This window comes from Pseudomonas sp. MPB03, from assembly GCF_046605385.1.
GTDB classification, from domain to species: Bacteria; Pseudomonadota; Gammaproteobacteria; order Pseudomonadales; family Pseudomonadaceae; genus Aquipseudomonas; species Aquipseudomonas zanjanensis.
This window is the reverse complement of sequence record NZ_CP176770.1, coordinates 5,260,075-5,316,068: the sequence shown is the minus strand read 5'-3', so window position 1 is coordinate 5,316,068 and position 55,994 is coordinate 5,260,075. Positions and strand designations below refer to the sequence as shown.

The 55,994-nt window shown below is 61.2% G+C and carries 53 protein-coding genes and 1 pseudogene (1 of these 54 running past the window's edge); 18 read left to right on the top strand and 36 right to left on the bottom strand.

The genetic code is table 11. From position 1 onward, the window contains the following. Positions 1-8: 8 nt before the first annotated feature. The 8 genes from ACLH0I_RS23015 to ACLH0I_RS22980 all read right to left on the bottom strand — a co-directional run bounded on the left by ACLH0I_RS23015 (position 9) and on the right by ACLH0I_RS22980 (position 10,272). Positions 9-497 carry an RDD family protein gene (locus ACLH0I_RS23015; protein WP_411385469.1) on the bottom strand — a complete coding sequence of 163 codons (489 nt, stop codon included), beginning with the start codon at positions 495-497 and terminating at the stop codon, positions 9-11. Positions 498-591: 94 nt separating this feature from the next. Then, positions 592-804, bottom strand: a complete 213-nt coding sequence (locus ACLH0I_RS23010) for a cold-shock protein (protein WP_003175786.1) — start codon at positions 802-804, stop codon at positions 592-594. 394 nt (positions 805-1,198) lie between these two features. Beyond that, complete coding sequence (gene gcvT, locus ACLH0I_RS23005; RefSeq protein WP_411385468.1) at positions 1,199-2,323, bottom strand: glycine cleavage system aminomethyltransferase GcvT; 1,125 nt, start codon at positions 2,321-2,323, stop codon at positions 1,199-1,201. A gap of 31 nt (positions 2,324-2,354) precedes the next feature. After that, on the bottom strand, positions 2,355-3,731 hold the full coding sequence (locus tag ACLH0I_RS23000) for an L-serine ammonia-lyase (protein WP_411385467.1): 1,377 nt from the start codon (positions 3,729-3,731) through the stop codon (positions 2,355-2,357). A gap of 232 nt (positions 3,732-3,963) precedes the next feature. After that, the gene (gcvP, locus tag ACLH0I_RS22995) at positions 3,964-6,813 is read right to left on the bottom strand and encodes an aminomethyl-transferring glycine dehydrogenase (RefSeq protein ID WP_411385466.1); all 2,850 of its coding nucleotides are present in this window, start codon (positions 6,811-6,813) and stop codon (positions 3,964-3,966) included. Between the two features lie 10 nt (positions 6,814-6,823). After that, complete coding sequence (gene gcvH / locus ACLH0I_RS22990) at positions 6,824-7,207, bottom strand: glycine cleavage system protein GcvH (RefSeq protein ID WP_411385465.1); 384 nt, start codon at positions 7,205-7,207, stop codon at positions 6,824-6,826. A 429-nt stretch (positions 7,208-7,636) separates the two neighbouring features. Next, complete coding sequence (locus ACLH0I_RS22985) at positions 7,637-9,145, bottom strand: sigma-54-dependent transcriptional regulator (RefSeq protein WP_186706339.1); 1,509 nt, start codon at positions 9,143-9,145, stop codon at positions 7,637-7,639. Positions 9,146-9,366: 221 nt separating this feature from the next. Beyond that, a complete protein-coding gene (locus tag ACLH0I_RS22980; RefSeq protein WP_186706338.1) occupies positions 9,367-10,272 on the bottom strand; it encodes a LysR family transcriptional regulator in 906 nt (301 codons plus the stop codon). A 114-nt stretch (positions 10,273-10,386) separates the two neighbouring features. Here ACLH0I_RS22980 and ACLH0I_RS22975 point away from each other — a divergent pair, with 114 nt between their 5' ends. Together ACLH0I_RS22975 and ACLH0I_RS22970 are read left to right on the top strand one after the other, a co-directional pair. Then, the gene (locus ACLH0I_RS22975) at positions 10,387-11,265 is read left to right on the top strand and encodes an MBL fold metallo-hydrolase (RefSeq protein ID WP_411385464.1); all 879 of its coding nucleotides are present in this window, start codon (positions 10,387-10,389) and stop codon (positions 11,263-11,265) included. A gap of 261 nt (positions 11,266-11,526) precedes the next feature. Then, positions 11,527-12,141 carry an NAD(P)-dependent oxidoreductase gene (locus ACLH0I_RS22970; protein WP_411385463.1) on the top strand — a complete coding sequence of 205 codons (615 nt, stop codon included), beginning with the start codon at positions 11,527-11,529 and terminating at the stop codon, positions 12,139-12,141. Positions 12,142-12,150: 9 nt separating this feature from the next. On the opposite strand, the gene ACLH0I_RS22965 is transcribed toward ACLH0I_RS22970, so the two are convergent. The 11 genes from ACLH0I_RS22965 to ACLH0I_RS22915 form a co-directional block, all read right to left on the bottom strand. Next, positions 12,151-12,480, bottom strand: coding sequence for a GlpM family protein (locus ACLH0I_RS22965; RefSeq protein ID WP_187293334.1), 330 nt, complete (start codon positions 12,478-12,480; stop codon positions 12,151-12,153). A gap of 25 nt (positions 12,481-12,505) precedes the next feature. Further along, complete coding sequence (locus tag ACLH0I_RS22960) at positions 12,506-13,834, bottom strand: sigma-54-dependent transcriptional regulator (RefSeq protein WP_411385462.1); 1,329 nt, start codon at positions 13,832-13,834, stop codon at positions 12,506-12,508. Beyond that, complete coding sequence (locus ACLH0I_RS22955; RefSeq protein ID WP_411385461.1) at positions 13,831-15,732, bottom strand: ATP-binding protein; 1,902 nt, start codon at positions 15,730-15,732, stop codon at positions 13,831-13,833. The genes ACLH0I_RS22960 and ACLH0I_RS22955 overlap by 4 nt, the downstream gene beginning before the upstream one ends. Positions 15,733-15,948: 216 nt before the next feature. Further along, complete coding sequence (locus tag ACLH0I_RS22950) at positions 15,949-16,683, bottom strand: amino acid ABC transporter ATP-binding protein (protein WP_018614195.1); 735 nt, start codon at positions 16,681-16,683, stop codon at positions 15,949-15,951. Then, positions 16,680-17,351, bottom strand: a complete 672-nt coding sequence (locus ACLH0I_RS22945; protein WP_014339892.1) for an amino acid ABC transporter permease — start codon at positions 17,349-17,351, stop codon at positions 16,680-16,682. Before ACLH0I_RS22945 ends, ACLH0I_RS22950 begins: the two co-directional genes overlap by 4 nt. Further along, positions 17,351-18,097 carry an amino acid ABC transporter permease gene (locus ACLH0I_RS22940; protein ID WP_053124568.1) on the bottom strand — a complete coding sequence of 249 codons (747 nt, stop codon included), beginning with the start codon at positions 18,095-18,097 and terminating at the stop codon, positions 17,351-17,353. Before ACLH0I_RS22940 ends, ACLH0I_RS22945 begins: the two co-directional genes overlap by 1 nt. Before the next feature lie 190 nt (positions 18,098-18,287). After that, positions 18,288-19,202, bottom strand: a complete 915-nt coding sequence (locus tag ACLH0I_RS22935) for a glutamate/aspartate ABC transporter substrate-binding protein (RefSeq protein WP_186706333.1) — start codon at positions 19,200-19,202, stop codon at positions 18,288-18,290. Positions 19,203-19,651: 449 nt separating this feature from the next. Then, complete coding sequence (gene glpD, locus ACLH0I_RS22930; protein WP_186706332.1) at positions 19,652-21,190, bottom strand: glycerol-3-phosphate dehydrogenase; 1,539 nt, start codon at positions 21,188-21,190, stop codon at positions 19,652-19,654. 324 nt (positions 21,191-21,514) lie between these two features. Continuing rightward, positions 21,515-22,270, bottom strand: coding sequence for a DeoR/GlpR family transcriptional regulator (locus ACLH0I_RS22925; RefSeq protein ID WP_186706331.1), 756 nt, complete (start codon positions 22,268-22,270; stop codon positions 21,515-21,517). Between the two features lie 85 nt (positions 22,271-22,355). After that, positions 22,356-23,861 (bottom strand): glycerol kinase GlpK, encoded by a 1,506-nt coding sequence (gene glpK / locus ACLH0I_RS22920; RefSeq protein ID WP_411385460.1) that lies wholly within the window; start codon positions 23,859-23,861, stop codon positions 22,356-22,358. 73 nt (positions 23,862-23,934) lie between these two features. Further along, the gene (locus ACLH0I_RS22915) at positions 23,935-24,786 is read right to left on the bottom strand and encodes an MIP/aquaporin family protein (protein WP_411385459.1); all 852 of its coding nucleotides are present in this window, start codon (positions 24,784-24,786) and stop codon (positions 23,935-23,937) included. 324 nt (positions 24,787-25,110) lie between these two features. On the opposite strand from ACLH0I_RS22915, the gene ybaK reads away from it, so the two are divergent. Next, positions 25,111-25,581: a Cys-tRNA(Pro) deacylase gene (gene ybaK, locus ACLH0I_RS22910; RefSeq protein WP_186706328.1), complete on the top strand. Its 471-nt coding sequence runs from the start codon at positions 25,111-25,113 to the stop codon at positions 25,579-25,581. A gap of 175 nt (positions 25,582-25,756) precedes the next feature. Continuing rightward, positions 25,757-26,539 carry a PhzF family phenazine biosynthesis protein gene (locus ACLH0I_RS22905; protein ID WP_411385458.1) on the top strand — a complete coding sequence of 261 codons (783 nt, stop codon included), beginning with the start codon at positions 25,757-25,759 and terminating at the stop codon, positions 26,537-26,539. Between the two features lie 150 nt (positions 26,540-26,689). Here the strand turns inward: ACLH0I_RS22905 and ACLH0I_RS22900 are convergent, their stop codons facing one another. Further along, complete coding sequence (locus ACLH0I_RS22900) at positions 26,690-27,799, bottom strand: ABC transporter ATP-binding protein (protein WP_411385457.1); 1,110 nt, start codon at positions 27,797-27,799, stop codon at positions 26,690-26,692. Then, the gene (gene argF / locus ACLH0I_RS22895; RefSeq protein WP_186706325.1) at positions 27,796-28,716 is read right to left on the bottom strand and encodes an ornithine carbamoyltransferase; all 921 of its coding nucleotides are present in this window, start codon (positions 28,714-28,716) and stop codon (positions 27,796-27,798) included. The genes ACLH0I_RS22900 and argF overlap by 4 nt, the downstream gene beginning before the upstream one ends. Positions 28,717-29,119: 403 nt before the next feature. Here argF and ACLH0I_RS22890 point away from each other — a divergent pair, with 403 nt between their 5' ends. The 3 genes from ACLH0I_RS22890 to grxD all read left to right on the top strand — a co-directional run bounded on the left by ACLH0I_RS22890 (position 29,120) and on the right by grxD (position 32,078). After that, a complete protein-coding gene (locus tag ACLH0I_RS22890; protein WP_053124551.1) occupies positions 29,120-29,407 on the top strand; it encodes a hypothetical protein in 288 nt (95 codons plus the stop codon). A 131-nt stretch (positions 29,408-29,538) separates the two neighbouring features. Further along, the gene (locus ACLH0I_RS22885) at positions 29,539-31,647 is read left to right on the top strand and encodes a molybdopterin oxidoreductase family protein (RefSeq protein WP_411385456.1); all 2,109 of its coding nucleotides are present in this window, start codon (positions 29,539-29,541) and stop codon (positions 31,645-31,647) included. A gap of 89 nt (positions 31,648-31,736) precedes the next feature. Then, positions 31,737-32,078: a Grx4 family monothiol glutaredoxin gene (grxD, locus tag ACLH0I_RS22880; protein WP_058542208.1), complete on the top strand. Its 342-nt coding sequence runs from the start codon at positions 31,737-31,739 to the stop codon at positions 32,076-32,078. A gap of 227 nt (positions 32,079-32,305) precedes the next feature. Here the strand turns inward: grxD and bfr are convergent, their stop codons facing one another. Next, positions 32,306-32,779, bottom strand: a complete 474-nt coding sequence (bfr, locus tag ACLH0I_RS22875) for a bacterioferritin (RefSeq protein ID WP_250963895.1) — start codon at positions 32,777-32,779, stop codon at positions 32,306-32,308. Positions 32,780-32,977: 198 nt separating this feature from the next. Beyond that, entirely contained in the window at positions 32,978-33,196 is a 219-nt protein-coding gene (locus ACLH0I_RS22870; protein ID WP_003178704.1) for a bacterioferritin-associated ferredoxin, read from the bottom strand. Between the two features lie 313 nt (positions 33,197-33,509). On the opposite strand from ACLH0I_RS22870, the gene ACLH0I_RS22865 reads away from it, so the two are divergent. Then, complete coding sequence (locus tag ACLH0I_RS22865) at positions 33,510-34,112, top strand: peroxiredoxin (RefSeq protein ID WP_003204949.1); 603 nt, start codon at positions 33,510-33,512, stop codon at positions 34,110-34,112. Between the two features lie 237 nt (positions 34,113-34,349). Here the strand turns inward: ACLH0I_RS22865 and rnt are convergent, their stop codons facing one another. Next, a complete protein-coding gene (gene rnt, locus ACLH0I_RS22860) occupies positions 34,350-35,027 on the bottom strand; it encodes a ribonuclease T (protein ID WP_003204947.1) in 678 nt (225 codons plus the stop codon). After that, positions 35,024-36,070 carry a dihydroorotase gene (gene pyrC / locus ACLH0I_RS22855; RefSeq protein WP_411385455.1) on the bottom strand — a complete coding sequence of 349 codons (1,047 nt, stop codon included), beginning with the start codon at positions 36,068-36,070 and terminating at the stop codon, positions 35,024-35,026. The genes rnt and pyrC overlap by 4 nt, the downstream gene beginning before the upstream one ends. 192 nt (positions 36,071-36,262) lie before the next feature. Between pyrC and ACLH0I_RS22850 the strand changes: the two genes are divergently transcribed. Continuing rightward, a complete protein-coding gene (locus ACLH0I_RS22850; protein ID WP_411385454.1) occupies positions 36,263-37,264 on the top strand; it encodes a flagellar protein MotY in 1,002 nt (333 codons plus the stop codon). A 128-nt stretch (positions 37,265-37,392) separates the two neighbouring features. Then, positions 37,393-38,610 (top strand): argininosuccinate synthase, encoded by a 1,218-nt coding sequence (locus tag ACLH0I_RS22845; protein WP_053124536.1) that lies wholly within the window; start codon positions 37,393-37,395, stop codon positions 38,608-38,610. A 316-nt stretch (positions 38,611-38,926) separates the two neighbouring features. Here the strand turns inward: ACLH0I_RS22845 and ACLH0I_RS22840 are convergent. Beyond that, a pseudogene (locus ACLH0I_RS22840) lies at positions 38,927-39,181 on the bottom strand (hypothetical protein); the annotation flags it as partial. Positions 39,182-39,647: 466 nt separating this feature from the next. On the opposite strand from ACLH0I_RS22840, the gene ACLH0I_RS22835 reads away from it, so the two are divergent. Then, entirely contained in the window at positions 39,648-40,274 is a 627-nt protein-coding gene (locus ACLH0I_RS22835; RefSeq protein ID WP_109753848.1) for a response regulator transcription factor, read from the top strand. Positions 40,275-40,329: 55 nt separating this feature from the next. On the opposite strand, the gene ACLH0I_RS22830 is transcribed toward ACLH0I_RS22835, so the two are convergent. The 8 genes from ACLH0I_RS22830 to metG all read right to left on the bottom strand — a co-directional run bounded on the left by ACLH0I_RS22830 (position 40,330) and on the right by metG (position 47,116). Beyond that, a complete protein-coding gene (locus tag ACLH0I_RS22830) occupies positions 40,330-40,515 on the bottom strand; it encodes a PA3496 family putative envelope integrity protein (RefSeq protein WP_207964904.1) in 186 nt (61 codons plus the stop codon). 107 nt (positions 40,516-40,622) lie between these two features. After that, the gene (gene nth, locus ACLH0I_RS22825) at positions 40,623-41,261 is read right to left on the bottom strand and encodes an endonuclease III (RefSeq protein ID WP_186706318.1); all 639 of its coding nucleotides are present in this window, start codon (positions 41,259-41,261) and stop codon (positions 40,623-40,625) included. Next, positions 41,258-41,791: an Rnf-Nqr domain containing protein gene (locus ACLH0I_RS22820; protein WP_411385453.1), complete on the bottom strand. Its 534-nt coding sequence runs from the start codon at positions 41,789-41,791 to the stop codon at positions 41,258-41,260. Before ACLH0I_RS22820 ends, nth begins: the two co-directional genes overlap by 4 nt. Beyond that, positions 41,784-42,395, bottom strand: coding sequence for an RnfABCDGE type electron transport complex subunit G (locus ACLH0I_RS22815; protein ID WP_411385452.1), 612 nt, complete (start codon positions 42,393-42,395; stop codon positions 41,784-41,786). The genes ACLH0I_RS22820 and ACLH0I_RS22815 overlap by 8 nt, the downstream gene beginning before the upstream one ends. Next, on the bottom strand, positions 42,392-43,378 hold the full coding sequence (locus ACLH0I_RS22810; RefSeq protein ID WP_411385451.1) for an RnfABCDGE type electron transport complex subunit D: 987 nt from the start codon (positions 43,376-43,378) through the stop codon (positions 42,392-42,394). Before ACLH0I_RS22810 ends, ACLH0I_RS22815 begins: the two co-directional genes overlap by 4 nt. Beyond that, positions 43,365-44,372, bottom strand: a complete 1,008-nt coding sequence (gene rsxB / locus ACLH0I_RS22805; protein WP_411385450.1) for an electron transport complex subunit RsxB — start codon at positions 44,370-44,372, stop codon at positions 43,365-43,367. Before rsxB ends, ACLH0I_RS22810 begins: the two co-directional genes overlap by 14 nt. Continuing rightward, positions 44,369-44,941, bottom strand: a complete 573-nt coding sequence (locus tag ACLH0I_RS22800; protein ID WP_411385449.1) for an Rnf-Nqr domain containing protein — start codon at positions 44,939-44,941, stop codon at positions 44,369-44,371. Before ACLH0I_RS22800 ends, rsxB begins: the two co-directional genes overlap by 4 nt. Positions 44,942-45,070: 129 nt before the next feature. Beyond that, positions 45,071-47,116: a methionine--tRNA ligase gene (metG, locus tag ACLH0I_RS22795; protein ID WP_411385448.1), complete on the bottom strand. Its 2,046-nt coding sequence runs from the start codon at positions 47,114-47,116 to the stop codon at positions 45,071-45,073. A gap of 337 nt (positions 47,117-47,453) precedes the next feature. Between metG and apbC the strand changes: the two genes are divergently transcribed. Next, positions 47,454-48,548, top strand: coding sequence for an iron-sulfur cluster carrier protein ApbC (gene apbC / locus ACLH0I_RS22790; RefSeq protein ID WP_411385447.1), 1,095 nt, complete (start codon positions 47,454-47,456; stop codon positions 48,546-48,548). Between the two features lie 129 nt (positions 48,549-48,677). Here apbC and ACLH0I_RS22785 read toward each other — a convergent pair whose 3' ends face one another. Continuing rightward, entirely contained in the window at positions 48,678-49,436 is a 759-nt protein-coding gene (locus ACLH0I_RS22785; RefSeq protein ID WP_186706310.1) for an SDR family oxidoreductase, read from the bottom strand. Between the two features lie 164 nt (positions 49,437-49,600). Here ACLH0I_RS22785 and ACLH0I_RS22780 point away from each other — a divergent pair, with 164 nt between their 5' ends. The 4 genes from ACLH0I_RS22780 (at position 49,601) to groL (ending at position 53,106) form a co-directional block, all read left to right on the top strand. Continuing rightward, positions 49,601-50,332, top strand: a complete 732-nt coding sequence (locus tag ACLH0I_RS22780; protein ID WP_250963907.1) for a HugZ family protein — start codon at positions 49,601-49,603, stop codon at positions 50,330-50,332. 66 nt (positions 50,333-50,398) lie between these two features. Further along, positions 50,399-50,875: an FxsA family protein gene (locus ACLH0I_RS22775; RefSeq protein ID WP_014339863.1), complete on the top strand. Its 477-nt coding sequence runs from the start codon at positions 50,399-50,401 to the stop codon at positions 50,873-50,875. Positions 50,876-51,118: 243 nt separating this feature from the next. Then, entirely contained in the window at positions 51,119-51,412 is a 294-nt protein-coding gene (locus ACLH0I_RS22770; RefSeq protein WP_003204913.1) for a co-chaperone GroES, read from the top strand. Between the two features lie 50 nt (positions 51,413-51,462). Beyond that, positions 51,463-53,106, top strand: a complete 1,644-nt coding sequence (groL, locus tag ACLH0I_RS22765; protein WP_053124505.1) for a chaperonin GroEL — start codon at positions 51,463-51,465, stop codon at positions 53,104-53,106. 194 nt (positions 53,107-53,300) lie between these two features. On the opposite strand, the gene ACLH0I_RS22760 is transcribed toward groL, so the two are convergent. Then, the gene (locus tag ACLH0I_RS22760) at positions 53,301-54,044 is read right to left on the bottom strand and encodes a phosphatase PAP2 family protein (protein WP_411385446.1); all 744 of its coding nucleotides are present in this window, start codon (positions 54,042-54,044) and stop codon (positions 53,301-53,303) included. Positions 54,045-54,354: 310 nt separating this feature from the next. Here ACLH0I_RS22760 and colR point away from each other — a divergent pair, with 310 nt between their 5' ends. Together colR and ACLH0I_RS22750 are read left to right on the top strand one after the other, a co-directional pair. Further along, positions 54,355-55,038: a two-component system response regulator ColR gene (gene colR / locus ACLH0I_RS22755; RefSeq protein WP_024779529.1), complete on the top strand. Its 684-nt coding sequence runs from the start codon at positions 54,355-54,357 to the stop codon at positions 55,036-55,038. Then, positions 55,028-55,994: the 5' portion of a sensor histidine kinase gene (locus tag ACLH0I_RS22750; RefSeq protein WP_186706307.1), read on the top strand. The gene runs 311 nt beyond the window's last position; only the first 967 of its 1,278 coding nucleotides appear in the window; its start codon is at positions 55,028-55,030; the stop codon falls past the right edge of the window. The genes colR and ACLH0I_RS22750 overlap by 11 nt, the downstream gene beginning before the upstream one ends.

The following is a 55,994-nucleotide window of genomic DNA, read 5'->3' as shown; positions in this document are numbered from 1 at the left end:
GTGCGTTCCTACTTGGTTTTCTTGGGAATCCGCACCAGCTGCGTATCCGAGTAGATGTCATGCCAGCTGCGCTGGCGCTTGTCGAACAGCGCCCAGATAAAGCCCAGCCCCACCAGCAGCACTGACGCAATCGACACCACGAACCGCAACAGCGCCTGCCACAGGCTGATGGCGGTGCCATCGGCATTCTGCACACGGATGCACCACACCTGCATGCCCAGGGTCTGGCCGTTGTGGGTCCAGAACTTGGCGAAGAAGCCGAACAGCACGAACAGCAGCACGGTGGACAGCAGCGGATCGCCGTCCAGGGCACCGGCTTCGGTCAGGGCGCGCATTTTTTCTTCGCCGATGATCGCCATCTGGATCATCTTGTAGGCACCGCTGGTCACGATCAGCAGCGCCGTGCACAGCAAGAAGTCATAAAACATCGCAGCCAGGCGACGGCCCAGGCCGGCGGGAGGAAAGTCGCCCTGGGGAGTGAGCAGGTGTTTCGGCATGACGGCCTCGGCTGAAAAAAGAAGCCATTTTACGGATTTACGCCCATAAAAAAGCCCCTGATATCAATCAGGGGCTTTTTAGTTCGCGAAAGCCTTAGGCTTCGGCTTGAACCTCGTCAGCCTGCATGCCTTTCTGGCCTTGCACGGCAACGAAAGTGACTTTCTGGCCTTCTTTCAGGCTCTTGAAGCCGTTGCCCTGGATGGCACGGAAATGCACGAACAGATCCGGACCGCTTTCAGGTGTGATAAAACCAAAACCCTTCTCGTCATTGAACCACTTGACGGTACCGCTCTGACGTTGAGACATTTTCTTATTTCCTTTGACGCTAAAATTGATGACAGCCTCTTTCACATGAAAGAGTACTGGGGCTGGGTTGCAGGAAAGTAAGAGACGTCGAACGGGATGTAGCGAACTTCATAAGCTACTGCCCAGGTCACGATTCCAAGCGACCCATGCAAACACAGTGACCAAACTCTACGCCAACTTCGAATGAAAAAACAACCCCCCGGAAGGCCCTGTATTTGCTCAGCTTGCCAGCATTTACGCCGCTTGCGGAGCGGGGCTTATTCGATAGGCTAGTTCAATTGTTTGCCCACGTTATAAAGATCCATCACCTCTAAAGATATGCACCTTTTTATGGCGATTGCGTTACACATTAGTGCACGTATAACGCAATCGCGTTACTTATAGAAACAACCAATCAGCCGCGGTAGTAGCGCTGTGGAACGAATGGCATTTTGCTTACAAGCAAAGGCACCTTTTTCCCACGCACGATGGCCCAGACCGGCGTATCCAACGCTACATAGGCGCTGTCCAGGTAACCCATCGCCAACGGCGCGCCCAAGGTCGGGCCGAAACCGCCGCTGCACACAGTGCCGATAATCTCGCCGGCTTCGTTGACAATCTCCGCACCTTCACGCACCGGTGTGCGTTCCTGGGGCAGCAGGCCGACGCGTTTGCGGCTCACGCCGCCCTGTTGTTGGGCGAACACGGTCTCGGCCCCGGGGAAACCACCGGCGCGGGCGCCGCCGGCACGACGCACTTTGGAAATCGCCCACAGCAGGCTGGCTTCGATTGGTGTCGTCTCGGTGTTCATGTCGTGGCCGTAGAGGCACAAGCCAGCTTCCAGGCGCAGGGAATCACGGGCGCCAAGGCCGATGGCCGCGACTTCCGGCTCGGCCAGCAGGGCGCGGGCGAGTTTTTCCGCGTCGGCGGCGGGTACCGAGATTTCGAAACCGTCTTCACCGGTGTAGCCCGAACGGCTGACAAGGCAGTCCACGCCCAACAGCGTGACGCGCTGGAACTGCATGAAAGTCATTTTCGCCACGTCCGGTGCCAGGCGACCGAGCACGGTGACGGCGGCCGGGCCTTGCAGGGCGAGCAGGGCACGGGTTTCGAACAGCGGCTCGATGCTGCACTGGTCGCCGATTTTCCCTTGCAGGTGAGCCAGGTCCTGATCCTTGCAGGCGGCGTTGACCACCAGGAACAGTTCGTCATTGCCCAGGTTGGCGACCATCAGGTCGTCGAGGATGCCGCCGTTGTCGTTGGTGAACATGGCGTAGCGCTGCATGCCCACCGGCAGTTCGATGATGTCCACCGGCACCAGGGTTTCCAGGGCCTTGGCAGCACCTGCGCCGGTCAAGCGGATCTGGCCCATGTGGGACACGTCGAACAACCCGGCCTGATCGCGGGTGTGCTGGTGTTCCTTCATCACGCCCAATGGGTACTGTACCGGCATGTCGTAGCCGGCGAACGGCACCATGCGGGCGCCGAGTTCGAGGTGCAGGGCGTGCAGCGGGGTTTTCAACAGTTGTTCGGTGGACATATCAACTCCTGGAAAATGAAAATGACGCGCGTCAGCATTCGATGATGTTGACCGCCAGACCGCCGCGGGCGGTCTCCTTGTATTTGCTTTTCATGTCGGCGCCGGTCTGGCGCATGGTGCGGATGACTTTGTCGAGGGAGACGAAGTGATGCCCGTCGCCGCGCATGGCCATGCGCACCGCGTTGATGGCCTTCACCGAACCCATGGCGTTGCGTTCGATGCACGGCACTTGCACCAGGCCGCCGATCGGGTCGCAGGTCAGGCCGAGGTTGTGTTCCATGCCGATCTCGGCGGCGTTTTCCACTTGCTGCACGGTGCCGCCGAGCACTTCGCACAAGGCACCGGCGGCCATGGAACAGGCCACGCCCACTTCACCCTGGCAACCGACTTCGGCGCCGGAGATGGAGGCGTTTTCCTTGTAGAGGATGCCGATGGCGGCGGCGGTCAGCAGGAAGCGCACCACGCCGTCCTCGCTGGCCCCGGGGATGAAGCGCATGTAGTAATGCAGTACGGCCGGAACGATGCCTGCCGCGCCATTGGTAGGCGCGGTGACAACGCGACCGCCATAGGCGTTTTCTTCGTTGACGGCCAAGGCGTACAGGTTGACCCAGTCCAACACCGACAGCGGATCGCGCAGGGCGGCTTCGGGGTTCTTGCATAACTGGCGGTGCAACGCCGCGGCCCGGCGCTTGACCTTCAGCCCGCCCGGCAGAATCCCTTCGTTGCGACAGCCCGCCGCCACGCAGTCCTGCATAACCTGCCAGATCTTCAGCAGGCCGGCGCGGGTCTCGGCTTCGGGGCGCCAGGCGCTTTCGTTGGTCAGCATCACCTGGCTGATGGACAGGCCATAGGTGCTGCAATGGCCCAGCAGGTCCTTGGCACTCTTGAACGGGAAGGTCAGGGGCGTGGCGTCTTCGACGATGCGGTCGGCACCGGCGGCGTCTTCATCCACGACAAAGCCGCCACCGACCGAGTAGTACTCGCGGCTGCGCACTTGCAGCCCGGCGGCATCGAAGGCGCGGAAGATCATGCCGTTGGGGTGAAAGGCCAGCGGCTTGCGGATCATCGCCAAGTGCAGCTTTTCATTGAATTCGATGGAGCGTTCGCCGAGCAGGTTCAGGCGACCGTTGCTGCGGATCTCCTGGAGCCGGGCGTTCACCGTCTCGGTGTCCACGGTGTCGGGGTGCTCGCCTTCCAGGCCCAGCAGCACGGCCTTGTCACTGCCGTGGCCCTTGCCGGTGGCCCCGAGCGAGCCATAGAGCTCGACCTTGACGCTGGTAATGCTTTCAAGCAGATCGTCACGGCGCAGCCCCTCGACAAAACGGGCAGCGGCACGCATCGGGCCGACGGTATGGGAGCTGGAAGGACCGATACCGATCTTGAACAGGTCGAACACGCTTAACGACATGGTGTTTCTCCGGTTTCTTTTTATGAGATCGACGGTTTACAAGGCTTGGCACATTCCCCTTGTGGGAGCGAGCTTGCTCGCGATTGCGGTGTGACAGTCACCTGAGTGCTGACTGACAACCCGCTATCGCGAGCAAGCTCGCTCCCACAGGGACTGTGGTTTCCTTGAGAAAATGCTTTCACAAGGGATGCGGTGTGTCTGATAGGGGCGAGTAACCCCGCCCCTTCACAGATCAAGCGTAGCTTTCGATCGACGGACAGGCGCAAACCAGGTTGCGGTCGCCAAACACGTTGTCGACCCGGCCCACGGGCGGCCAGTACTTGCCTTCGATCAACGACGCCACCGGGTACACCGCCTGTTCGCGGCTGTACGGGTGAGTCCAGTCGCCGACCAGTTCCGCCGCGGTGTGCGGGGCGTTCTTGAGCGGGTTGTCGTCTTTGTCCAGGCTGCCGTTTTCCACCGCGCGGATTTCTTCGCGGATGCAGATCATGGCGTCGCAGAAGCGGTCCAGCTCTTCCTTGGATTCGCTTTCGGTCGGCTCGATCATCAACGTGCCGGCCACCGGGAACGACATGGTCGGGGCGTGGAAACCGAAGTCGATCAGGCGCTTGGCCACATCATCGACGCTGATGCCGCTGCTGTCCTTGAGCGGACGCAGGTCGAGGATGCATTCGTGGGCCACCAGACCGTTGCTGCCGGAGTAGAGCACCGGGTAATGCTCTTCCAGGCGACGGGCGATGTAGTTGGCATTGAGGATCGCCAGTTGCGAGGCGCGCTTGAGGCCGGCGCCGCCCATCATGCGGATGTACATCCAGGTGATTGGCAGGATGCTCGCGCTGCCGAACGGCGCCGCGCACACCGCGCCTTCCTTGCGTTCCATGTTGGCATGGCCCGGCAGGAACGGCGCCAGGTGGGACTTGACGCCAATCGGGCCGACGCCCGGGCCGCCACCGCCGTGAGGGATGCAGAAGGTCTTGTGCAGGTTCAGGTGCGACACGTCGCCGCCGAACTTGCCCGGGGCGCAGAGGCCGACCATGGCGTTCATGTTGGCGCCGTCGATGTACACCTGGCCGCCGTTGTCATGAATGATGCCGCAGATTTCGCGGATGCCTTCTTCGAACACACCGTGGGTGGACGGGTAGGTGATCATCAGCGCGGCGAGGTGTTCGCGGTGCTCGATGGCCTTGGCGCGCAGGTCTTCGATGTCGACGTTGCCACGGGCATCGCAAGCGGTCACGACCACGCGCATGCCGGCCATGTTGGCGGTGGCCGGGTTGGTGCCGTGGGCCGAGGAGGGGATCAGGCAGATGTCGCGACGGCCTTCGCCACGGCTCTGGTGATAGGCGCGGATCGCCAGCAGGCCGGCGTATTCACCCTGGGAGCCGGCGTTGGGTTGCAGCGACACCGCGTCATAGCCGGTGGCGGCGCAGAGCATGGCTTCCAGCTCGTCGGTCAGTTGCTGGTAACCGGCGCTTTGCTCGGCCGGGGCGAACGGGTGCAGGGCGCCGAACTCGGCCCAGGTCACCGGGATCATTTCGCTGGCGGCGTTGAGTTTCATGGTGCAGGAACCCAGCGGGATCATGGTGCGATCCAGGGCCAGGTCCTTGTCGGCGAGCTTGCGCAGGTAACGCATCAGCTCGGTTTCGGAGTGGTAGCGGTTGAACACCGGGTGGCTGAGGATCGCCGATTGGCGCACCAGCTCGGTCGGGATGCGGCTTTGCACGTTGGCGGCCAGTGCGGCGAAGTCTGGCAGGGCCTTGCCGTCGGCCAATAGGTTCCACAGTGCTTCAATGTCAGCCTGGTTGGTGGTCTCGTCCAGGGACAGGCCCAGGCGTTGCGCGTCCACCACACGCAGGTTGATGCGCTGGGCACGGGCCTTGTCGTGCAGGACGGCGGTTTGCGCGCCGGTGTGCAGGGTCAGGGTGTCGAAGAAGCTTTCCTGCTCTACCTTCAGGCCCAGCGCGCCCAGGCCCTTGGCAAGGATTGCGGTCAGGTGATGGATGCGATTGGCAATCTGCACCAGGCCCTTGGGGCCATGATAAACGGCGTACATGCTGGCGATGTTGGCCAGCAACACTTGGGCGGTGCAGATGTTGCTGGTGGCTTTCTCGCGGCGGATGTGTTGTTCGCGGGTCTGCATCGCCAGGCGCAGGGCCGGCTTGCCGAAACGGTCCACGGAAACGCCGACCAGACGGCCCGGCATGTCGCGCTTGAACGCATCCTTGGTGGAGAAATAGGCCGCGTGTGGGCCGCCGAAGCCCAGCGGCACGCCGAAGCGCTGGGCGCTGCCGATGGCGACGTCGGCGCCGAATTCGCCCGGAGGCGTCAGCAGGGTCAGGGCCAGCAGGTCAGCGGCGACGGCCACCAGGGCGTTGGCGGCGTGGAAGCGTTCGGTCAGTTCGCGGTAGTCGAACAGGTCGCCGTTGCTGGCCGGGTATTGCAACAGCGCGCCAAAGAAGCCGCTGACGTCGCTCAGTTCGCGCTCATCGCCCACCACCACATCGATGCCCAGGGGCTCGGCACGGGTGCGAAGCACGTCGAGGGTTTGCGGGTGGCTGTGCACGGAGGCGAAGAACGCATTGCTGCCCTTGTTCTTGCTCAGACGCTTGCAGAAGGTCATGGCTTCGGCGGCGGCCGTGGCTTCGTCCAACAAGGAGGCGTTGGCGATCGGCAGACCAGTGAGGTCGCTGATCAGGGTCTGGAAGTTCAGCAGCGCTTCGAGACGGCCCTGGGAGATTTCTGGCTGGTACGGGGTGTAGGCGGTGTACCAGGCCGGGTTTTCCAGCAGGTTGCGCAGGATCGGCGCCGGCGTGTGGCAGTTGTAGTAGCCCTGGCCGATGTAAGTCTTGAACAGTTGGTTCTTGCCGGCGATGGCCTTGATCGAGGCCAGTGCATCGGCTTCGCTCTGGCCGTCGCCCATGTCCAGCACGCTGGTGCCCTTGATGCTTTCCGGGATGACGCTGGCGCTCAAGGCTTCCAGGGAGTCGTAGCCCAGGCGCTCGAGCATGGCTTGCTCGTCGCTGGCACGCGGGCCGATATGGCGGGCGATGAATTCGTTGGCGGTGCCGAGATTAACGGTCATGGTGCGCTCCTCAGGCTTCGGCGTTGGCTTTGATCAGGCGATCGTAGGCATCTTGATCCAACAGCTTAGCCACTGCGCTGGCGTCGGTCGGTTTAAAGCGGAAGAACCAGCCTTCGCCCAGCGGATCTTCGTTGACCAGTTCCGGGCTGGCGTCGAGTTTGTCGTTCACTTCGAGCACTTCACCGTCCAGGGGCATGTACACGCCGCTGGCGGCCTTGACCGACTCCACGGTGGAGGCTTCGGCGCCTTTTTCGTAGGCCTGCAATTCAGGCAGTTGCACAAAAACCACGTCGCCCAATGCGTTCTGCGCGAAAGCGGTGATGCCTACGGTGACGCTGCCGTCGACTTCGGCGCGCAGCCATTCGTGATCTTCAGTGAAACGCAACTCGCTCATGGAAACTCCTGGGGCCAGATTCGTCTGGTGGACGCGAAGAAAGGCGCGGGGCTTGGCCCGGCCGAATGGTTATACCCATAGCAAGAATGCGGCCAATATCATTAATAGCTGATATATCAATGGTTTGGGTGGATGTGTCGAGACGTGGATTAGCTTGGCTGTAGCGAAATCGCTACAGCTGCAAGCCTGGAAAAAATCGTTGTGGGATCAAAGCCTTGCACCATGCAGGTTAGCGCGGTGTGTAGCGATATCGTTCCGCTGTAGCGCTTTCAGTACAGTGGAGGTCGTTTTTGACCCTACTTTCGAATGCAACACAAGACACCTGTGGGAGCGAGCTTGCTCGCGATGACGCTAGCCCAGTCAACCATAGGGTGACTGACACACCGCTATCGCGAGCAAGCTCGCTCCCACAGGGGAACTGCGGCGGGTTTATGGCTTCCCGGAAATACCGTACTTGCGCAACCGATGGGCAATCGCGGTATGGGAGGTCTGCAGGCGGCTGGCCAACTGACGGGTGGACGGGTAGTTGGCATACAAACTTTCAAGCAGGTGCTTCTCGAAGCTTTCCACAGCCTGTTCCAGGCTCTCGACTTCCACATCACCCTGGCGCGCCACCGAGGTGCCGGCGATGTCGAGGTCGCCGATGTCCACCAGGCTGCTTTCGCAGATGGCGGCGGCGCGGAAGATCACGTTCTGCAATTGCCGCACGTTGCCCGGCCAGCGGTTGCCCAACAGTGCCGGATACGTGCCGGGAGCGAGGCGGCAGACCGGGCGCTGGATCTGCGCGCAGGCCTGCTGCATGAAATAACGCGCCAGCAGCAGGATGTCCTGGCCGCGCTCACGCAGCGGCGGCACTTCGACGTTGAGCACGTTCAGGCGATAAAACAGGTCTTCGCGGAACGAGCCTTCGCTGACCATTTTCTCCAGGTTGCGGTGGGTGGCGCTGAGGATCCGCACATTGACCTTGATTTCCCGGTCGCCGCCCACCCGGCGGAAGCTGCCATCGTTCAGGAAACGCAGTAGCTTGGCTTGCAGGTACGGCGACATCTCGCCGATTTCATCGAGGAACACCGTGCCCTGGTTCGCCAATTCCATCAGCCCTGGCTTGCCGCCCCGTTGTGCCCCGGTGAAGGCGCCGGGGGCGTAGCCGAACAATTCGCTTTCGGCCAGGTTCTCCGGCAGCGCGGCGCAGTTCAGGGCCAGGAACGGTGCGCTGTGTCGGGCGCTGATGGCGTGGCAAGCCCGGGCCACCAGTTCCTTGCCGGTGCCGGTTTCGCCCTGGATCAGCAACGGTGCATCCAGGGCCGCGACGCGCTGGGCCCGGGCCTTGAGGGTGCGGATCGCCGGGGATTCGCCCAGTAGCGCGTCGAAACCTTCGGCGTGGTCATGATGCAGTGCCGACAGGCGCTCGCCGATGCGGTTGGGCTGATACAACGTCAGCAGCGCGCCGGCATCGGTGATGGGCGTGGCGTCCAGCAGCAAGGTCTGGCCGTTGAGGGTGATTTCCCGCAGCGGCAAGCGGAAACCGTTCTCCAGCAGGGCGCCGAGCAATGCCTCGTCACCGAACAGCTCGGCCACGCTTTCCCCGGCCGGTTCACGCCCGTACAGGGCAATCAGCGCCGGGTTGGCCAGCAACACCTTGCCGGCGCTGTCCAGGGCCAGCACCGGGTCGGTCATGGCGGCGAGCAAGGCATCGAGCTGCAAGTGCCGGCGCTGGCCCGGCAGGATGTCCACCACGGTGACGGCCTGCACGCCGCGCACGCTGAACAGCGCCTCGCGCAACTCGTCGAGCACTTGCGGGCTGAGGGTCGGGGCGTCGATGTAGACGTTGGGCGGCACCATCTCCACGGCATCCAGATTGAGATTGCGCCCACCGAGCAAGGCCAGGACTTCCTGGGTGATGCCGACGCGGTCGATGAAACTGACGTGGATACGCATGGGGCGGTTTAGGGTTCTGGAGTGCGGAGGGTGGCCAGTATGCCTTGGGGCGGGCTGTTGGTGAAATCCCGGCGCAGCCTTGAGGCTGCACCGAGATCCCCTGTGGGAGCGAGCTTGCTCGCGATAGCGGTGTATCAGTCAATAAAGGTTGGCTGACACTCCGCTATCGCGAGCAAGCTCGCTCCCACAAAGGCTCCCACAAAGGCTTGCGCAGAGGGACGCTACAATCCCACATCCCACTCAGGTGTCTCAGGAAACTTCAGCACCAGAAAATCCAGCAGGCTGCGCAACGCCGACGGCATGTGCTTGCGTGAGGCGTACACCGCGTACATGTTCATCCGGCGCGGTTCGGCGTGGCCCAGCAGGCGCACCAGTTCACCGCTCTGGATGTGCGGGCCAGCCTGGTAGCTGGGCAGCATCGCCACGCCCGCGCCGGCTATCGTGGCCTGGAGCAAGGTGCTGGCTTCGTTGGCGCTGATATTGCCTTGCACCGGCACCGCGACCGGCTCGCCGTCCTGCTCGAAGTGCCACAGGCTCTTGCCGACGTAGGAATGGGTCAGGCAGTTGTGCCGGCTCAGGTCTTCCACGCGCAGCGGTGTCGAGTGCTCACGCAGATACCGCGGCGACGCGCAGATCACCGAGCGGCAGACGGTAAGGCGGCGTGCGATCAGGTTCGGGTCCAGGTCGTTGCTCATGCGGATCGCCAGGTCGATGCGTTCATCCACCAGGTTCACGGTGCGGTCGAGCATCTGTAGGTCGACGCTCACCCCAGGGTAGCGCTTGACGTATTCGGCCATGGCGCTCGCCAGTTGGGCCTGGCCGAACGAGGTGCTGGCACTGATGCGCAACATGCCCCGTGGCGCGTCGTCCGGGGTGCCAACGGCGGCTTGCATGTCGCCGGACAACTCCAGCATCTGCCGACAGCGCGGCAGGATTTCCGTGCCGGCGGCGGTCAGGCTCAGTTTGCGCGTGGTGCGGTGCATCAGCCGGGCACCGACCCAGTCTTCCAGCTCCGCCAGGTAGCGTGACACCACCGGCCGCGACAGGTCCAGGTGCTCGGCCGCCGCTGACTGGCTACCGAGGTCGACCACCGTGACGAACACGCGCATTGCTTGTAGACGATCCATGATTTGCCCGCTTTCAGAAACAAACTATGTCCCAGCATCGCATTTTTTGTAACGAGTCAGGCAACTAAGCTCAGTCTCATTCCCCCGACGGGTTTTTGGACAACGGAGCACACCATGACCGGATTTATCCCACTCAAGCGCCTGCTGCTGGCCACCGCCGCCCTGGCCTTCACTGCCCAGGGCTGGGCCGCCGATTTGACGCTCGACGTCTACAACCCCGGTGCGGCGGCGGTTTTTCCAGTGACGTCGGTGTTGGTCAGTGGTGAGAAGGAGGCGATTTTGGTGGACGCCCAGTTCGGCAAGACCCAGGCCGAGCAGGTGGTGGAGAAAATCCGCGCCAGTGGCAAACGGCTGACCACGATCTATATCAGCCATGGCGATCCTGACTACTATTTTGGCTTGGAAACCCTCACCGCCGCGTTCCCCGAGGCCAAGGTGCTGGCGTCGGCGCCGACCGTCGAACACATCAAGCACACCCTGGACGGCAAGCTGAAATATTGGGGGCCGATCCTGAAGACCGATGCACCCACCAAGGCCATCGTGCCCCAGGTGCTCAAGGGCGACAGCCTGACCCTGGAAGGCCAGCGCCTGCAGATCGTCGGCCTCGATGGTCCACAACCGGACCGCAGTTTCGTCTGGATTCCATCGATCAAGGCGGTGGTTGGCGGTGTCGTGGTGGCCGAGAATATTCATGTGTGGATGGCCGACACCCAGACGCCGAAGTCTCACAAGGATTGGTTGGCGACGCTGGATCACATTGAAAAGCTGCAACCGGCCACGGTCATTCCCGGCCATTACCTGGGCGAAAGCGCCCGTTCCCTGGCCCCGGTGACATTTACCGCCGGTTACATCAAGGCCTTCGATGAAGAAACCGCCAAGGCCAAGGATTCCGCCGCGCTGATCGCCGCCATGAAGCAACGCTACCCGAACCTGGGTGAAGACAGTTCCCTGGAACTGAGTGCCAAGGTGGCGAAAGGCGAGATGAAGTGGTGAGGTATTGAGACAGCGATGAGGCTGGGCTGATGCGCTTTGTGGCGAGGGAGCTTGCTCCCGCTGGGCTGCGCAGCGGCCCCAATACCAGCCAATGAGTCGTGACTGGCACACCGCATGAGCATTTTTGCGACTGCTGCGCAGCCGAGCGGGAGCAAGCTCCCTCGCCACAAGGGCTTCATTTCAAGCCATAAAGGCTCATGTCACTTGGAAATATTCAAGCAACTGCTTCAGTAGCATCTTGTGTAATCAACGGAGAACACCATGAGCAAAATCGCAATCATCGGCGCCACCGGGCGTGCGGGTAGCCAGCTGTTGGAAGAGGCCCTTCGCCGTGGTCACAGCGTGACGGCCATTGCCCGCAACACCGCGAAAATCGGCGAAAGGGCCGGGGTGGTCAGCAAACAGCTGGATGTATTGGACAGCGAGGCATTGACTGCGGCCATCGCTGGCCACGACGTGGTGATCAGTGCCGCGCACTTTGCCACCGTGCCGGCCGATAAAATCATCGCACCGCTGAAGGCCGCCGGGGTCAAGCGCCTGCTGGTGGTCGGCGGGGCTGGTTCGTTGCTGCTGCCGGATAACAGCCGGGTGATCGACAGTGACGGTTTTCCTGAGGAATACCTGGCCGAAGCCAGCGCCGGCGCCGTGTTCCTGGATGTGCTGCGCAAGGAACAGGACTTGGACTGGACCTTCCTCTCGCCTTCGGCGGAGTTCGTTGAAACCGAGCGCACCGGGCAGTTCCGAGTGGGTAAGGACCACCTGCTGTTTGATGACACCGGGCGCAGTTGGATCAGCTTCGCCGATTACGCCATCGCGATGATCGATGAAGTGGAAACGCCGCAGTTTTCGCAAAAGCGGTTTACCGTCGGTTATTGATCACAGGGATCAGCCGTGAAGCCGCACCCAGACGCTGACCAGCACCGTCGCCGCCATCAGCCAGGCGACGGCTGCCACGGCCAATGAGGCCTCGAGGCGCATGCGGTCGACCATCACGTACAGCGTTGCGAGATAGACGAAGTACGGAATGATCGACCACATGCCAAACACGATGGTGGTCTTCAGGTCGTCCACCGAGCGGCCCTTGCCGACGATGTAGTGGGCGATCAGGGCGAAGGTGGGGAACAGCGGCACCAACCCGGCGATGTAGTAATTCCTGGTCTTGGCGAGCATCGCCAGGATGACCACTACGGCGGCACCCAGCGCCGCCTTGAAAATCAGATCCACAGGTTCACATCCCAGGTCAGTGGCTCAGGCCATATTTTTTGACTTTGTCGAACAGCGTGGTCTTGGCCATGCCCAGTTCCTGGCTGGCCTGGGTCAGGTTGCCACCGCTGCGTTGCAGGGCGTCCACCAGCAGGTTGCGTTCGAAGGCTTCCACCGCTTCGGCGAAGGCCAGGCCCTGGCTGCCACCGTTGGCGCCGGAGCGCTTGAAGGCCGGTAGGCCCAAGGCGTAGCGCTCGGCGACGTTGCGCAGCTCGCGCACGTTGCCCGGCCAGTCATGGCTCATCAGGTTCGACAGGGTCTGGTTGTCCAGCTCCGGCACCGTGCGGTCGAAGCGCAGGGACGACTGCTGGAGGAAATGCTCGAACAGTTGCAGGATGTCTTCGCGCCGCTCGCGCAGGGGCGGCAGCTCCAGGGTCACCACGTTGAGGCGGTAATACAGATCGCTGCGGAACTGCCCGGAGCGGCCCATTTCGTCCAGGTCGGACTTGGTGGCGGCGATCACCCGGCAATCCACGGCCACGCTCTGGTTCGAACCCAGGCGTTCGAGGGTGCGTTCCTGCAACACGCGCAGCAACTTGATCTGCAAGGGCAGGGGCATGCTCTCCACTTCATCGAGGAACAGTGTGCCGCCATCGGCGTGTTCGATCTTGCCGATCCGGCGCTTGCCGGCACCGGTGAAGGCATTGGCCTCGTGGCCGAAAATCTCGCTTTCGAACAAGTTCTCCGGCAAGCCGCCGCAGTTCAGTGCGACGAATTGTTTGTCGTGGCGCCGACTGAAATCATGCAGGCAGCGGGCGACCAATTCCTTGCCGGTGCCGGTTTCGCCTTCGATCAGCACGTTGGCCGAGGTGTCGGCAACGTTGGCGATCAGCGCGCGCAGGTGCTGCATGGCCGGCGAGCGACCAATGATCCGGCCTTCCAGGGAATCGCGTTCGGCCAGTTGCCGCCGCAGCGATGACACTTCCCGGGCCAGGCTGCGCTGCTCCAGGGCGCGGCGGGCAACGTCCACCAAGCGTTCAGGAGAGAAGGGCTTTTCCATGAAGTCATAGGCGCCTTTTTGCATGGCGCCCACGGCCATGGAAATGTCGCCGTGACCGGTAATCAGCACCACCGGCAGGCTGCGGTCCCGCGCCTTTAGGCGGGTCAACAGTTCCAGGCCGTCGATGCCCGGCAGGCGAATGTCGCTGATGACGATGCCGGCAAAGTTATCGTCGACCCGCTCCAGCGCCTCTTCGGCGCTGCCCACGCCGACGCAGGGAATGTCTTCCAGGCTCAAGGCCTGCTGGCAGCCCAGCAGGACGTGGGGGTCGTCTTCGACGATCAGTACGCTCAGGTCGTGGTTCATAGCGGCTCGGCAGGTGAAGGGTTCACCAACGGTAGGTTGAGGACAAACGTGGTGCCACGCTCGAGCGGGTACTCGACGCCCAGGTGCCCACCCGCGGCGGCGGCCAGGCTTGCCGAGAGCGTCAGGCCCAGGCCCAGGCCTTGTTCGCCAGGCTTGGTGGTGAAGAACGGTTCGAACAAATGCTTGCGGGCCTCAGGATCGATGCCGTGGCCATTGTCGCGCACCCGCAAGCGATATTTACCGTCGGCGGCCTGGCCTTCGAGCCACAGTTTCGGCCCGGGTTGCGTCTGCATGGCGTCCAGGGCGTTGCCGATCAGGTTCACCAGGATCTGTTCCAGGCGGGTCTGGTCGATTTGCAATTGGACGTCATCGAAACCGCTGTGGATCTGGATGTCCAGGTTTTCCAGGCGTCCGCCCAGCAGTTGCAAGGCGGCTTCGACGGCCTTGCCCAGGCTCGCTCGGCCCTGGTCATCGCCGCGCCGGGCAAAGGCCCGCAGGCTGGCGGTGATCCGGCCCATGCGGTCGATCAATTCGTTGATGGTCTTGAGGTTGGTGCTGGCGATGTCCAGTTGGCCGCGCTCCAGGAAACGTACGGTGTTGCCGGACAAAGTGCGCAACGCCGCCAGCGGCTGGTTGAGTTCATGGGCAATACTGGTGGACATCTGGCCGATGGCCGCCAGTTTTCCGGCCTGGACCAGTTCGTCCTGGGCCCGGCGCAAGGTCTCTTCGGCCTGGCGTCGCTCGCGGATCTGGCCCTTGAGTCGTTCGTTGCTGGCACGCAGGTCGGTGGTGCGTTCGGTAATCCGACGCTCGAGCTGGTTGTTGGCTTCCTGCAAGGCTTCCCGGGCGGCGAGGCGGGTGGCGATGACCTTGCGCCGTTCGTTCCAGGCGATCAGCAGGAACGCCACCAGGGCGAAGGCCACGGCCACCAGGATGCCTTGGTTGATCGCCTGGCGACGCAGGTCTTCAAGGGGCGTCAGCAGGGTGAAATTCCACGGGGTATCGCTCAAGGGCCGGGTTTGCGACAAGTAGCTGATGGCGCGCTCGTCGGACACCAGTTCGGTGTTGGCCGGGAAGGTCAGCTTCTCCATGCCTTCGGCCAGGCGTTCCCGGGCCAGGGGCACCAGCTCGTTCAAAGGGAACCAATAATATTGCAGGCTGCGGGCCAGGCGTTCCTTGGTCTCGTCGCTCAGGGGGCGCACCGACTTGAGCCGTCGCGCCGGGTCGCTGGACAGGATGATGATGCCGTTTTCATCACTGACGAACGCCTCCAGCCGCGCCCGCTGCCAGCGCTCCTCCATGGCTTCGAGGCGTACCTTGACCACGGCGACGCCGATGATCTTGCCCTGTTGTTCCAGGCCGTGGGCGAGGTAGTAGCCGGGCTCGCCATTGGTGCTGCCGATGCCATAGAACCGTCCCGGCTGGCCGCGCACGGCGTTCTGGAAGTAGGCGCGGAAGGACAGGTCTTCGCCCAGGTAACTGTCGACATCACGCCAGTTGCTGGTGGCCATCACCCGGCCGGTGGTGTCCATCACGTAGATGGCCCGGCTGCGACTGCGGCGGTTCAGGCCTTCGAGGTATTCGTTGACGGTCTTGCGATGCTCGGGCGTCGGGTCGTCGAGCAGTTGCGAGACGCTCGACTCAAGCTCCAGCAGGCTGGGCAGGTAGGTGTACTTGCTGATCTCGCTCTCGACCGCACGGGCGTGCAGTTCCAACTGGCGCTCGCCATTCTCGGCGAGGCCACGTACGCCGTAGTGCTCGCTGATCCAGAAGCCGAGGTAACCCAGGCCGATCATCAACGCAATGACCAGCGGCGGCAGGAACAGATGGCGGATCAGGCGGGGTTTCACGGCGAGTGATGGCGGCGCGGCGCGATAAAGGGTGGGGTCGCATTTCATCACAGAAGCCTTGGGTCAACCAGTGTGGCGGCGGTCGTCCTTCGAACGCGGTCCTGTGGCGAGGGAGCTTGCTCCCGCTCGGCTGCGAAGCAGTCGCAAAACGGTTCATGCGGTATGCCAGATACATTGCATTTGCCGGTTTTGGGGCCGCTGCGCGACCCAGCGGGAGCAAGCTCCCTCGCCACAAGGATCAGCGCGCCTAAAGAAGGCGACGCTTTAGTGCTGCAGGATTTTCTCAAGGAAATGCTGCGCACGTTCGGAGCGGGCGCTGATGTCGCCGAAGAACTCTTCTTTCGGGCAGTCCTCGATGATCTGGCCCTGGTCCATGAAGATCACCCGGTTCGCCACTTTGCGGGCGAAGCCCATTTCGTGGGTCACGCACATCATGGTCATGCCTTCGTGGGCCAGTTGCACCATCACGTCGAGCACTTCGTTGACCATTTCCGGGTCAAGGGCCGAGGTCGGTTCGTCGAACAGCATCACCACCGGGTCCATCGCCAGCGCACGGGCAATCGCCACGCGCTGCTGCTGGCCGCCGGAGAGCTGGCCCGGGTGCTTGTGGGCGTGGGCCGAGAGACCCACGCGCTCAAGCAATTGCAGGCCTTTCTTGGTGGCTTCTTCCTTGCTGCGGCCCAGCACCTTGATCTGCGCGATGGTCAGGTTCTCGGTGATGGTCAGGTGCGGGAACAGTTCGAAGTGCTGGAACACCATGCCCACGCGCGAACGCAGTTTCGGCAGGTTGGTCTTCGGGTCGGCGATGGACGTGCCATCGACCACGATGTCGCCCTTCTGGAACGGCTCCAGGGCGTTCACGCACTTGATCAGCGTGGACTTGCCCGAACCCGACGGCCCGCACACCACCACAACCTCACCCTTGCTGACCTCGGTGCTGCAATTGGTCAGTACCTGGAAGTCCCCATACCACTTGTTGATGTTCTTGATAGAGATCATACGGCGAACCTTTTTTGCAGACGCTTGACCAGCAGCGAGGCGGCAAAGCTGATTGTGAAGTACACGAGACCTGCGATGATCAGGAACTCATTGGAGCGGCCGATGATGTCGCCATTGGCCCGCGAAGCATTGAGGAAGTCCACCAGGCCGACCGTGTAGACCAGCGAGGTGTCCTGAAACAGGATGATGCTCTGTTGCAGCAACAGCGGGGTCATCTTGCGGAACGCCTGGGGCAGGATGATCAGGCGCATGACCTGGCCATAGTTCATGCCCAGTGCCTGTGCCGCGCCCATCTGGCCCTTGGGGATCGACTGCACGCCGGCCCGCACGATTTCGCAGAAGTACGCCGCCTCGAACATCATGAACGCCACGACGCAGGAGCCGAACGCACCGATCGGCGTGTCTTCGCCGGTGATCCAGCGCAGCACGAACGGCACCGCCAGGTAGAACCAGGTGATGACCAGCAGCAGCGGGATCGAGCGGAAATAGTTGACGTAGGCGCCAGCGATATTGGAGACCAGCTTGTTGTGGGACAGGCGCATCAGCGCCAGGATCGTCCCCAGGATGATCCCGCCGACGACACCCAGGGCCATCAGCTTGAGGGTCATCACCATGCCGTTCCACAAGCCGGGAATGGCCGGGATGATGCCAGTGAAGTCGAATTCCATTATTTACCCCCCACGGAGATCAGGCCGGGCACCGCGACTTTCTTCTCGACCATGCGCATGAGCAGCATCAGGCTCATGTTCAGGGTGAAGTAGATCAGCGTCGCCAGGGTAAAGGCTTCGAACAGGTTGGCCGAGAACTCGGCGGTCTGCTTGGTCTGCGCGAGCAGTTCCATCAAGCCGATCAGCGAGGCCACGGAGGAGTTCTTGAAGACGTTGAGGAATTCCGAGGTAAGCGGCGGAATGATGATCCGGTAGGCCTGGGGCAGCAGCACGTTCCAGTAGATCTGCGGCAGCTTGAAACCCATGGCGCGGGCGGCGGATTCCTGGCCGCGCGGCAGCGCCTGGATGCCGGTGCGTACCTGTTCGCAGACCCGCGCGGCGGTGAACAGGCCCAGGCACACGACGACGCTCAGGTAGGCCGAGGTGGTCGGGTTCAGGTCCTGCTTGTACCACTCCTGCATATCGGCGGGCAGCAGGTCCGGTACCAGGAAGTACCAGATGAACAGCTGAACCAGCAGGGGCACGTTACGGAAAAGCTCTACGTAGCACGTGGCGATACCCGACACCAGCCGGTTCGGTACGGTACGCATTACACCCAGGATCGAACCCAGCAACAGGGCGATGATCCAGGCGACGACGGCGATGGCGATGGTCCAGCCCAGGCCGGCCACGTACCAGTCGAGATAAATCTCGCTGCCCACGCCGGTGGACTTGAAGAACACGCCCCAGTCCCAGTTGTAATTCATTAGGGTCTCCCCTCAGATCGTTCGATATACAAATGCCCGCCTGGGGAAGCTCCGTTCCCGCCCGGCTTGGAGGCCAGGCACACGCGATCGGCTCGACAGCCACCGGTTCGAGTGTTTCCAGATTTGCCAGCAGGGAGTGACCATCCCCTGAAAGGGCCGGGCCCCTTCAGGAGATAAGGTTAGTCAGAAATCAGGATTTCTTGTCGTCAGCCGCTTTATCGGTCGGCGTGGCGATCAGTGCCTTGAGTTCGTCGCTCATCGGGAAGTTGAGGTTCAGGCCTTTTGGCGGGATCGGTTGCATGAACCATTTTTCGTAGATCTTGTTGATCTCGCCCGAAGCGTAGGTGGCCTTGATGGCGTCATCGACAACCTTTTTGAACGGCTCGTCGCCCTTGCGCATCATGCAGCCGTAGATTTCGTAGGACTGTGGGGTGCCGGTGACGGCCCAGTCATCGGCCTTCTTGGCCTTGGCGGCTTCGCCAGCCAGCAGGGCGTCGTCCATCATGAACGCGACGGCACGACCCGATTCCAGCATCTGGAAGGATTCGCCGTGGTCCTTGGCGGAGATGACGTTCATGCCCATCTGCTTGTCGGCGTTCATGGCCTTGAGGATGCGCTCGGACGTGGTGCCGGCGGTGGTCACGACGTTCTTGCCCTTGAGGTCGTCGAAATCCTTGTACTTGGAGTCTTTCTTGGACAGCAGCTTGGTGCCGATCTCGAAGATGCCAACGGAGAAGGCGACTTGTTGCTGGCGCTCGACGTTGTTGGTGGTGGAGCCGCACTCCAGGTCCACGGTGCCGTTCTGCACCAGCGGGATACGAGTTTGCGAGGTGACCAGGTTGTACTTGACCTGCAGGTTCGGTACGTCGAGCTCTTTCTTCAGGGCTTCGACAACTTTCAGCTGGATGTCATGGGAGTAGCCGACCGGCTTGCCGGAAGCGTCTGCGATGTAGGAGAACGGAATGGAAGCGTCGCGATGCCCAAGCGTAACGACGCCGGACTCTTTGATCTTTTTCAGTGTGCCGGTCAGTTCGGCTGCGAAAACCGGCGTGCTGATCAGAGCGGCAGCAATGGCTGCGCCCAGGAGATGGGGAACGATACGCATCGATGTTTCCTCGACATTGTTTTTTTTATTTCGGCCGGTTCGTCGGCCCTGAGTACTTCGAGATGCCTGGCAGCTCCTGGTGTGTTGGCGTACAGGCATTCGTCTCGAGGAGTGTAGAGCATGAGTCGTGCCAGGCCAGTCTGGTCTGTATAACTATTTGTTTTTTAAACTAATTAATGTTTTGTTTCAGGTTTTGTGCGGCATGGTTTATCCGGTTAGCCGAACTGACTGGTAGGTCGTGTTCGGAAAACCGAATGCCCAGAGATCGCTTTTGATCCTTGTGGGAGCGAGCTTGCTCGCGATAGCGGTGTGTCAGTCACATAGATGTTGAAAGTGCTGGCCTCATCGCGAGCAAGCTCGCTCCCACAGGGTCTCTGTGGTGGATTCCAGAATGCGAAAAGCCCCTGAATCGCAGGATTCAGGGGCTCTTGGGTTTAGCCGGGTATCGCTCAGGCCGCTTCGATCTTGCGGCGATTGTGCTCGACCTTATCCAGGTACTGCTGCAGCTTCTGTTGCTCGGCGGGGGTGGTGAACAAACCCAGCTTGCTGCGGCGCCAGAGGATGTCCTGGGCATCGACGGCCCACTCGTCGCTGCACAGATAATCGATTTCGCGGGTGTAGAGGCCGGCACCGATGTGCTCGCCCAGATCGCCGAGGTCGTGCACGCCTTCGAGCATGCGCCAGGTACGGCTGCCATAGGTGGTGGCCCAGCGCCGGGCGATGTCGGTGGGCAGCCAGTCGAATTTGTCCCGCAGCGCCGAGCACAGTGCTTGCGGGGTGGTCATGTTTTCCCCGCCGGGGAGGGCTTCCACGGCGGTCCAGCTCCCGCGCATCTGTGTGAAGTAGGGGGCCAGTTGCGCCATGGCTGATTCGGCCAGTTTGCGATAGGTGGTCAGCTTGCCGCCGAATACCGACAGCAACGGGGCTTCTTGACCGCCGCCCGATAGCGCCAAGGTGTAGTCGCGGGTCACGGCCGATGGGTTGTCGGATTCGTCGTTGCACAGCGGACGCACACCGGAGTAGCTGTGCAGGATATCGTCGCGGCTGATTTGCTTCTTGAAGTGAGCGTTGACCACTTTCAGCAGGTAATCGGTTTCGCCTTCGGTAATCGCCACTTTGGCCGGATCGCCGGTGTATTCGCGATCCGTCGTACCGATCAGGGTGAACTGGTTCAGATACGGAATGGTGAAGACGATGCGCTGATCTTCGTTTTGCAGAATGTGCGCATGCTCGCCTTCGTAGAGTTTCGGCACGATCAGGTGGCTGCCCTGGATCAGGCGGATGCCGTAGGGCGATTCCAGCTTCAGGTCATCGCGAATGAACTTGGCCACCCACGGGCCCGCAGCGTTGACCAGCGCTTTGGCGTGGATCGAAAACAGGCTGCCGTCGGCGCGTTCCAGGTGCAAGTGCCACAGACCTTTGCTGCGACGGGCATTCACGCAACGGGTGCGGGTGTGGACGTGCGCGCCTTTCTCCCGGGCGGCCATGGCATTGAGCACCACCAGCCGCGCGTCGTCGACCCAACAGTCGGAGTATTCGAAGCCTTTGGTGATCTCGCTTTTCAGTGCGCTGTCGGCCCCGAACTTCAGGCTTCTGGAACCGGCGAGTTGCTCACGTTTGCCCAGGTGATCGTAGAGGAACAGGCCGGCGCGAATCATCCAGGCCGGGCGCAGGTGCGGGCGGTGGGGCAGCACGAAGCGCATTTGCTTGACGATGTGCGGGGCCTTGGTCAGCAGCACCTCACGCTCGGCCAAGGCTTCGCGTACGAGGCGGAATTCATAATGTTCAAGGTAGCGCAGGCCGCCGTGGATCAGCTTGCTGCTCGCCGACGAGGTATGGCTGGCCAGGTCGTCCTTTTCGCAAAGGAACACCGAAAGACCGCGACCGGCAGCGTCCGTGGCAATCCCCACGCCATTGATACCGCCACCAATGACGGCGACGTCATAGATCTCGGCGAGAGGGGGCGTAGGCAAGGTAGAAGTGGGCATCGGCTGGCCTCGGGTTCTTTTTCACAATATTTGAATTCGAACATAAATGTTCATTTGCGAAAATACTAGCCCATAAGCACAGCCACGACCAGTCGAATTCGATTGAAATTACTGATCGAATGCGGCTGAAAGGAAAATTTACGAACAAAAAGAGAATTGTGGAATGCTTCTGTGGCGAGGGAGCTTGCTCCCGCTGGATGGCGAAGCCATCCCAAGCAGGCTGGCGTTTTTCTTCAGGCTAACCGCACCAGGCCGATTTTACGACGGCTACGCCGCCGAGCGGGAGCAAGCTCCCTCGCCACAGGGGGGGCGGCGGGGGTGAAGTCAGACCACCTCCAGCCGAATCTTGTGCTGGGTCAATAGTTGCGCCAGGGCCGGAACCGGCTGCTGGTCGGTCACCAGGCAGTCGATCAGGCTGATAGGCCCCAGGCGGACCATGGCGTTGCGCCCGAATTTGCTGGAGTCCGCCGCCAACAGCACTTGCCGGGCGTTGGCGATGATGGCTTGGGAAACCCGCACTTCCTGATAGTCGAAGTCCAGCAGGCTGCCGTCTTCATCGATCCCGCTGATGCCCACCAGGGCGAAGTCGACCTTGAACTGATTGATGAAGTCGACGCTGGCCTGGCCCACCACGCCGCCGTCACGCCGTACGTTACCGCCAGCGACCAGGACTTCGAAATCGTCCTTGGCACTGAGGATCGAAGCGACGTGCAGGTTGTTGGTGATGACCTTCAAGTGGTTGTGATTGAGCAACGCCCGGGCGATGGATTCGGTGGTGGTGCCGATGTTGATGAACAGCGAGGCGTGATCGGGGATCTGGGCGGCGATGGCTTCGGCGATGCGTTGCTTCTCGTCGCGCATCTGGTCCGCGCGCATGGCGTAGGCGGTGTTTTCCACGCTTGAATCGTAGGCGGCGCCGCCGTGGTAGCGGCGCAGCAGGTTCACTTCCGCCAGTTGATTGATGTCGCGGCGGATGGTTTGCGGGGTGACGACAAATAGCTGCGCCATTTCCTCGATGCTGACATAGCCGCGCTCGCGGACCAGTTCGAGGATTTGTTGCTGGCGGGGAGGCAGATTCATGGGGCTTCCTTTGGGCTGCCGTACAAAATTTGCCCATGATGCCGCAGGAATCCACTCCCGGCCAGTTTCGGAATCTTGTCGGCCTTTATTCCGCGTCTTCGTGGGGCTCCCAATCGCGGGTGCGGCTGACCGCTTTCTGCCAGCCGGCGTAGAGTTTCTCTTTCGCCGGCTCGTCCAGTTGCGGTTCGAATTCGCGCTCGATCACCGCTTTGCCCCGCAGTTCTTCCAGGCTGCCCCAGAAACCGCACGCCAGGCCGGCCAGGTACGCCGCACCCAAGGCCGTGGTTTCACGCATTTTCGGCCGCTCGACCCGGGTGCCGAGGATGTCGGCCTGGAACTGCATCAGGAAATTGTTCGCCACCGCGCCACCGTCGACGCGCAGGGCCCGGAGGCGTTCGCCCGAATCCTGCTGCATGGCGTCGAGTACGTCGCGGGTCTGGTAGGCAATCGACTCCAGCGCTGCGCGAATAATGTGATCGACCCGTACGCCGCGGGTCAGGCCGAACAACGCGCCACGGGCATAGGGGTCCCAATACGGCGCGCCGAGGCCGGTGAAGGCGGGCACCAGGTACACGCCGTTGCTGTCCTTGACCTTGTTGGCGAAGTATTCGGTGTCCAGGGCGTCGTTGATGATCTTCAGTTCATCGCGCAGCCATTGGACCGTGGAGCCGCCATTGAATACCGCGCCTTCCAGGGCGTAGGCCACTTCGCCACGGGGGCCGCAGGCGATGGTGGTGAGCATGCCGTGATTGGATTTCACGGCCTTCTTGCCCGTGTTCATCAGCAGGAAGCAGCCGGTGCCGTAGGTGTTTTTCGCCTGGCCCGGCTCCACGCACATCTGCCCGAACAGGGCGGCCTGCTGATCGCCAGCGATGCCGCCAATGGCGATGCCGCTCTTGGTGCGGCCGTAGATTTGCGAAGACGACTTCACTTCAGGGAGCATTTCGCGAGGGATGTCGAGGATCTCGAGCATCTTCGCGTCCCATTCCAGCGAGTGGATATTGAAGAGCATCGTGCGCGAGGCGTTGGTGTAGTCGGTGACGTGGACCTTGCCGCCGGTGAATTTCCAGATGAGCCAGCTGTCGACGGTGCCGAACAGCAGCTCACCGTTGCGCGCGCGCTCGCGGCTGCCTTCGACGTTGTCCAGGATCCACTTGAGCTTGGTGCCGGAGAAGTACGGGTCGGTGACCAGGCCGGTGGTCTGGCTGATGTATTGCTCGTGGCCGTCGCGCTTGAGCTGTTGGCAGATCTCGGTACTGCGCCGGCACTGCCAGACGATGGCGTTGTAGATCGGCCGACCGGTGGTCTTGTCCCAGACCACGGTGGTTTCCCGCTGGTTGGTGATGCCGATGGCCGCCACTTGGTCATGGTGCAGGCCGGCCTGGGCCAGGGCCTCGACCATGACCGCGCTCTGGGTGGCGAAGATTTCCATCGGGTCGTGTTCGACCCAACCGGCTTGTGGGTAATGCTGGGCGAATTCGCGCTGGGCGGTGCAGACCACGTTGGCGTCACGGTCGAAGATGATCGCCCGCGAGCTGGTCGTACCCTGGTCGAGGGCAATGATGTAATTCTTGTTCTGGATATCGGTCATGTCGATTGCCTTGGGACGTAAAAGGAAGAAGCCACGGCGCAGGTTCGATGGGCAAGAGCCTGCGTCGACTGTTTCAGGATGTTCTGGGCTTGCCGTCAATGGCCGGTGTTGCATCCTTTGTAGCAGTTATGGCGCTGGGCAGGTGGCGGGCAATCAACCCGCGATAAGCCGCGGCACCGAGGCACGCACCGATGATCGGCGCAAAAACCGGAACCAGGAAGTACGGGATATCGCGTCCACCCGTGAGGGAAATTTCACCCCAGCCTGCGAAGAAAGTCATCAGTTTAGGACCGAAGTCCCGCGCCGGGTTCATCGCAAAGCCCGTCAGCGGTCCCATGGAGCTGCCAATCACGGCAATCAGCAGGCCGATCAGCAACGGCGCCAGTGGGCCACGGGGCAAGCCGTTGTTGTCATCGGTCAGGGACATGATGACCCCCATCAGAATGGCGGTGATGATCGCTTCCACGAGAAAGGCCTGGCCAGTGGACAATGCCGCGTGCGGGTAGGTGGAGAACACCGAGGCCAGTTCGAGGCTCGCTTCGGTGCCGCGAACCATGTGCCGGGATTGTTCGAAATCGAAGAATAGATTGCTGTACAGCGTGTAGACCAGAAGGGCGCCGCAGAAAGCGCCGGTCACTTGGGAAATGATGTAGAAGGGCAGTTTGCGTTTTTCAAAGTCGGTGAACAGGCACAGGGCGATGCTGACGGCGGGGTTGAGATGGGCGCCGGAAATGCCCGCGCTCAGATAGATTGCCATGCTGACACCGACGCCCCAAATGAGGCTGATTTCCCACAAGCCGAAACTCGCACCCGCGACCTTGAGCGCCGCGACGCAACCGGTGCCGAAAAAGATCAGCAGGCCCGTTCCCAGGAATTCGGCCAGGCATTGGCTGGACAGGGGCGGCTGTTGTAAAGCAGTTGTCATTCAAACCTCGGTTTTTTGTTGTTTTGCAGCGCGTTCGATACAGCACGATTGCGCGATTTCCACCGAGGCAGGATTCCCATCCTGATCTCGGGTTGCAGCTTGAGACATGCAATGTGGCTTTCAGTTTCGAAAAAATATAGACAAGAAACGCTGGTGTCAAAGGTCGAAAGTGAACCGTCGGTCATATTTCAACTATTCGCGCTGTGAATGACTCCCCTGTTGGCGCGGCGTCGCCGGTCGTTGCAGTGCAGTCCCGGAGCCTTTTCACAGGCGATGGCTTAGAATCCGCTCACTCGTTTTGGATTTCCTTTGTCAGGAGCGGTCATGACACCCGCGTTGGATCTGCTTAAGAAAGTGCGCGCCGAACATCGCATCCACAGCTATGAACACGACCCCAAGGCTGCTTCCTATGGCTTGGAGGCGGCGGAAAAGCTCGGGCTGGATCCGGCGCAAGTGTTCAAGACGCTGTTGGCGGCCAGTGAAAAAGGTGAGCTGTTGGTGGCGGTAGTGCCTGTGGCCGGGAGTTTGGATTTGAAAGGCCTGGCCCATGCCGCCGGCGTGAAGAAGGTCGAGATGGCCGACCCGGCCGCCGCGCAGCGTTCGACCGGTTATTTGCTCGGCGGGATCAGCCCGCTGGGGCAGAAGAAGCGTCTGCGCACGTTTATCGACAGTTCCGCACAGCCGCTCGCCAGCATGTTCGTCAGTGCGGGGCGGCGTGGGTTGGAAGTCGAGTTGGCGCCTTCGGTATTGAAGGAGCACACCGGGGCGGCGTTTGCCGATATTGGGCGGACTTGATAGCCGGGTGGCTGCTGCGCAGCCAAGCGGGAGCAAGCTCCCTCGCCACAGGGGCGTAAGGACTGGCCGATGTTTTTATCCGGCGCTGTAGGGTGAAAATTCTGCTGATCTGTCTCTGGATTAAGCCTTGCCGCTGCACCCATGCTGGCGCATCAGAAAAATAAGGAGAAGTGCCATGCAGCTTGCGTTTCATCAGGTCGATGCGTTCAGTGACCGGCCATTCGGCGGTAACCCGGCGATGGTCTATCGGCTCGACGGCTGGCTTGCCGATGACTTGATGCAGAAGATTGCCGCCGAACATAACCTGGCCGAAACCGCGTTTCTGGTGCGTGAAGGCCAGCATTGGCATATCCGCTGGTTCACCCCCACCACCGAAGTCCCGCTGTGTGGGCACGCCACGTTGGCCAGCGCTTACGTGCTGTTCGAGGTCTATCACGAACCCGTCGAGCGCCTGGATTTCATTTGCCGGTCCGGTTCGCTGAGCGTGACGCGCGAGGGGGATCGGCTGTGGCTGGATTTTCCGGCCGTCGTGCCTGCCGAATTGGGCGCCTCCCTGGCGGTGCAGAGTGCCTTGGGCGTCGAAGCGGTGGATGTGTTGAGTTCCAACGAACTGTTCGTGGTACTGGAATCGGAGCAAGCGGTGCTCGATTGCAAGCCGGACATGGCGGCCCTGGCGAAACTGCCCTGGCCCGGCGCTATCGTCACCGCACCGGGGAGCAAGCATGATTTTGTCTCGCGCTATTTTGCCCCGGCGATCGGCATCAACGAAGACCCGGTGACTGGCTCGACCCATTGCAGCCTGATTCCCTACTGGTCCAAACGCCTGGGTAAACACGGGCTGACGGCTTATCAATGCTCGGCCAGGGGCGGGGCGTTGTTTTGCCGGTTGGAGGGTGAGCGGGTGAAGATTGGCGGGCATGCGACGTTGGTGGCGAGTGGGACGTTGATGCTGGGGTGAGTCAGCACTCAAGCCAATGAGATCTGTGGGAGATCAACTGTGGGAGCGAGCTTGCTCGCGATAGCGGTGGTTCAGCTTGCATCAATGTTGAATGTGCCTACGCCATCGCGAGCAAGCTCGCTCCCACAGAGGTTCGTATTTCTTCGGATTTTAGCTGGCCGCGCTGTAGCGTCGCACACCGCTGTCCACCGGCGGGATCTGCGCCGCCGTACTGCCCGAGGCCTGGAACAGCACCAGGTGCTCAGCCGCCACGCGGATGCCGACGTCGGCGCCCACCTGATGGTCGGCATGGCTGGGGAAGATCGATTCCAATTGCGCGCCTGTGGGCAACTGCAGGCGATACAAGGTTGAGGCGCCCAGGAAGGTCTTGCCGATGATTCTGCCGATGAGCGGGCTGTCCGGCGCATAGACGATATCGTCTGGGCGCAGCAGCACATCCACCGCACCGCCGATGGGCCAGGTATAGGCCCGGTTGCCACGCAGGATGCCCAGTTCGGTCTGTACCGATTCCGGGCTGTCGAGCTGGCCACGAATGAAATAGCCCTGGCCAATGAAACTGGCGACGAATGGCGTCAGCGGTTCGTGGTACAGGTTGTAGGGCGTGTCCCACTGTTCCAGGCGACCTTCCTTGAATACGCCGACATGGTCACTGACGGCGAAGGCTTCTTCCTGGTCATGGGTGACCAGGATCGCGCTGGTGCCACGGGCCTTGAGAATGTCCCGAACTTCATGGCTGAGCTTGCGGCGCAGCTCGCCATCGAGGTTGGAGAACGGCTCGTCGAGCAACAGCAACTGCGGTTCCGGCGCCAGCGCACGGGCCAGGGCCACGCGTTGTTGCTGGCCGCCGGACAGTTCATGGGGAAAACGCTTGCCCAGGTGCTTCAGGTTGACCAGTTCCAGCAGCTCTTCGACGATGCGGTCCTTCTCCGGATGCTTGCGAATGCCAAAGGCAATGTTCTGTGCCACGCTCAGGTGGGGGAACAGGGCGTAATCCTGGAACACCATGCCGATGCGGCGCTTTTCCGGGGCGAGGGTGAAACCGGCGCGGGAGATGGTTTCCCCAGCCAGTTGGATTTCACCCTCATGCACCGGTTCGAAGCCGGCAATGGCACGCAACGTCGTGGTCTTGCCGCAGCCGGACGAACCGAGCAGGCAACCGATGTCACCGGCATTGAGGTGCAGGTTGAGGTTCTGGACGACCCGCTGGTCCTGGTAGCCGCAGGCCAGGTTGTGCAAGTTCAGCAGCAGGGCGTGGCTCATGCGTGGTGATACGCCGGCTCGACCAGGAACTCGAGCAGGGCCTTTTGCGCGTGCAGGCGATTTTCGGCCTGGTCCCAGGCTACCGAACGCGGATCATCCAGCAGGTCCATGCTGATTTCCTCGCCACGGTGGGCCGGCAGGCAGTGCATGAACAGCACGTCGGCATCCGCCAGGTCGAGCAGGGCCCGATTGACCTGCAGTGGCGCGAACAGCTCCAGGCGCCTGGCGGTTTCCTCTTCCTGGCCCATGGAGGTCCAGACATCGGTGCTCACCAGGTGTGCACCGGCCACGGCCTGTTTCGGATCGCGGACGATGGACACTCGGTCCCCGGCCTTGGCCAGCAGCTCGGCATTGGGGTCAAAGCCTTCAGGGCAGGCAATGCGCAGCTGGAAGTCGAATTGCATCGCCGCTTCTATATAGCTGTTGCACATGTTGTTGCCATCGCCGATCCAGGCCACGGTCTTGCCCTGGATCGAGCCACGGTGCTCGAGGAAGGTCTGCATGTCGGCCAGCAGTTGGCAAGGGTGCAGGTCGTCGGACAGGCCGTTGATCACCGGTACGCGGGAATGGGCCGCGAACTCGGTCAGGGTGCTGTGGGCAAAGGTACGGATCATCATCGCGTCCAACATGCTCGACATGACGATGGCGCAGTCGCTGATGGGTTCGCCACGGCCCAGTTGGGTGTCACGGGGCGACAGGAAGATCGCCTGGCCGCCCAGCTGGATCATGCCGGCTTCGAAAGAGATGCGGGTGCGGGTCGATGATTTCTCGAAGATCATCCCCAGCACACGGTTTTTCAAGGGCTCGAACAGTACGCCGCGGTTACGCAGGTCCTTGAGCTCCACGCCTCGACGGATCACGCCGAGCAACTCATCGGGCGTGAAATCCATCAGGGAGAGAAAGTGCCTTGCGCTCATGATTGACTACCTTTTTGTAACTGACCGCAGATGCTCAAAGCCTTGTCTAATGAAAAAACGGGCGAGACCTGCGGCAAAAGCCGCACGGGGCGACGAAATAGGGGAAGGCGCGATCTTATAATTAAATGTCGCGTCTTACCAATAGGGCTACGGTTTTTGGGGCGTTCAGCGAGGCCATCCCAGGACTGCGATGGCAAATTTGTGGCCGGTTTCCTGGCAGCAGCGACCCATTTGTACACTGGCGTTGCTCGGCTTGGCAATCAAGCGTGGCGGGCGCGTGATGGAGGATGGTCGGTTTTTGCCATGCCATTGTGTCCTTTCGCCTGTCTGCTGGTGCTTGTGAAACATTTCCTAATGCAAAGGCCTGGGTTATAAATGAGCCTCAGCGGCACAGGAGCCCGAAATGGATTCGAAAGAGCAACAACTGATGGAATTGCTGGGGCTGACCGCACGCTCGCTGACGCACCTGACGGCTTCGGTGACGTCCATGTCATTCGAATTGCTGCGCAGCGATGACGAAGTGACCAAGGCCGCCGGCCGGCGGATGATCGATCGCATGGCCACGATCAGCAGCGGCCTCGACGAGCATTGGCGGTTGATTGGCGAGCTGACCGGTGTACCCATCGCCCAGGAACAAGTGGAAACCATCGAGGAAATCCAACTCCTGGCGCCACCTCCCGAAGGCCCTTGATCGCAGCTCATCGGCGGGCCTGATGCCCGGCAATTCACAGGACGAACGTCGCTGGCGCTGCCGGGAATCACGCGCCATAGTTTTGTTCCCGCGGCCGAAAGTGCCCGCCACGAATAAAACAGAGACTGGCCATGACCAAGACTCTCCACCACCGTGCGTGCCATCTGTGTGAAGCCATCTGTGGCTTGACCCTCGAAACTACTGAAACCGACGGCCAGGGCCTGGCGATCACCTCGATCAAGGGCGATGCGCTGGACACGTTCAGCCGTGGTCACATCTGCCCCAAGGCCGTGGCCCTGCAAGACATCCAGAACGATCCAGACCGCCTGCGCCAACCCATGCAACGCGTCGGCAGCGAATGGCAACCCATCGCCTGGGACGATGCCTTCGCGCTGGTGGCCGAACGCCTGGCGGCTATCCAGGCGCGTCACGGCCAGAACGCGGTGGCCGTCTACCAGGGCAACCCCAGTGTGCATAACTATGGGCTGATGACCCACAGCAACTATTTCCTGGGGCTGTTGAAGACCCGCAGCCGTTTCTCGGCGACCTCGGTGGACCAACTGCCTCATCATTTGACCAGTCACCTGATGTACGGTCACGGCCTGCTCCTGCCGATTCCAGACATCGATCACACCGATTTCATGTTGATCCTCGGCGGCAACCCACTGGCTTCCAACGGCAGCATCATGACCGTGCCAGACGTGGAAAAGCGCCTCAAGGCGATCCAGGCCCGTGGCGGCAAAGTGGTTGTGGTCGATCCACGCCGCAGCGAAACGGCGGCCATAGCTGACCAGCACGTCTTCGTCCGCCCGGGTGGCGATGCCGCGCTGCTGTTTGGCTTGCTCAATACCTTGTTCGGCGAAGGCTTGACCCGTGACAGTCATCTGCCGGTGGACGGCCTGGACGAGGTGCGCGCGGCCGTCGCTTCCTTCACGGCTGAAGCGATGAGTCCGCTCTGTGCGGTGCCGGCCGCGCAGATCCGGCAATTGGCCCGGGACTTCGCCGCCGCGCCGTCAGCGGTGTGCTATGGACGGATGGGCGTGTCGACCCAGGCGTTCGGCACGCTGTGCCACTGGCTGATCCAGGTGATCAACCTGGTCACCGGCAATCTTGATCGGGTGGGCGGGGCGCTGTGCACCGAGCCGGCGGTGGACCTGGTGGCCACCACCTCGGGTGGGCATTTCAACCGTTGGCAGAGCCGGGTGTCCGGGCGTCCCGAATACGCCGGGGAGCTGCCGGTGTCAGCCCTGGCCGAGGAGATGCTGACCGAGGGCGAAGGCCAGATTCGCGCGTTGGTGACCGTGGCCGGCAATCCGGTGCTGTCGACGCCCAACGGGCGGCAACTGGAGCAGGCCCTGGATGGGCTGGAGTTCATGGTCAGTGTCGATTTGTACATCAACGAAACCACCCGTTACGCGGACCTGATCCTGCCCTCGACCTCGGCCCTGGAAAACGATCACTACGACACCACGTTCAACCTGTTCGCCGTGCGCAACGTGACCCGTTTCAACCGGGCGATCCTGCCCAAGCCCGAGGGGGCGCTGCATGACTGGGAAATCTTCGTCGGCCTGGCCAAGGCCTTCGCCGCCCGGACCGGCAAGGAGCTCAAGCCGACCATGCCGCCGGCACAGATGATCGATTTTGGCCTGCGCAACGGGGCGTATGGCGACGCCTCGCCGCACAAGCTGTCCCTGGTGACCCTGTTCGACCATCCCCATGGCATCGACCTCGGCGCGCTCAAACCCAACTTGGCTCCACGGCTGAAAACCGAAAACCAGCGGGTGCAGGCCGCGCCAGCGGTGATTCTCGCTGACCTGGCGCGCTTTGCCGCGTTGCAGGCGCCTGAGCCGGATGAGTTGCTGATGATTGGCCGCCGCCATGTGCGCAGCAACAACTCCTGGATGCATAACTTCCATCGATTGGTGAAGGGCAAGCCGCGTCATCAGTTGCTGATGCACCCGGATGACCTCGCTTCTCGCGGCCTTGTCGATGGGCAGCGCGTGACCGTCAGTTCGCGGGTGGGGGTCATCGAAGTCGAGGTGCTGGGCAGCCTGGACATGATGAAAGGCGTGGTCAGCCTGCCCCACGGCTGGGGCCATGCCCGGCCGGGCGTGCAGATGACCATTGCCAGCGCACAGCCAGGCTCCAGCGCCAACGACTTGACCGATCACTGTCAGCTCGATGAGTTATCCGGCAACGCGGCGCTCAACGGTGTTCCGGTGAAGGTGGCGGCTGCGTAAAATTGTCCCTGAGCAGCACGTTCTGCTTTCCGTTACAATGCGCCACCGTGTCGACATCTGAAGTCGCAAAGTTTAAGCCGAGGTGCTCCGTGGATATCATCGAAACGATTAAAGACCAGATTGCCAACAACACCATCCTGCTTTACATGAAAGGCTCGCCGAACGCGCCACAGTGCGGTTTCTCGGCCAAGGCCGCCCAGGCGGTGATGGCGTGTGGCGAGAAGTTTGCCTACGTGGACATCCTGCAGAACCCGGAAATCCGCGCCAACCTGCCCAAGTACGCCAACTGGCCAACCTTCCCGCAATTGTGGGTGGGTGGTGAGCTGATCGGCGGTAGCGACATCATGACCGAGATGGCCGCTGACGGCTCTCTGCAGACCACGATCAAGGCAGCTGTGGAAGCAGCAGCGGCGAACAAGACCGAAGCCTGATCCATGGAAGTCTGTTCACCACACTGGTTGTGGTGAACATTAGACCTTGTGGGAGCGAGCTTGCTCGCGATAGCGGTGTGTCAGTCTCTGTTGATGTTTCTGATACAACGCTTTCGCGAGCAAGCTCGCTCCCACAGTGGTTTCGGTGTGGCCTGGAGTCCAGGTAATAAAAAGCCCCGCCTCTCGAAAGAGGGCGGGGCTTTTTAGTGGCTTGCTACTGGGGAAACTTACTCTTCACCCATCTGCGATTGCAGGTAGTTCTCCAGACCGATCTTGTCGATCAGGCCCAGTTGGGTTTCCAGCCAGTCGATATGCTCTTCCTCGGATTCGAGGATGTCTTCCAGCAGTTCACGGCTACCGAAGTCGCCAACGCTTTCGCAATGGACGATGGCGGCCTTCAGGTCGATGTGGCCGGCTTTCTCGATACGCAGGTCGCACTCGAGCATTTCCTGGGTGTGTTCGCCGATGTGCAGCTTGCCCAGGTCCTGGACGTTCGGCAGGCCTTCGAGGAACAGGATGCGCTTGATCAGCTTGTCCGCGTGCTTCATCTCGTCGATGGACTCGTGGTACTCGTGCTTGCCCAGCTTGTTCAGGCCCCAGTCCTCGTACATGCGCGCATGCAGGAAGTATTGGTTGATCGCGACCAGCTCATTGGCAAGGATCTTGTTGAGATGCTGGATGACTGTAATGTCGCCTTTCATGATGAGGCCTGCCCTGTAATAGCTGTGTATAGGGCGGAGTTTGAGCCGCGTATTTACCAGTGTCAAACCTAAGTTATTGAATAATAAATGAAAATTAATCGGAATAAGAATGTTTGTGTTCCGCGTCTGGACGCTAACTATTTGATTTTCAGGCATAAAAAAACCGGACACTAAGTCCGGTTCCTTGAAAAGCTGTGTTTACGCGGCAGTAAATTCTACCGGGTAAGGGATCGAGGCCTGTGCCGTTTGCACCTTGGCGAGGGTTTCACGCACCACTTCCTTGGCCAGGCAGGCACATTTGCCGCATTGGCTGGCTACGCCGGTGGCCTGGCGGACTTCGCGATAGCTGCAGCAACCTTCATAAATCGCTTCGCGGATTTGCCCGTCGGTGACGCCAGTGCAGAGGCATACATACATAAGTGAGAACCGTCGCTGGTTGTGACTCAATTGAGACGGATCTTAATGTTAACGAGAATGATTGTCAAAGTGGTTTCTCAAGGACTTTCACCCAGGTGACGTCAGGCTGACGAACGGTTTTATCCAGCGCGACGAAAGCGGCCCGCAGCGGGGCGGCGATTTTTCGATACCACAAAAAACCGTTGAAGACAGTCCAAATGCGCGGTGTATGATGGTCGGCCCTTGTAAGCGGGTTCGTGTCACAGGGCTGTCGCCTGAGGGTGGCAGGCTGGCCCGGACCTTGTTTTCACGCTATTACATCAGGAGATATCCCATGAGCGTACTCGTAGGCAAACAAGCCCCGGACTTTACCGTTCCAGCCGTCCTCGGCAACGGCGAAATCGTCGACAGCTTCACCCTGTCCTCGGCCATCAAAGGCAAATACGGCCTGGTGTTCTTCTATCCGCTGGACTTCACTTTCGTCTGCCCATCCGAGCTGATCGCACTGGATCACCGCATGGACGATTTCAAGGCGCGCAACGTTGAAGTGGTCGCTGTTTCGATCGACTCGCACTTCACCCATAACGCCTGGCGCAACACCCCGATCAACAATGGCGGTATCGGCCAGGTGAAATACACCATGGCTGCCGACATGAAGCACGAAATCGCCAAGGCCTATGACGTTGAGTCCGAAGGCGGCGTGGCTTTCCGTGGTGCGTTCCTGATCGACGACAAGGGTGTCGTCCGTTCGCAGATCATCAACGACCTGCCGCTGGGCCGTAACATGGAAGAGCTGATCCGTCTGGTCGACGCGCTGCAATTCCACGAAGAGCACGGCGAAGTCTGCCCGGCCAACTGGAAAAAAGGCGACAAGGGCATGACCGCATCGCCTGAAGGCGTTGCCGCTTACCTGGGCGAGCACAGCGACAAGCTGTAAGCGCACCCAGGCATAAAAAAACCGGCCCTCGATGGGCCGGTTTTTTATGGGCAGTGCAAACCGAATGATCGGCAGAGACGCAGAATCTTTGGCTCTGGACCCTGTGGCGAGGGAGCTTGCTCCCGCTTGAGTGCGAAGCGCTCACAAAATATTTGGGGCGGCTACGCCACCCAGCGGGAGCAAGCTCCCTCGCCACAAGAGCCACAAGAGCCACAAGAGCTGGATCTGGCGCCGATGTCAGTCGTCGAAATCCTGCCAGCCACCCATCTCTTTCCACCGGTTGACGATGCCGCAGAACAGCTCGGCGGTCTTCTCGGTGTCGTAGCGGGCCGAGTGGGCCTCGCGGCCATCGAAGTCGATGTCGGCTGCCTGGCAGGCCTTGGCCAAGACAGTCTGGCCGTACGCCAGGCCCGCCAAGGTCGCGGTGTCGAAGCTGGAGAATGGGTGGAACGGGTTGCGCTTCATGTCCAGGCGCGCGACGGCGGCGTTGAGGAAGCCCAGGTCGAAGCTGCTGTTGTGGCCGACCAGGATCGCTCGCTTGCAACCGTTGGCTTTCAGCGCCTTGCGTACGCCACGGAAGATGTCGGTCAGGGCTGTTTCTTCGCTGACCGCCATGCGCAGCGGGTGATCGAGCTTGATCCCGGTGAACTCCAGGGCCGCCGCTTCGACGTTGGCGCCTTCGAACGGTTCGACGCGGAAGAAGTAGGTGTGATCAGGGAACACAAAGCCTTTTTCGTCCATGCCGATGGTGGTCGCGGCGATTTCCAGCAGGGCGTCGGTGGCGGAATTGAAACCACCGGTTTCGACATCGACGACGACCGGCAGATAACCACGGAACCGCGCGGCCATGGGGTGACGGGCGCCGCCCGAACCACCGTTGCCGTCCAGCTCGTCGTCGAAATGATCTTCACTCACGCGTTTTCCTCCAGCAGGCGCCAGCGCAGTTTTTCACCGGCGCGCAGCGGGATGACGGTCTGCTCGCCGAAGGGCAGGCTGACAGGGGCGGTCCATTCGTCACGGACCAGGGTAATACGATCGGTGTTCACCGGCAGGCCGTAGAACCGCGGACCGTGCAGGCTGGCAAAGCCTTCGAGCTTGTCCAGCGCGTTGCGCTGTTCGAACGCCTCGGCGTACATCTCGATGGCGGCATAGGCGGTGTAGCAGCCGGCGCAACCGCAGGCCGCTTCCTTGGCGTGCTGGGCGTGGGGGGCCGAGTCGGTGCCGAGGAAAAACTTGGCGCTGCCGCTGGTGGCGGCGTCCAGCAAGGCTTCCTGGTGGGTATTGCGCTTGAGGATCGGCAGGCAATAGAAGTGCGGCCGGATCCCGCCCACCAGCATGTGGTTGCGGTTGTACAGCAGGTGATGGGCAGTAATGGTCGCGCCGACGTTGGCCGGTGCCTCGTTGACGAACTGCACGGCATCGCCGGTGGTGATGTGTTCGAACACCACCTTTAGGGTCGGGAAACGCTCCACGACGCGACGCATGTGCTCGTCGATGAAGATCTTCTCGCGGTCGAACACGTCGACGTCGCCCCGGGTGACTTCACCATGGATCAACAGCGGCATGCCGACTTCGGCCATGGCCTCCAGCGCCGGGAAGATCTTGTCGATGCTGGTGACGCCGGAATCGGAGTTGGTGGTCGCGCCGGCGGGGTACAGCTTGGCGGCGTGGACAAAACCGCAGGCCTTGGCGTCGCGAATCTCTTCGGGCTGGGTGCGGTCGGTAAGGTAAAGCACCATCAGCGGTTCGAAGCGGCTGCCAACCGGGCGCGCGGCGAGGATACGCTGGCGATAGTCATCGGCCTCGGCGGCGTTGCGCACGGGCGGAACCAGGTTAGGCATGATGATTGCGCGCCCGAAGGTGCGCGCGACATCGGCGACGGTATGGGTCAACACAGCACCATCGCGAAGATGAATATGCCAGTCGTCGGGACGCAGCAGGGTCAGGCGGTCGGACATTGGGGGGCTTCCAGGCGGGTCAAACTCTGGGGAATGCTACCGGAAAAGACCGATTCAGGCACCCGCTATCAAGTTCTGCCACAACTTACCGATAGCTCCTACAGGTGTGCCACGAATCCGTGCAGTACCCCGGACAGGCGTCATGCCCTCAAGCAGGCGTCGATCTTTGTATAAAAGTCAGTGGAGCCTCCCGTGCGCCAGCGTTATCTAGCCTTGCTCAGTGTGTTTGCCAGCCTTCCCGCCATGGCGCTCACTTTCCAGACCCGTCTGGAGAGCATCGAGTGGACGGTCGAAGGCGACAAGTTCGAGTGCCGGCTGAGCCAGCCGATCACCGATTTTGGCAGCGGCGAATTCGTGCGCAAGGCGGGGGAGCAGGCCACGTTCCGCCTCAAGGCTTATAACCCGATGCTCGGTGGTGGCTCCGCAACGTTGCTCGCGGCCGCGGCGCCCTGGCAGCCAGGACGGGGCGATATCAACCTGGGCTCGGTCAGGATCGGCAGTGGCGATGTGCTGTTCGACAGTTCCCAGGTGCAGGCAGGCCGGCTGATCAGCGGATTGATGGAAGGTCGCAGCCCCGTGGTTCGACGCAACACCGAGGATGGGCGCGTTTCCGAAGTCCGGCTGCTGCCCGTGCGCTTCAACAAGGCGTTCAACGATTACCAGGGCTGCGTGGCGAAACTGTTGCCGAAGAACTTCGAACAGATCAAGCAAACCCAGATTGGTTTCCCCGGCGAGGGGGTTGAGCTGGACGCTCGGGCCAAGGCTCAGTTGCAGGTCATGCTCGACTTCATCAAGGCCGACCCGAGCGTCAATCATGTCGAGCTTGATGGCCATTCCGACAACAGTGGCAACCGCCTGACCAACCGTGAGCTTTCGCGCCGTCGGGCCCTGGCGGTTCAGGACTTCTTCAAGGCCAACGGCTTCCAGGAATCGCAGTTCACCGTGCGCTTCCACGGCGAGCGTTATCCGCTGGTCGCCAATACCAATGCCGCCAATCGGGCCAAGAACCGTCGTGTCGTCGTAAAACTGGAGCGGGTGGCAGCCACCCAGGCTCCGGCGCCACAACCGGCAACACCAGCGGCAACGCCTGCATCGCCTGCCGTGGCACCCGCTGCTGCGCCGGGCAAGACGCCGACGCCGGTTGTCCCGGCCAAGTCGGCTGCGCCTGCCGCGACGACTGCGCGCACTTCCTGATCCCGCGCGGATCGTCGCGCAGTCGACATAATCTGTCGCTTCGTCGTCATAAGCTGTCGCGCCTCTGTAAATTATCCGCGCTGGACGTTAGACTTCCCGGCTTTCCGTACAACCCGTGGAGTGATGGCATGGCGGACGTAAACAAGGTCGTTCTGGCGTATTCCGGCGGCCTGGACACTTCGGTGATCCTCAAGTGGCTGCAGGACACATATAACTGCGAAGTGGTGACCTTCACCGCTGACCTGGGGCAGGGCGAAGAAGTCGAGCCTGCACGCGCCAAGGCCCAGGCCATGGGCGTCAAAGAGATCTACATCGATGACCTGCGCGAAGAGTTCGTCCGCGACTTCGTGTTCCCGATGTTCCGCGCCAACACCGTTTACGAAGGCGAGTACCTGCTGGGTACGTCCATCGCCCGTCCGTTGATCGCCAAGCGCCTGATCGAAATCGCCAACGAAACCGGCGCCGACGCCATTTCCCACGGCGCCACCGGCAAAGGCAACGACCAGGTGCGTTTCGAACTGGGCGCCTATGCCCTCAAGCCGGGCGTGAAAGTCATTGCACCGTGGCGTGAATGGGACCTGCTGTCTCGCGAAAAACTGATGGACTACGCCGAGAAGCACGCGATCCCGATCGAGCGCCACGGTAAGAAAAAGTCTCCGTACTCGATGGACGCCAACCTGCTGCACATCTCCTATGAAGGCGGCGTGCTGGAAGACACCTGGACCGAGCACGAAGAAGACATGTGGCGTTGGACCGTCTCCCCGGAGAAGGCCCCAGATACCCCGCAGTACCTGGAACTGACCTATCGCAACGGCGATATCGTCGCACTGGACGGCGTGGAAATGAGCCCGGCCACCGTGCTGGCGACCCTGAACCGCATTGGCGGCGAACACGGCATCGGTCGCCTGGACATCGTCGAGAACCGTTATGTCGGCATGAAGTCCCGCGGCTGCTACGAAACCCCGGGCGGCACCATCATGCTGCGCGCCCACCGGGCGATCGAATCGATCACCCTGGACCGCGAAGTGGCCCACCTCAAGGATGAGTTGATGCCCAAGTACGCCAGCCTGATCTACACCGGCTACTGGTGGAGCCCTGAGCGTCTGATGCTGCAACAGATGATCGACGCTTCCCAGACCAACGTGAACGGCGTGGTACGCCTGAAGCTGTACAAGGGCAACGTGATCGTGACCGGGCGCAAGTCCGACGACTCGCTGTTCGATGCCAACATCGCGACCTTCGAAGAGGACGGTGGCGCCTACAACCAGGCCGACGCAGCCGGCTTCATCAAGCTCAACGCACTGCGCATGCGCATCGCAGCGAACAAGGGTCGCAAGCTGTTCTGACCTTGGTTATCCAAAAAACGGCCTGCCTTGAGCAGGCCGTTTTTTTTGTCCTCTTTTTTGTGCATGCCGCAGGTTCGTACCCGATGGCTCATTTATCCTGCCCGTGGGCTGCAAGATCTGTCTGGTTGTAGATGACGTACACGATGATGCCGGCGTGCCTTAAATGCTCCGATCGACAGGTCTCGATCAAGCGCTGGGATTGGCTGCATAAGGTACACAGGGTGTCCGGCGATTCACGGCTGTTTCGATGCAGGCCTATCAGCAGCAGTTGCTCCTTGCCCGTCTGGCGCAGCATTCGTTTACGCCGACCGGTCGTGTCATCCATGGTCTTTATAAAGTGTTTGCTCTTGCGAAAATCCGAAGGTGAATACAAGGAGCGGTAATTGAAGTTGAGCGTGATGAAAAAAAGCAACAATAGATAAAACGGGAAGCTGATCAGGAACCAGAGGTAATACTCGCGATCCTGATCATCCAGGAACGGCAGCGAAATCGCCGCGGAAGTTTCGGATAAAGTTGCGAATATGGCGATAAGGGTCATGGGGTTGGTGATGGTTTTCAAAGGTTTGTTCATGGTTAATGCTCATGGAATATTCATGCTCGGTGAGTAAAGTGAAAAAAGTGTTTTGTGATAATAAGGTGTCACGATAACAGTCAGGGGTGCTGGTATTTAATATCACGTGCCTGAGCGTCTTTTATATATGAATTCCTGTTGCTGAAGTGAGGCACGGCAGTTTTAACAGCAAACAATTCAGTTACTCTTTATGAATAAAGAGCTTTCAGGCGGTCGGTCCGTGGCGGGCATGGCGGTGAAAGAGCGCATTATTCGTGGGGGGGGGCCGGAGTCTTGGTGAGGTCGATCTTTCTCTGAAAAAAATTCAGGACACATTTTTCCTGCCAGGATTTGTAGGAATTTTCTGTATAGCTTGTAGGTTCTGTCTCTCGGTGCGAGCGGTCAGGGGGGGGCAGCATGCCAAGGTAGAAATGACTAGGCTATTGTGCGTGCTCTAAAAATTCGAACAGCGAAGTTGGATTTGCCCATGAATAAAGTGCTGATCGTGGATGATCATCCCGTCATTCGTCTTGCTGTACGTTTGCTGATGGAGCGTCATGGATATGAGGTCGTTGCCGAAACCGACAACGGCGTCGATGCGCTACAACTTGCTCGTGAACTTATGCCCGACATCGTCATTCTTGATATCGGCATTCCGAAGCTGGACGGGCTGGAGGTTATTGCCCGTTTGGCGGCCATTCCTTCATCAATGAAAGTGTTGGTGCTGACTTCCCAGGCGCCTGGACATTTTTCGATGCGCTGCATGCAAACGGGGGCGGCCGGGTATGTCTGCAAGCAACAGGACCTTACTGAGTTATTAAGTGCAATAAAGGCAGTGCTGTCAGGTTATAGTTACTTTCCCAACCAGGCACTGCACACGGTGCGATCGAGCCTGGGTAATGCCAGTGAGTCCGATATGGTTGATCGGTTATCGGGGCGGGAAATGATGGTCTTGCAGCAACTGGCGCGCGGCAAGACCAACAAGGAAATCGCCGATGGAATGTTCTTGAGCAACAAGACCGTCAGTACTTACAAGACTCGCCTGTTATTGAAACTCAATGCCCGTTCGCTGGTCGACCTGATCGAACTGGCGCAGCGCAATGGGTTGGTGTGAGGCTTCAGGTCACGCGTACTCAGTAAAAAGCCTCCATCAGGGAGGCTTTTACGTGTCAGAGATCAAAGTCGTATTCGGCCAGTTGCTTCTGTAAACGGCGCTCTTCCAACAGGTTATCGATGGTGCGACGCTTGCTCAGGTTGGTTTTTGCCACTTCCGGCACGGCCACAGGTTCGACGTCGTCGGCTTCAACGGCGGTGAATTCGTCTTCTACATCCAGTTGTTCTTTGCCAGCACTCATGGGTTCGACTCCAGGCTAAGACTGCCATTGGCGCTCCTTATATCGATAAACCACGAGCGGGTAAAAAAGATTTTTTCAATCGATGGATCGAGAAAAGCAATAGCGCCTCAATCGTCCGACGTCTTGTGCTTGTATTCGCATAAATCTTCGATCCGGCAACTGCCGCAGCGGGGCTTGCGGGCCAGGCAGACGTAGCGTCCGTGGAGGATGAGCCAGTGATGGGAGTCCAGCAGGTATTCCTTGGGGACAAATTTCATCAGCTTCTTCTCCACTTCCACCACGTTTTTGCCGGGGGCCAGCCCGGTACGGTTGCTGACGCGGAAAATGTGGGTGTCGACGGCCATGGTCAATTGCCGAAATGCGGTATTGAGCACGACGTTGGCGGTTTTGCGACCGACGCCCGGAAGGGCCTCCAGCGCTTCACGGGTCTGGGGGATTTCACTGCCGTGGCGCTCGATCAGCAGGCGGCAGGTTTCGATCACGTTTTTAGCCTTGCTGTTGAACAGGCCGATGGTCTTGATGTACTCGGACAACCCTTCGACGCCCAGGGCATGGATCGCCTCTGGGGTATTGGCGACCGGGAACAGTTTGGCGGTGGCCTTGTTGACGCCGACGTCGGTGGACTGCGCCGACAAGATGACCGCGATCAGCAACTCGAACGGAGAGGAATAGGCCAGTTCGGTTTTCGGCTCCGGGTTGTCTTCGTGAAAGCGACGGAATATTTCCAGGCGTTTTGCGGCGTTCATGGGCGCGGCGTTTCCTCGAGGGTTGAAGGGGGGTTGGCGGCCGTCCAGGCCTGTCGGGCCGCCAGCAGCAGCCCGAGCAGAATGAACCCGCCAGGAGCGAGCAAGGCCAGGGGCAGGCCGCTGCCGATCAGTTCACGGATGGCGCCCAGGCTGAGCATCAAGAGACCGAACCCCCCAACCAGCCGCAGGCGCACAAGCAGGCGAGACTCAACGAAGAACCCCCCATGCTCCAGCGCCACGCAGCTCAGGGCGATCCAGCCCATGTACAGGCTCAGCGGTTGATACAGTTCCAGCGCCCAGGCCTGAATGACCAAGCCTGTACAGGTGGTCAGGGTGGTGGCCAGCACAATCGCTGCGAGCAGCCTTTGCCCGGACGTCAGGCGCTGCCGGACAAGCCCCATTGCCAAGCCTTGGCAGGAGAGAATCAGCGCCCAGGCCAGCCATAGCGCCAGTGCGTCGACCAATGAATGGCTGGCGCCAACCAACGGGACGAGCAGCAGACCGCGTGTCAGGCCCCACGGCTTATTCATTCGCAGACACTCCCATTAACCGGGCCTTGTGCTCGTCGAAATAACGCAACGCGTCATGAACCGCCTGGAGCACCGCCCGGGACGTCACCGTTGCGCCGGCCAATTGATCGAACTGACCCTGGTCCTTTTTCAAGGCCCAGCCGCTGTCATCAGGCGCCTGGCGTGATTTGCCGGTGAAGGTCTGCAACCAGGCGTTCGGCCAGCCGGCAATCGCCGCGCCCAACCCGGGCGTCTCGGCTTGGCGCAGGGTCTTGACCCCCAGCAACCGGCCTTGTGGATCGATGGCGACCAGCAATTCGATGCTGCCTTCATAACCCAGCGCCTGGCTACGCAGCAGCACGGCGCTGGGCTGGCCGTTGCGGGTCGCCAGGTAACCGCCCAGCAGCGTGCTATGGGCCAAGGTAACCGAGGTTGTGAAAACGGGGTGCGCCAACGGCTGATTGTCATAGTGGTCAGTGGGCAGCACGTCGAGCAAGGTCTTGTTCGCCAGCGTTTGCCGCTGGGCCTCGATGCGCCCGGCCGTGCTGAGGAGCGTGAGGTAAGTGGCACCGCTACAGAGGCCGATCAACAGGATCAGGATTGCCACGCCGCCGGGATTTTTCATATCAGCGGTCGCCGTTGTCGCGCCTCGGCGAATCGGTCCAGTGCCGGCACGCCGAGGTTCATCAGCAACACGGCGAATGCCACGCCGTCCGGATAGCCGCCCCAGGTGCGGATCAGGTAGATCAGCAGTCCCATGCCCGCGCCAAACAGCAGCCGGGCAAGCGGGGCCTTGGCCCCCGAGACCGGTTCGGTCGCGATAAAAAAGGCGCCGAGCATGGTCGCGCCGCTGAACAGATGAAACAGCGGTGAACCATGGGAATCGGAACCCGACCCGTTCCAGCACAACAGGCTGATGATGAACAGGCTCGCCAGCAGGCCCACCGGCGCATGCCAACTGAACACCCGTTGCTGCAACAGGAACAGGCCGCCTGCCAGGAAGGCCAGATTGACCCATTCGGCACCTCGACCACCGAAACGCCCGAACGCCGGATCGGTGCCGAACAGTTCATCGATGGTCAGGCTCGTGTTGGTCCGCAGGCTGTCCAGGGCGGTCGCGCCGGCCCAGGCATCGGGCGCCGGATGAGTGCCGAACACTTGTTGCAAACCTTCCAGCAGGCCCGTGCCGTGGGGCGCGGGCCATTGACTCATCTGGGCGGGAAACGCCACCAGCACCAAGGCGTATCCGAGCATCGCCGGGTTGAACGGGTTGCTGCCGACGCCGCCCCACAGGTGCTTGCCGAACAGCAAGGCGCAGGCGGCCGCCGTGACGGTCAGCCACCAGGGGCAATACGCCGGCAAGGCCAGGGCCAGCAGCGTGGCACTGACCAGCGCGCTGCCATCGTGCAGTTCGGGCTTGAGCGGCCGCTGCCGCATACGCAGGACCAGCGCTTCGACCGTCAGTGCGGTGAGGCCGGATAACAGCAGGTTGATCGCCACGCCCCAGCCTTGGAACCACAGCAACGCCAGCCCGCCGGGCAGCGTCGCCAGCAACACTTGCATCATCGCGGGTCGCAGCCGTTCGTCCACCGGCTCAGGAAGCGGCATGGGCGTCCACCTGGCGTTCGGCATCCTTCACCGCTTGCTCCAGCGCCTGCAATTGTTCATCCGATGCCGCTGCCGTGCGGGCTTTGCTGAGTTCGGCGCGGCGCATCGCCAGTTGGATCTTGGCCCGCTTCAGCTCGGCGTTTTGCGCCGGAGCCGGGGGCGCAGTGGCCGCCGGTGCGGGGTTTTCCAGTTGGCTCAGGGCCTGCTCGGCGGCTTCGAACTGGCGTTGCAGCACGATCAGTTGCGACTGCTGCTCGAAGGTCGGCGGATGGCCGAACGCTTTCAAGGATTTGTTCAATTGCGCCCGGCTCATGGCCAGGTCGATCTTGGCTTTTTTCAAGGCGGCATCGGCGGTGGCGGCTTTTTGCGTGCGTACGCGTTCCAATGCGGCTTGTACGGGGTCGAGCGACTGCTCCTTGGCCTGCGCTGCCCTTTGGCTACGGGCCAAGCGCTCCGCCTGGCGCTGTTCTTCTTCGCGGCGCAGGCGCGCATTGCGTTGTTCGAAGCGACGTCGGGCGTGGTTACGCTTGGCGGTTCGCGCCTGCTGCTCTTCGGCACTGAAGGCCAGGCCGCCGACAATCGGCAGCACGGTCGCCATTGGCAGAGGGTGCATCTCGATGCAATCGACCGGGCAGGGCGCCACGCAAAGGTCGCAGCCGGTGCACTCATCGATGAGAACGGTGTGCATCAGCTTGGCCGCGCCAACAATCGCGTCCACCGGACAGGCCTGGATGCACTTGGTACAGCCGATGCATTCGGCTTCGCGGATAAAGGCGATTTGCGCCGGGGCCGCGCCGCGGCTGGTGTCCAGTTCCAGCACCGGTATTTTCATCAGCTCGGCCAGGGCCGCGATGGTTTCGCGCCCACCGGGCGGGCATTTGTTGATAGGCTCGCCTTGGGCGATGCCTTCGGCGTAGGGCTTGCAGCCGGGGTGGCCGCACTTGCCGCATTGGGTCTGCGGCAGCAGGGCATCGATACGTTGAATCAGGCTCATGTCTTGACCAGCCCGCGCAATCCGAGAAAGGCCACCGCCATCAGTCCGGCGCTGATCAACTGAATCGGCAGGCCCCGAAAGGGCAGGGCAATAGCGTTATTGGAGGTGCGCTGGCGCAGATCGTCGAACAGGCCCAGCACCAGCCAGAAACCCAGCCCGGCACCCAGGCTCAGGGCCATGGCATGGCCCAGGCCTAGGTCATCCTGGCTGTTGAGCAGCGTCACGCCCAATACGCCGGCATTGCCCATCAACAGCGGCCACAGCCCATCGAATGGCAGGGTCGGCAGCCAGCGCGCCAGGAGGCGCAGCAAGGGGACGATCAGCAAGATGCTCAAGGACAGCCACGCCAACAGGCGCAGCGACACCAGATTTGTCGGCGTCAACAGCCCATGATCGATCAGGTAGCCCAGGGTGCCGACGATCAGCATCAAGCACGTCGTCGCCAGGCCCAAGGCGTGCACCTGCTTTCTGCCGCTGGCCGCCAGCAGTGGATCGGCGCCCAGCGGCCAGTGCAACACCAGGTTGTTGATCAGGGCAGCGCTAAACAGCGTGAGGAGGATTTCGTTCATGGGCGTGTTGGTGACGAGGGGCCTGTTACAAGATTAGGCATTATCCGGCACGCCGGGCGCGTGGGCCAGATATGAAAATCCCACAGCCACCTGCGCGGCGACTGTGGGATCGGTACAGCGGGCGTAGTATTACTTGATCCGCTGGCCCGGCTTGGCGCCGCTGTCAGGGCTCAACAGGTAGATTTCCTCGCCGCCGGGGCCCGCCGCCATCACCATGCCTTCGGAGATGCCGAAGCGCATTTTGCGCGGCTTGAGGTTGGCGATCATCATCGTCAACCGACCTTCAAGCTTGGCCGGGTCCGGGTAGGCGCTCTTGATGCCGGAGAACACGTTGCGTTGCTCGTCGCCGATGTCCAGGGTCAGGCGCAACAGCTTGTCGGCCCCTTCGACGGCTTCGGCCTTGACGATCAGCGCCACGCGCAGGTCAACGGCGGCGAAGGCATCGAAATCGATTTCCGGCGACAGCGGGTCCTTGGCCAGTTCGCCGTTGCCGGCAGGGGCGCCGGTGTCGGTCTGGCTGGCGGCCAGGTCTTCCTTGGAGGCGTCGATCATGGCTTGGACCTTGGCGGAATCGATACGGGTCATCAACGGCTTGAACTCGTTCAACTGATGGTTGCTCAGCAGGGTCTGGTGGTCGTTCCAGGTCAGCGGCGCAACGTTCAGGAACGCTTCGGCATCGGCGGCCAGCAGCGGCAGCACAGGCTTGAGGAAGATCACCAACTGGCGGAACAGGTTGATGCCCAGGGCGCAGATGGCCTGGACTTCGTCCTGCTTGCCTTCCTGCTTGGCCAGCGACCATGGGGCCTTGTCGGCGATCCAGGCGTTGGCGCGGTCGGCCAGGGCCATGACTTCGCGCATGGCGCGGGCAAAATCGCGGCTCTCGTAGGCTTCGGCGATGCTGGGCGCGGCCGCCAGGAAGGCGTCGGTCAGTTCCGGCGCGGCGTTACCGGCGACCAGGACGCCGGCGTTGCCCTTGTGGATGAAGCCGGCGCAACGGCTGGCAATGTTGACGACCTTGCCCACCAGGTCGGAGTTGACCTTTTGCACGAAGTCTTCGAGGTTCAGGTCCAGGTCATCGACGCCACGGCCGAGCTTGGCGGCGTAGTAGTAGCGCAGGTATTCCGGCGACAAGTGGTCCAGGTAGGTCCGGGCCTTGATGAAGGTACCGCGGGACTTGGACATTTTCTGCCCGTTGACGGTCAGGTAGCCGTGGACATTGATGGCGGTCGGCTTGCGGAAACCGGCACCTTCGAGCATTGCTGGCCAGAACAGCGCATGGAAATTGACGATGTCCTTGCCGATGAAGTGATACACCTCGGCGGTGGAGTCCTTGCCCCAGAACGCGTCGAAGTCCAGCTCCGGCGTGCGGTCGCACAGGTTCTTGAAGCTCGCCATGTAGCCGATGGGCGCATCCAGCCACACGTAGAAATACTTGCCAGGCTCGCCGGGGATTTCGAAGCCGAAGTACGGTGCATCGCGGGAAATGTCCCACTCTTGCAGGCCGGAGTCGAGCCATTCGGCGAGCTTGTTGGCCACCGCGTCGTGCAACGTGCCACTGCGGGTCCAGGTTTGCAGCATCGCCTGGAAATCCGGCAGCTTGAAGAAGAAATGCTGGGAATCCCGGAGCACCGGGGTGGCGCCGGAAATCGCCGACTTCGGGTCTTTCAGGTCGGTCGGTGCGTAGGTGGCGCCGCATTTCTCGCAGTTGTCGCCGTACTGGTCTTCGGTGCCGCATTTCGGGCAGGTGCCCTTGATGAAGCGGTCGGCCAGGAACATGTTCTTTTCCGGGTCGAAATATTGGGTGACAGAACGGGTGGCGATATGCCCGGCGTCACGCAGCTTCAGATAGATCTGGCTCGACAGCTCACGGTTTTCTTCGGCGTGAGTGGAGTGGAAGTTGTCGAAGTCCACCAGGAACTCGGCAAAGTCGGCGCTGTGTTCAGCCTGGACGTTGGCGATCAGCTGTTCCGGGGTGATGCCTTCCTTTTCCGCACGCAGCATGATGGCCGAACCGTGGGCGTCGTCGGCGCAGACATAGATGCACTGGTTGCCGCGATGTTTCTGGAAGCGCGTCCACATATCGGTCTGGATGTATTCCAGCATATGGCCGAGGTGAATCGAACCATTGGCATAGGGCAGGGCGCTGGTGACGAGGATCTTGCGTGGCTCGGACATGGGGCTCGGCTACTTGATGAAACGGAGGTCGGCCACTATAAAGCGCCGGCGGCTTTTTTTCACCCTTCGGGGCTGTTTCGGCGTGCTGCTTGGTTGTGTGGCGAGGGAGCTTGCTCCCGCTGGGTCGGGCCGACGCTTCGGGCGAAGCCGCCCCAAAGCTGTCAGCCGCAGGCATGCAGGCAAACCACGTCTGCCCCATTGCGACTGCTGCGCAGCCGAGCGGGAGCAAGCTCCCTCGCCACAATAGGTGTTCGCCTTGCTGTAATCGGGTCGCCACAAAAGCACGCGCGGCGTAGGATAGCGGCCTGTTTTTCAAGTCTTGCTATTGGAGTTGCCCATGAGCGCCGTCAACCGCGCAGCGGTGGAAACCGTCCTTCGCCAGTACACCGACCCCTACCTGAACCAGGACCCGGTCAGCGCCGGATGCGTGCGCGCCATCGACATCCAGGGCGATCGCGTCAGCGTCCAGCTGGAAATCGGCTACGCCGCCGACCTGTTCAAGAGCGGCTGGGCGCAGATGCTGCAAATGGCGATCGAAGGCCTGGACGGCGTGACTGCCGCGACCGTCCAAGTCACCAGCGTCATCGCTGCGCACAAGGCCCAGGCCCAGGTTCCGGGGTTGGCGAACGTCAAGAACGTGATCGCCGTGGCCTCGGGCAAGGGCGGCGTGGGCAAGTCCACCACCGCCGCCAACCTGGCCCTGGCCCTGGCCCGTGAAGGGGCGAAGGTCGGGATTCTCGACGCGGACATCTACGGTCCGAGCCAGGGCATCATGTTCGGGATCGCCGAGGGCACCCGGCCCCAGGTCAAGGATCAGAAGTGGTTCGTGCCGCTGCAGTCCCATGGCGTGGAAGTCATGTCCATGGCCTTCCTGACCGACGACAACACGCCGATGGTCTGGCGCGGGCCGATGGTGTCCGGTGCCTTGCTGCAACTGGTTACGCAAACCGCGTGGGGCGACCTGGATTACCTGGTGATCGACATGCCGCCGGGCACTGGCGATATCCAACTGACCCTGGCGCAGAAAGTCCCGGTGGCCGGTGCGGTGATCGTCACCACCCCCCAGGACCTGGCCCTGCTGGACGCGCGCAAGGGCGTGGAGATGTTCCGCAAGGTGAACATCCCGGTGCTGGGCGTGGTAGAGAACATGGCCGTGCACATCTGCTCCAACTGCGGCCATGCCGAGCACCTGTTCGGCGAAGGTGGCGGGGAAAAACTGGCGACCCAGTACGGCGTCGAATTGCTGGCTTCGCTGCCGCTGTCGATGGTGATCCGTGAACAGGCCGACGGCGGCAAACCGACGGTCATCGCCGAGCCGGACAGCCAGATCGCCATGGTCTATCAGGAACTGGCCCGCCACGTGGGCGCGCGGATCGTGTTGCAGGAAGCGGCATCGCCGGCGATGCCGAATATCACCGTCAGTGACGATTGAATAGGCCGTAATACAATCCATTGTGGGAGCGGGCTTGCTCGCGAATGCAGTGTGTCATTCAACGGATAAGTTGACTGATCCAGCGCATTCGCGAGCAAGCCCGCTCCCACATTGTGTTATGCGGTGGGTTTAGATCCGCATCCCGCCATCCATCTCCAGGATCCGACCGGTGTAGTAGTCGTTCTCAAAGATATAGGCGGCCGAATGGGCAATTTCCTCGGGTTTTCCCATGCGCTTGAGCGGGATCGCGGAGGTCATTCTTTCCAAGGCTTCGGGCTTCATACCCAGGGTCATCTCGGTTTCGATGAAACCCGGTGCAATGCCCGCCACACGGATGCCGTAGCGTGCCAGCTCCTTGGCCCAGGTCACGGTCGCTGCGGCCACACCGGCCTTGGCAGCCGAGTAGTTGGTCTGGCCGACATTGCCGGCGCGGGAGATCGACGAGATATTGATGATGGCGCCGCTGTTCTTCAGCTCGACCATTTTCGCCGCCACTTCACGGGTGCACAGGAACACACCGGTGAGGTTGACATCGATCACCGCCTGCCACTGGGCCAGGCTCATCTTGGTCATTTCGCCGTCCTTGACCTTGAGCAGCAGGCCGTCGCGCAGGATCCCGGCGTTGTTGATCAAGCCGTGGATCGCGCCGAAGTCCTCGGCCACCCGGGCGACCATGTCGATCACCTGATCTTCATTGGCGACGTTGCACAGGTAGGCACGGGCCTCGACGCCCTTGGCCGCGCAGGCGGCCACCGCCTGGTCGAGTTTTTCCTGGTTGAGGTCCACCAGGGCCAGCTTCGCGCCTTTACCCGCGAAATACTCTGCCATGGAGCGACCCAAGCCCTGGCAACCGCCGGTGATAATGATTACTTTGTCAGTGAGTTGCATTCTCATGTCCAGATGGGGCAGCGGTGGAGGGGACCCTCTGGGCAGCCTCTCGATTCGCGACGGTGTAGCCCGACTGCACACGAGAATCGTCCCCTAGGTGTATCGGAACATTACTCCAGTCGCCTGACCGTTTTCTAGACGGATTTTATAAAAGGAGTCATAAATTGAGCGTTGAAGCTGCCAAGCATGCCCGGGAACTGCTGCTCAAGGAATACCGTGGAATGCTCTCCACGCATTCCAAATCCATGCCCGGTTTTCCGTTCGGCTCCGTCGTGCCCTATTGCCTGGACGCAGAAGGCCGGCCGCTGATCCTGATCAGCCGCATTGCCCAGCACACGCACAACCTGCAAAAAGACCCCAAGTGTTCGATGCTGGTGGGCGAGCGCGGTGCCGAGGATGTGCAGGCCGTCGGGCGCCTGACTTACCTGGCAGAGGCCCGGAAGCTTGAAGACAGTGCCGCCATCGAGGCGGCCGCCGAGCGTTATTACCGCTATTTCCCTGACTCGCAGAACTACCACAAGGCCCACGATTTCGATTTCTGGGTACTCGACCCGGTGCGCCATCGCTACATCGGCGGCTTCGGCGCCATTCACTGGATCGACTCTCTCACCCTGGCCAATCCCTTCGCCGGCAAGGCCGAAGCCAGCATGATCGAGCACATGAACGCCGATCACGCCAAGGCCATTGCCCATTACGTGGAGCTGGCCGGCCTGCCGAAAAGCGAACCGGCGCAACTGGTGGGCATCGACAGCGAAGGCATGCACCTGCGTATCGGGCAGGGCTTGCACTGGCTGGCGTTTCCAACACCTTGCAACACGCCGACACAAGTACGCGAAGCCTTGGTTTACCTGGCTCACGCCGAGCAATGGCCAAAAAATGCCGAGGCCGACGCTTGAATTCACGAAAGGTCGACGTCATTTAGGTTTTCATAGCAAGGCATTCTTGCGTAGAGGAACCCTTTGATGCGCCCTTTTTTGTTGCTCTTTCTGCTGTTCCCGGTGTTGGAGCTGTTCGTATTCGTCAAGGTCAGCGGTGCGATCGGGTTTTTCCCGGCGCTGCTGCTGGTCATTCTCGGCTCGATGCTCGGCGTGTTCGTGCTGCGCATTGCCGGTCTCGCCACGGCGCTGCGTGCCCGTGAAAGCCTGAACCGTGGCGAGCTGCCCGCCCAGACCATGCTCGAAGGCCTGATGCTGGCCCTGGGCGGGGGCCTGTTGATCCTGCCAGGCTTCATCAGCGACGTGCTGGGCCTGGTCATGCTGTTGCCGTTCACCCGTCGGTTGCTGGCCAATAAGATGCGTCAGCGCGCCGAGGAGCAGGCGATGCGCCAACGGGCCTTCGCCGATGACCTCCAGCCCCGCGGCGGGCCGGCTCCGCGCGAGCCCGTGGGCCGTGAGCCCAACGTGATCGAAGGCGAATTCGAACACCGGGATTCCAAGTAAAACTTTCTCCACGGCGCCTTCGGGCGCCGTGTTCGTTTTGGCTGCGTAAGTAAAAAATTTTCTGCTTGCGCCCTTGTAATCCACTTGTACGCCCTTATGTAACGGTCACCGCAAGGTTTCCGGTGGCGACACCGGACAGACTTCCGCGGTTCGACTGACGAACCGCAACCGGCTCTGCCGGCTTTGTTAAACCCGCCGGGACTACACCGGCCGATGAAAACCAAAAATTAGGAGAGATCGACAATGAAGCTTCGTCCTCTGCATGACCGCGTCGTCATCCGTCGCAGCGAAGAAGAGAAGAAAACCGCTGGCGGTATCGTCCTGCCAGGTTCGGCTGCTGAAAAAGCCAACCACGGTGAAGTTCTCGCTGTAGGTCCAGGCAAGGCACTGGAAAACGGTGAAGTACGTGCGCTGGCCGTGAAAGTGGGTGACAAGGTTGTGTTCGGCCCTTACTCCGGCAGCAACACAGTGAAAGTCGACGGCGAAGACCTGCTGGTAATGAGCGAGAACGAAATCCTCGCTGTTCTCGAAGGCTGATTCCCCCGCCCATTTTCCCGTTACTACAAAGTATTTAAGGAATATCGATCATGGCTGCTAAAGAAGTTAAATTCGGCGATTCCGCCCGCAAGAAAATGCTCGCCGGTGTCAACGTCCTGGCTGACGCAGTAAAAGCGACCCTGGGCCCGAAAGGCCGTAACGTGATCATCGAGAAGAGCTTCGGCGCTCCGACCATCACCAAGGACGGCGTTTCCGTAGCCAAAGAAATCGAACTGAAAGACCGTTTCGAAAACATGGGCGCGCAACTGGTCAAGGACGTTGCCTCCCGTGCCAACGACGACGCCGGTGACGGCACCACCACCGCGACCGTACTGGCTCAGTCGATCGTCAACGAAGGCCTGAAAGCCGTCGCTGCCGGCATGAACCCGATGGACCTCAAGCGCGGCATCGACAAGGCGACCATCGCCATTGTCAAAGAGCTCAAAGCCCTGTCCAAGCCATGCGCTGACACCAAGGCGATCGCTCAGGTCGGCACCATCTCCGCCAACTCCGACAACTCCATCGGCGACATCATTGCCGAAGCCATGGAAAAAGTCGGCAAGGAAGGCGTGATCACCGTTGAAGAAGGCTCGGGCCTGGAAAACGAACTGTCGGTCGTAGAAGGCATGCAGTTCGACCGTGGCTACCTGTCCCCGTACTTCGTCAACAAGCCGGACACCATGACCGCCGAGCTCGACGGCCCGCTGATCCTGCTGGTGGACAAGAAGATCTCCAACATCCGCGAAATGCTGCCAGTGCTGGAAGCCGTTGCCAAAGCCGGCCGCCCACTGCTGATCGTGGCTGAAGACGTCGAAGGCGAAGCCCTGGCGACCCTGGTCGTGAACAACATGCGCGGTATCGTTAAAGTCGCAGCCGTCAAGGCGCCAGGCTTCGGCGATCGTCGCAAAGCCATGCTGCAGGACATCGCCGTACTGACCGGCGGTACCGTTATCTCCGAAGAGATCGGCCTGAGCCTGGAAAGCACCACCCTGGAGCACCTGGGTAACGCCAAGCGCGTGATCCTGTCCAAGGAAAACACCACCGTGATCGACGGTGCCGGCGTCGAGGCTGACATCCAGGCTCGCGTGACCCAGATCCGCGCCCAAGTGGCCGAGACTTCGTCCGACTACGACCGTGAAAAACTGCAAGAGCGTCTGGCCAAGCTGTCCGGCGGCGTTGCGGTCATCAAGGTTGGTGCCGGTTCCGAAGTTGAAATGAAAGAGAAGAAAGCCCGCGTTGAAGACGCCCTGCACGCGACCCGCGCAGCCGTCGAAGAAGGCGTGGTACCTGGCGGTGGCGTGGCACTGGTTCGCGCTCTGCAGGCTATCTCCGAGCTCAAAGGCGACAACGACGACCAGAACGTGGGCATCCAGTTGCTGCGTCGCGCTGTAGAAGCGCCGCTGCGCCAGATCGTTGCCAACTCCGGCGACGAGCCAAGCGTTGTGGTCGACAAGGTCAAGCAGGGTTCGGGTAACTACGGTTACAACGCTGCCACCGGCGAATACGGCGACATGATCGAAATGGGTATCCTGGACCCAGCCAAAGTGACTCGTTCGGCTCTGCAAGCGGCTTCGTCGATTGCCAGCCTGATGATCACCACCGAGGCGATGATCGCTGAAATCAAGGAAGACGCTCCAGCTGGCGGCGGTATGCCAGACATGGGCGGCATGGGTGGCATGGGCGGCATGATGTAAGCCAGCCTTACTCCTGTAGCGAAAAACCCCGCCTGCGAAAGCCGGCGGGGTTTTTTATTGCCTTGGATTCATGAAGCAACAGACCATTCCCTGTGGGAGCAAGCTTGCTCGCGATAGCGGAGTATCAGTCGATACTTGATTGACTGACCCACCGCCATCGCGAGCAAGCTCGCTCCCACAGGGTTACTCGATGCTCAGGCGTTGGCGGGTTGGCTCAGCGCGACGCGATCAGCCATGGCAGCCGGTCGGTACAGGATGTAGTAGTAACACCCCAGGCAAATCAGCCAACAGAACACCGCTGTCCACACGTTGTGGGAAAAGAAATGCGCCCCTTGCATCATCCGCCCCAGGGAGAACACCGTGCCCAGGGTGAAGGTGAGCACCAAGGCCTGGCGGGCCAGGCGCGGGCGGCGATCGCGCAGGACGAAGAACAGCGCAAACAACGTGAACCCGGTGGCGGCGTGACCGCCGGGCCAGCATCGACCGGGTTTGTCCGTGGCCGGGCGTGGGCTGAGCAGCTCACTGTAGGTCTCCTTGCCGCCGAACTCTTTCAGGCTCCAGGGGCATTGCACCGCCGTCACCGCTTTCATCGGCGTGACGAAGGACGTCGCCAGTGCCAGGGACAGCACCAGGCAGCCCAGTTCCCGCTTGAAGGGTTTGAGCCGGGTGATGAAAAACGTACCGATGAACCCCAGGACCGCCAGCAGGGAGAACGCGATCACTACCTCCTTGGCTCGATCGTGCAGGATATCCTCGAGGAAAAAACTGTGCCGACCGATAAACCCACCCGCCATCGGGTCGTAAAACAACTTGGCGAGGTCCATGTCCAGGGTGGTCAGTTCCAGCAACACCAGGATGGCTGCGACGACGGCAGGCAGGCCCAGGGCGACCCATAAATTCAACGGCCTGGATGCGGGGCGGATGGCGGTGGGAACCATGGCAGTACCTTTGGGAGTTTTCGTTTTCAGCGTGTCGCGCAGTCTGGTCCGTGTTGCGTTCGGGCGGTGTGAAGGTTGGGTGAAAAACTCGTCAATGACCGCTCAGTCTTGCTCTTGGGTGCACTTGATCTTTGTGGGAGCGAGCTCGCTCGCGATAGCGGTGGGTCAGCCCCATCAATATTGGATGTTCCGACGCTATCGCGAGCAAGCTCGCTCCCACAGGGAGGCGTGACAACCCTAGCCGTGAGCCACGCTTGGCCGTAAGCTGCGCGGGCCAAGCCAGCCGTTAACCGTGCACGCAGAGGTGCCCATGCGAATTCTATTGGTCGAAGACAACCGCGACATCCTGGCCAACCTGGCCGATTACCTGGGGCTCAAGGGCTACACCGTCGATTGTGCCCAGGACGGTTTGTCGGGGTTGCACCTGGCGGCGACCGAACACTACGACCTGATCGTGCTCGACATCATGCTGCCGGGCATCGATGGCTACACCTTGTGCAAGCGCCTGCGCGAGGACGCCCGGCGCGATACGCCGGTGATCATGCTCACTGCCCGGGATCAGTTGGACGATCGCCTGCAGGGCTTCAAGTCCGGCGCCGATGACTACCTGATCAAACCGTTCGCCTTGTCGGAACTGGCGGCGCGGATCGAAGCCGTCATGCGTCGCGCCCAGGGTGGTGGCCGGCGGGCCTTGCAGGTCGGCGACCTGAGCTACGACCTCGATACCCTTGAAGTGACGCGCGAAGGCAAGCTACTCAAGCTCAACCCCGTGGGCCTGAAACTCTTGGCAGTGCTTATGCAAAAAAGCCCCCACGTGTTGCGCCGCGAAATCCTCGAAGAAGCGTTGTGGGGCGACGATTGCCCAGACAGCGACAGCTTGCGCAGCCACGTCCATCAACTGCGCCAAGTGATCGACAAACCGTTCGAAAAACCGCTGCTGCACACCGTGCACGGCGTCGGCTATCGCCTGGCCGAGGGCCGCGATGGAGTTTAAGCAGAGCCTTGCCCAACGGATCATCATAGCGTTTGCGCTGATGAGCGCATTGGTAGCCGGCGCGTTCGCCATGGGCATCGTGGCGACGGTTCACTTGGTCGAAGAAAAGCTAATTTCCGCCGGGCTGGGTGGCGACCTGCAACGCCTGTTGCTGATGGACAGCGTCTCGGACTGGAACCATCGGCCGGAACCCGACCAACTGTTCTATTTCAGCGGCGGTCCAGGGGACTTCGAATTACCCAGGGACCTGCGCCATCTGGAGCGTGGTTTCCACGAAGTGTTTCGCGAGCAATTGTCCTATCACGCCATGGTCGAGATCGTGGATGGTCGGCACTACGTATTGCTGCAAGACCAGAGCGATTTCGAGGAACGCGAGCGGGTGCTGTTTGCCGTGGTCCTGGTGGGTTTCGTGCTCAGCCTGGCGCTGGCGGTATTTTTGGGGTGGGTCCTGGCACGCCGGGTGATGGCACCTGTGGTTCGCCTGGCCCGGCAAGTGCGCCATCGCGACCAACTCCTCGGTCTCGCTCCGCCGCTGGCCCCGGATTATGCCGCCGATGAGGTGGGTGAGCTGGCCGTGGCGTTCGATGCCACACTGGGACGCTTGCGCCAGGCCCTGACCCGCGAGCGCTTGTTTACCAGCGACGTCAGCCACGAATTGCGTACGCCGCTGATGGTTTTGGCGACGTCCTGTGAACTGCTGCTGGAAAACCCGGCGCTGGACCCGCGCGGTCGTACCCAGGTCGAGCGCATCAGCCGGGCCAGCGAAGAGATGCGCGAACTGGTGCAAACCTTCCTGATGCTCGCCAGGTCCGAACGCGAAGACAACGGCATGTCGCCTCGTCTGACCCTGGGGCAGGTGGCCGAGAACCTCCTCGGCGTATGGCGCGCGCCCATCGAATCCAAGGGCCTGACGCTGATCTTCGAACCCGGGCAAACCGTCGACACCCTGTATAACG

Excerpts from the sequence above, each read along its gene's own strand:
- glpD (WP_186706332.1), bottom strand. The coding sequence starts at position 21,190 with ATGCCCACTTCTACCTTGCCTACGCCCCCTCTCGCCGAGATCTATGAC.
- ACLH0I_RS22900 (WP_411385457.1), bottom strand. The coding sequence starts at position 27,799 with ATGAGCCACGCCCTGCTGCTGAACTTGCACAACCTGGCCTGCGGCTAC.
- gcvT (WP_411385468.1), bottom strand. The coding sequence starts at position 2,323 with ATGTCCACCGAACAACTGTTGAAAACCCCGCTGCACGCCCTGCACCTC.
- ACLH0I_RS22960 (WP_411385462.1), bottom strand. The coding sequence starts at position 13,834 with ATGAACCACGACCTGAGCGTACTGATCGTCGAAGACGACCCCCACGTC.
- ACLH0I_RS22775 (WP_014339863.1), top strand. The coding sequence starts at position 50,399 with ATGCGCCCTTTTTTGTTGCTCTTTCTGCTGTTCCCGGTGTTGGAGCTG.
- ACLH0I_RS22800 (WP_411385449.1), bottom strand. The coding sequence starts at position 44,941 with ATGAACGAAATCCTCCTCACGCTGTTTAGCGCTGCCCTGATCAACAAC.
- ACLH0I_RS22770 (WP_003204913.1), top strand. The coding sequence starts at position 51,119 with ATGAAGCTTCGTCCTCTGCATGACCGCGTCGTCATCCGTCGCAGCGAA.
- ybaK (WP_186706328.1), top strand. The coding sequence starts at position 25,111 with ATGACACCCGCGTTGGATCTGCTTAAGAAAGTGCGCGCCGAACATCGC.
- ACLH0I_RS22835 (WP_109753848.1), top strand. The coding sequence starts at position 39,648 with ATGAATAAAGTGCTGATCGTGGATGATCATCCCGTCATTCGTCTTGCT.
- nth (WP_186706318.1), bottom strand. The coding sequence starts at position 41,261 with ATGAACGCCGCAAAACGCCTGGAAATATTCCGTCGCTTTCACGAAGAC.
- argF (WP_186706325.1), bottom strand. The coding sequence starts at position 28,716 with ATGAGCGCAAGGCACTTTCTCTCCCTGATGGATTTCACGCCCGATGAG.
- ACLH0I_RS22760 (WP_411385446.1), bottom strand. The coding sequence starts at position 54,044 with ATGGTTCCCACCGCCATCCGCCCCGCATCCAGGCCGTTGAATTTATGG.
- colR (WP_024779529.1), top strand. The coding sequence starts at position 54,355 with ATGCGAATTCTATTGGTCGAAGACAACCGCGACATCCTGGCCAACCTG.
- ACLH0I_RS22890 (WP_053124551.1), top strand. The coding sequence starts at position 29,120 with ATGGATTCGAAAGAGCAACAACTGATGGAATTGCTGGGGCTGACCGCA.
- ACLH0I_RS22970 (WP_411385463.1), top strand. The coding sequence starts at position 11,527 with ATGAGCAAAATCGCAATCATCGGCGCCACCGGGCGTGCGGGTAGCCAG.
- glpK (WP_411385460.1), bottom strand. The coding sequence starts at position 23,861 with ATGACCGATATCCAGAACAAGAATTACATCATTGCCCTCGACCAGGGT.
- ACLH0I_RS22870 (WP_003178704.1), bottom strand. The coding sequence starts at position 33,196 with ATGTATGTATGCCTCTGCACTGGCGTCACCGACGGGCAAATCCGCGAA.
- ACLH0I_RS23015 (WP_411385469.1), bottom strand. The coding sequence starts at position 497 with ATGCCGAAACACCTGCTCACTCCCCAGGGCGACTTTCCTCCCGCCGGC.
- apbC (WP_411385447.1), top strand. The coding sequence starts at position 47,454 with ATGAGCGCCGTCAACCGCGCAGCGGTGGAAACCGTCCTTCGCCAGTAC.
- bfr (WP_250963895.1), bottom strand. The coding sequence starts at position 32,779 with ATGAAAGGCGACATTACAGTCATCCAGCATCTCAACAAGATCCTTGCC.
- ACLH0I_RS22845 (WP_053124536.1), top strand. The coding sequence starts at position 37,393 with ATGGCGGACGTAAACAAGGTCGTTCTGGCGTATTCCGGCGGCCTGGAC.
- ACLH0I_RS22925 (WP_186706331.1), bottom strand. The coding sequence starts at position 22,270 with ATGAATCTGCCTCCCCGCCAGCAACAAATCCTCGAACTGGTCCGCGAG.
- rsxB (WP_411385450.1), bottom strand. The coding sequence starts at position 44,372 with ATGAGCCTGATTCAACGTATCGATGCCCTGCTGCCGCAGACCCAATGC.
- ACLH0I_RS22980 (WP_186706338.1), bottom strand. The coding sequence starts at position 10,272 with ATGGATCGTCTACAAGCAATGCGCGTGTTCGTCACGGTGGTCGACCTC.
- ACLH0I_RS22905 (WP_411385458.1), top strand. The coding sequence starts at position 25,757 with ATGCAGCTTGCGTTTCATCAGGTCGATGCGTTCAGTGACCGGCCATTC.
- ACLH0I_RS22975 (WP_411385464.1), top strand. The coding sequence starts at position 10,387 with ATGACCGGATTTATCCCACTCAAGCGCCTGCTGCTGGCCACCGCCGCC.
- ACLH0I_RS22955 (WP_411385461.1), bottom strand. The coding sequence starts at position 15,732 with ATGAAATGCGACCCCACCCTTTATCGCGCCGCGCCGCCATCACTCGCC.
- gcvH (WP_411385465.1), bottom strand. The coding sequence starts at position 7,207 with ATGAGCGAGTTGCGTTTCACTGAAGATCACGAATGGCTGCGCGCCGAA.
- ACLH0I_RS22915 (WP_411385459.1), bottom strand. The coding sequence starts at position 24,786 with ATGACAACTGCTTTACAACAGCCGCCCCTGTCCAGCCAATGCCTGGCC.
- ACLH0I_RS22950 (WP_018614195.1), bottom strand. The coding sequence starts at position 16,683 with ATGATCTCTATCAAGAACATCAACAAGTGGTATGGGGACTTCCAGGTA.
- ACLH0I_RS22985 (WP_186706339.1), bottom strand. The coding sequence starts at position 9,145 with ATGCGTATCCACGTCAGTTTCATCGACCGCGTCGGCATCACCCAGGAA.
- ACLH0I_RS22820 (WP_411385453.1), bottom strand. The coding sequence starts at position 41,791 with ATGAATAAGCCGTGGGGCCTGACACGCGGTCTGCTGCTCGTCCCGTTG.
- ACLH0I_RS22945 (WP_014339892.1), bottom strand. The coding sequence starts at position 17,351 with ATGGAATTCGACTTCACTGGCATCATCCCGGCCATTCCCGGCTTGTGG.
- ACLH0I_RS22940 (WP_053124568.1), bottom strand. The coding sequence starts at position 18,097 with ATGAATTACAACTGGGACTGGGGCGTGTTCTTCAAGTCCACCGGCGTG.
- ACLH0I_RS22810 (WP_411385451.1), bottom strand. The coding sequence starts at position 43,378 with ATGCCGCTTCCTGAGCCGGTGGACGAACGGCTGCGACCCGCGATGATG.
- ACLH0I_RS22815 (WP_411385452.1), bottom strand. The coding sequence starts at position 42,395 with ATGAAAAATCCCGGCGGCGTGGCAATCCTGATCCTGTTGATCGGCCTC.
- metG (WP_411385448.1), bottom strand. The coding sequence starts at position 47,116 with ATGTCCGAGCCACGCAAGATCCTCGTCACCAGCGCCCTGCCCTATGCC.
- ACLH0I_RS22785 (WP_186706310.1), bottom strand. The coding sequence starts at position 49,436 with ATGCAACTCACTGACAAAGTAATCATTATCACCGGCGGTTGCCAGGGC.
- ACLH0I_RS22935 (WP_186706333.1), bottom strand. The coding sequence starts at position 19,202 with ATGCGTATCGTTCCCCATCTCCTGGGCGCAGCCATTGCTGCCGCTCTG.
- ACLH0I_RS23000 (WP_411385467.1), bottom strand. The coding sequence starts at position 3,731 with ATGTCGTTAAGCGTGTTCGACCTGTTCAAGATCGGTATCGGTCCTTCC.
- ACLH0I_RS22865 (WP_003204949.1), top strand. The coding sequence starts at position 33,510 with ATGAGCGTACTCGTAGGCAAACAAGCCCCGGACTTTACCGTTCCAGCC.
- gcvP (WP_411385466.1), bottom strand. The coding sequence starts at position 6,813 with ATGACCGTTAATCTCGGCACCGCCAACGAATTCATCGCCCGCCATATC.
- ACLH0I_RS23010 (WP_003175786.1), bottom strand. The coding sequence starts at position 804 with ATGTCTCAACGTCAGAGCGGTACCGTCAAGTGGTTCAATGACGAGAAG.
- pyrC (WP_411385455.1), bottom strand. The coding sequence starts at position 36,070 with ATGTCCGACCGCCTGACCCTGCTGCGTCCCGACGACTGGCATATTCAT.
- ACLH0I_RS22830 (WP_207964904.1), bottom strand. The coding sequence starts at position 40,515 with ATGAGTGCTGGCAAAGAACAACTGGATGTAGAAGACGAATTCACCGCC.
- groL (WP_053124505.1), top strand. The coding sequence starts at position 51,463 with ATGGCTGCTAAAGAAGTTAAATTCGGCGATTCCGCCCGCAAGAAAATG.
- ACLH0I_RS22885 (WP_411385456.1), top strand. The coding sequence starts at position 29,539 with ATGACCAAGACTCTCCACCACCGTGCGTGCCATCTGTGTGAAGCCATC.